Origin of the sequence: Acetobacteroides hydrogenigenes, from assembly GCF_004340205.1 — a bacterium.
Taxonomy (GTDB): Bacteria; Bacteroidota; Bacteroidia; order Bacteroidales; family ZOR0009; genus Acetobacteroides; species Acetobacteroides hydrogenigenes.
The window spans coordinates 1-57671 of sequence record NZ_SLWB01000019.1 but is presented as its reverse complement, the minus strand read 5'-3'; the positions used below and the strand labels follow the sequence as shown (position 1 = coordinate 57671).

Below are 57671 nucleotides of genomic sequence, written 5' to 3'. Positions count from 1 at the left end.
GGTTTCCTTCATGGGCTGCTGAGCATCGCGAGGATAAATACAGGTACTACCAAGGAATAGCAACTTCTTTACGCCATGCAAATAGGCGTTATGAATGACGTTATTCTGTATCTGCAGATTTTGGTAGATGAAATCGGCACGGTAAATGCTATTTGCCATAATTCCACCAACCTTAGCAGCTGCAAGAAATACATACTCGGGTTTCTCTGCTGCAAAAAATTCCTCGACAGCCTTCTGATCGCGTAAATCTAGCTCCGAAGAGGCGCGGCCTACAAGGTTAGTATAGCCCTTAGCCTGTAAATTCTTCCAAATGGCAGAACCAACAAGCCCCTTGTGACCGGCAACGTATATTTTAGATGTTAATTCCATTTTTTCTATTTCTCGATTTCTTTTGAATTACACGAATTATTGCGAATTATGCTAAGGGTGCGAATTTATAGCTCGTTTGTACTGTAGGGACTTTGCGCCAAAATTGACAAGTATACCAAGTTTCTTTCCTGTTGCTTTAAGGTAGTTTATTAGCTGTTTTTCCTGCGGTTCAGATATAAAAGATGCAGACTTTATCTCTACTACAATCTTTTCGTAGCAAATAAAGTCTGCAACATAATATTTTCCCAACGATTCACCCTCATAGAAAACAGGCAACTTTACCTGTGAACTAAACGGGATATTTTGTGAAGTAAACTCCTTTTCTAATGCAATTTGATAAACTACCTCAAGAAATCCAGCCCCAAGCGTACGATGCACCTTCATACATGCACCGACTATCTTGTAACTTTCCTCCTTGTACAGTATATCCGACATCAATTCGCGAGATTAGGGATAATTAGCGTAATTAGGGATTTATTCAAAGTAGTTCATCACCTGATATCCACCCTCCTTAAGGTAGGCATCCTTCTTGAAGAGCTTGATGTCTGACTGCATCATATCTTCAACTAGTCCCTTAAGATCGTACTTAGGTTCCCAGCCTAGCTTTGTCTTCGACTTGGTAGGATCACCTATTAACAAATCAACCTCGGTTGGACGGAAGTATTTAGGATCGACACCAACAACCTGCTCCTGGTTGGCAATACGCTGCTTCATTGCCTCTAGGTACTTTTCGCCTACTCGCTCAACAAACTTAGTCTCATCTACGGCAACAACATGTCCGGTTTCGTTAACGCCCTCACCGCGGAAGTCGATGGTTAAGCCAGCTTCATTACCTGCTAGCTTAATGAACTCGCGAATAGAGGTGGTTATTCCTGTTGCAATAACGTAGTCGCTAGGCTCATCTTGCTGAAGAATCAGGTACATTGCACGAATGTAATCCTTGGCATGCCCCCAGTCGCGCTGCGAGCTAAGGTTACCCATAAACATCTTATCCTGCATGCCCAATGCAATACGGCTCATGGCACGAGTTACCTTACGGGTTACAAAAGTTTCTCCTCGTATTGGCGACTCGTGGTTAAATAGAATACCGTTGCTTGCATGCATCTTGTATGCCTCACGGTAGTTTACGGTAATCCAGTAACCGTAAAGCTTTGCAACAGCGTATGGAGATCGTGGGTAGAAAGGTGTAGTCTCACTTTGTGGCACAGCCTGCACCAATCCATATAGCTCGGATGTTGATGCCTGATATATTCTTGTCTTTTCGGTTAATCCAAGTAAACGAACAGCCTCTAAAATACGAAGCGTTCCTAATCCATCGGCGTTACCAACGTATTCGGGAGTCTCGAAGCTAACATGCACGTGGCTCATTGCTGCGAGATTGTAGATTTCATCGGGTTGAACCTCCTGAATAATACGGGTAATATTCATGCTATCGGTCAAATCGCCATAGTGAAGGATAAAGTTACGATTCTCCACATGTGGATCTTGGTAGATATGGTCGATTCTATCGGTATTAAACAACGACGACCTACGCTTAATACCATGTACAATGTATCCTTTCTTTAATAGGTATTCCGATAGATAGGCACCATCTTGACCTGTTACTCCGGTAATTAATGCAACTTTACTCATAATGTTAAATTTAAACCAAAAACTTTCTGATAGACATCTAATCCTGCAAAGGAGTCTATCCTCAAAACACGCAAAAAATAAATGTCAAAACTACTCAATAAAATGAATGATAAAAAATGAAAAATGAAAAATCAGAACACGGATTTCACTGATTTAAAGGATAAACACAGAGTTTTTTTGTGAAGGGTGAGGCGTGATGGGTGAAGAGGGAATCGTGACAGGTGATGCGGGAAGAGTGAGTCGGGAATCGTGATACTTCTTTTTTTTCAACCACAAAGTTTTCAAAGGAATAGCACAAAGGGTAGTTTGTGGAATTTGTGAGAATTCGTGGAATAAAAATTATTGTCTGGCATAAATTACAACTCCAACCCTATCGATATGCTCTTTAAGGTCTGCATTGGTTATTTGATTATACACAACAATATCAAAATGGTAAGGGAGCGGAGATTCTTCGTTTAAAACAAATGATATATCGCGAGCAATGGTATGGCTTATGTTTCCCCCAAATAAAGCAACATCAACATCACTCCCATTACGGTATGTTCCCTTGGCTCTACTCCCAAATAGAACACATTTTTCGACTTCGCTAAAGCTCGAAAATACTTCTGCCATAAGCTCCAGATCGGATAAGCGAAGGCCAACCGATAATGCACTATACTCCTTCTGCATTCCTTACTTGTTCAAGCTTCTTTTGCAATTCTAAAACCATTGGGTAGTAGGATTCGCGAATTAACCGTTCCACTTCTATTGCCGTTTCCTCCTCGTAGGTATGAGCTGTTAAGTTACGATCTTCCAATGCCTTTAACCAGAGATGGCCATCATCAACAATACCTATCTCGAAGGCCTTCTTAATTGCAGAGCGAGGTGAGTTTACCTCGTCGTACCCAATCTCGTTAAGGTAATCCTTTAAGGTCTTCCATGCTAGCACAAATGTCATCTCAAAGAATTGGATAACCCCAGCACGAAGAGTTATGTTATTCGATGTGTCCTCGAGCAAGCTTACAGAAAGGCTACTAATCGCCTTATTCAAATTGTTAAACCGCTGAATCCAACGCGTATCCATTTGTTTTTATTGTAAAGATAGGGATTTTTTGGTGATGAGTGATGCGAGAATGGGAAAAAGGGAATAGGGAGTAGGGAATCGTGAATAGTGATCTTGTGATCAGGAACATGAAAGATGAAAAATAATGCAGTGATGCGTGATGCGTGAGCGGGGAATCGGAAATTGTGAGTAGGGAGTAGGGAAATGAAAATATGAAAGGATGAAAAATGAAAAAGAAATGCAATGAACCGTGATGCATGACGAATGATAAAAAACTTTTGTAAACCTGTGATCTCGGTATCTCTGACTCTCTGCGTTTAGCCTCTAATTGGTGCCTATTTATGGATAGATAAAATAAAAAAAGCCGCAACGTTGCGGCTCTTCTTATTCAATATCTTATTAGAAAGTTGTTAGTAAAACTTCGGTTTCTCAGGTAAATTTCTTAGCAACTTATACTGCAGGTTGCTTTCGGGAAATACGATTACCCATGCGGTTAAGAATATCAATAAAAAATCTACATATAGAGATCTATTCTCTAAATACCATTCTTCCAGTTTACCTTTATAGGGAGCAATCTGCTTGATATAGCATTCCGTTGCATCCATTGATGATTCGCTTAGGATTTTCTCTTCGTCACGAAAAACAATAGAACCAATGCCTGTTATTCCAGGCTTTGCATTATATATCACCTCCTGAATATGCTCTGGATATCTATAAAAGTCAACTTCCATTTGAGGACGAGGACCAACTAAGGACATATTCCCAATAAGTACGTTTACTATTTGAGGTAACTCGTTAATCTTAGTTTTACGAAGAAATTTACCCATTGGTAAAACACGAGAATCGCCACGTAATGTTAAACTTCCAGTTCCCATATTTGGACTATTCTTCAGCATGGTTGCAAACTTCCATATTTGAAACCGCTTATTCTTGTATCCCACTCTTTTTTGAAGGTAGAACACCTCATGCTCACCTGTAAGTAAAAGTAAAATGCAAACAGGAATCAAAATAGGAGACAATACTAGTAAAGCAACAAATGCTACTATAAGATCTACAAGGCGTTTAAGTAATAGATACATATATTATGCGTGATGCGTGATGCGTGATGCGTGAATTATAAAATTCTGCAATATATCATCACAAATTACATTTTTTGGTCTAGGTTTTTACCTGTTTCTATATGATGAAAATTTGGAAGAAACTTTGACATTTCCGCCACAATATCCTCCTTTTTCAAATCAGATTTAGTAAACACCTTATTCAAGCCGTCTATAATAGTGTTAATTGCCTCAAAACTTCTTTTTGGAGCATTCTTTACTATACCAAGGGCCTTGAATGATGAATTATCCACAACTTCCTCTTCTGTAAAGAATTCTTCGAACGATTTTTCACCTGAAGTGTCAGATTTAAAGTAGTAAACCGGATACTTTTTTATTTTGCCATTTAAATCTAACGCCTTTTTGCGAGCCTCTTCTTCAGTTTGGCAGTAATCTGGTTCATATCCTAGCGACTCAAGGAACCTATCGGCAATGCAGGAGAAGGTCATCATATGCTCGTTGGTCAACTTTGGAAAGAAAATATCTCCACTTTTACCTAAAACACATGCCATTAAGCAAATTTGACCTGATTCTTCGGGAGAAACAAAGTAACGCTTAACATCCGAAGGTGAAGAGAAAGGTTGCGACTTCATCAACCTATCGATAAAGCCAGCCAATAGACTACCATTCGAAAAGGCTACATTGGCAAAACGTGCAGTTGTAATCGGATACTTTGTGGAGTAGGCCATAATAACCTCTTCCATAATCTTCTTACTGCCACCCATTATGTTCACTGGATTAGCAGCCTTATCGGTGGAAACACAAAAGAAATGTTTTGGAGGAAACTCAACCAAAAGATCTAGTAACTTACGAGCTTTAATTACATTATTCTCAATTAAAGCTTGTACGGAATAGATATCCTTTTCGCTACGTACATGCTTATGTGCTGCAAAATTGGCAACGATGTCAAATGGTCCTTCCCTCCTGAATATCTTTTCAAATATTGGATCTGAAAAGTTAATCGGATAGGTTTTATAATCATCAGGCACCTTTAAGCCATAAGTGCTGCGAAGATCGCGAGTAAGCTCCGTTAGGCCATTCTCGTTAACATCAAAAACGTAAAGCTTCGATGGCTCATATTTAAGCAATGCACGAATATACGATGCCCCAATAGTTCCGGCACCTCCGATTACCAATACTGATTTATCCTTAATTTCTTTTGTAAGCAGATCATGATTTGCTTCAAGATCTGCCAAAAACATACTACTATCTCTTTTCGTAATGTTTTCGGATATAAACTTGCTTACGTTTATCATTGCTATTCGATTACTTTATTATATGCATCAACAACTGTTGATATTACTAGATCTAATTGATCTTTTGTAAGTCCATTATATATCGGTAACGAAATTTCATTCTTATAGAGCTCATACGTTTGAGGATAGTCGCTTATGTTATATCCTCGTGACTTGAACAATGTAAGCATAGCCATTGGTATATAGTGAACATTTACACCTACACCACTTTCGCTAATAATCTGGATCATTCTATCACGTTGCTCCTCTGAAAAATCCTTTACTCTTAGCATAAAAAGATGATAGGAAGATTCCCTTAGATTATCTTTATGAGGAGGGATAATAGCCCAATCGTATTGGGATAATTTTTCAACATAATAGCTGAAAATCTCTTTTCGTTCGGGTAATAAGGTGCTTCTATATCTCCTCATTTGCGAAAGGCCTACCGAAGCACAGAGATCAGGCATATTAACCTTTAATCCCTGATCAATAATATCATACCGCCAAGCTCCAGGCTGATTCTTCTCGAATGCACTTTTATTTTGTCCATTCAGTGCGAGAGCCCTTAAATACGTCAATTCTTTAGCCTGATCGAATTGTTCTGGAAGGTTTAAAACAATAGCTCCTCCCTCTCCTGTTGTAATATTCTTTACAGAGTGAAGAGAAAATACAGTTACATCAGATAGCAATCCGCTTTCAATACCATCGAAGGTTGCCCCTAAAGAGTGAGCCGCATCTGAAATAACAAGTATTCTGTCCAACTTTTCTTGAGTAGGATTAGAAGGTGTAAATAGGCTTTTTACTTCTTTATCCTCTAGCACTCTTTTTATTGCATTATAATCGCAGGGCCAACCACCAATATCAACAGGAAGGATTGCTTTTGTTTTAGATGTAATGGCAGACTTCAACTTTGATTCATCAATTGTAAAATCGTCCTTAACATCAACCATTACAGGTGTTGCACCCATATTTAATGCACATAGAGCTGTTGCACTATAGGTATAAGCAGGAATAATGACTTCATCTCCATAGCCTATCCCAAACCAACGTAACATCAGCATTGCGCCCGATGTCCAAGAGTTTACGCAAAGCACTTCGCTAGCATTACAAAACTTTCGAATTTCTTCCTCAAGCGTTCTTGTTTTGGGACCAGTTGTTAACCAACCTGTGTTGGTTAATGTATCTTGCATCTCTTTTACAACATCATCATCGATGACAGGAAGTGAAAATGGAATTTTCATATATCTTTATTTTTTAAGTGCTTCATATAATACTTCTATTGGATGTACCGCAGATCTTCCGGTACCATCTTTTATATGATGACGACAACTAGTGCCTGGTGCTGCAATTACTACATTAGCAGAAGCGTTACGAACTGCAGGAAAAAGAACCAACTCCCCAATAGCCATAGAAAGGTTATAGTGCTCTTTTTCATAGCCAAACGAGCCTGCCATACCACAGCATCCCGTCTTCAACTCCTGAACTTTATAGTTTACAGGAAAACTAAGGATAAACTTAGTAGCCACAGTTGTTGCAATAGATTTTTGCTGGCAATGCCCATGGAAATGAATTTCACATGCTTCATCAGTAAAATGTTCTTTTACTATGTTTCCCTTCTGCATCTCATGCATTAGAAATTCATCAATCAAAAATGCATTACGAGCAAGTTTTTTTGATTTATCTCTATTTTCAGGTAGAGATAAATCTGGATATTCATCTCGAAATGAAAGTAAAGCCGAAGGTTCTATACCAACTAAAGGGGTGCTTTCATTAACTAATAGACTTAGCAATTCAATATTTCTATTTGCAATTCGCTTTGCAGTTCTTATAAGCCCCTTTGAAATATAGGTACGACCACTTTCATAATGATTCGGTATTACCACCTCATATCCTAAATGCTGCAATAAAAGGATAGATTTAATTCCTACTTCTACATCATTGTAGTTAGTAAACTCATCGTTAAAGAAAATAATTTTACCCTTTTTATTGGAAGTTGCTAAATTGGTACTTCTAAACCACCTCTTTAATGTTGTTTTATATAATAATGGAAGGGTACGCTTATCACTAAAACCCAACATACGCTGTATTGGTTTTGCAATAACCTTTGTTCCCATAAAAAAATTGGTGATCAAAGGAGCAATACTTCCAAATTTATAAATATAGGTTATATAAGCAACCATGCGAGAGCGTAACGGAATGCCATTTACATCATAATAATGCTGTAAAAATTCGGCTTTCAATTTTGCCATATCTACGTTTGAAGGGCACTCTGATTTACAACCTTTACACGATAGACATAAATCCAAAATCTCATACAATTCCCTACTCTCAAAAGGTTTATCGCTATGAGTAAGAATCTCGCGAAGCATGTTAGCACGAGCCCTAGTTGTCTTACTCTCATCCTTCGTAGCCATATAACTCGGACACATAGTACCCCCTGCGAGTTTGGTCTTTCGGCAATCCCCCGAACCATTACAACGCTCTACAGCTCTGAGCAAGCCATCCGAATCAGAATAATCAAATATTGTATCAAACACCTTCTCCTTAACTCCAATAGGATAACGAAGATGCGTATTCATCGAAGGTGTATTTACAATTTTATTAGGATTGAATATATTTTGAGGATCGAAAGCCTTCTTTATTTCTTTCATCATTTTGTAGCAACGCTCACCAAACATGATTGGTATAAATTCGCCTCGAAGACGACCATCACCATGTTCTCCACTTAATGAACCTCGATGCTTCTTTACCAAATGGGCAACATCAGTTGCTATCTCCCTAAATAGCTTCACATCTTTAGGGTCCTTTAAATTTAGTATCGGACGAAGATGCAATTCTCCACTCCCAATATGAGCATGGTAAACACAATCGAGACCATATTTATCAAGCACCTTTTTAAAGTCTTCCATATATTCAGGAAGCCTTTCCGGAGTAACTGCTGTATCTTCTATTACAGAAACAGGTTTTGCATCTCCCTTCATATTCGATAGAATGCCTAATCCTGCCTTACGTAAACTCCAAACTCTGGCAATATCATTTCCCCAAATTATTGGATAATGATAACCATAGCCCTGTTGCTTCAAATCTGCAACAATCGCTTTATATTTTGTTACAACATCATCTTTGACCGCTTCAGCAAGCTCCACTATTAATATTGCAGCAGGTTCGCCTTCAACAAAGAAGCGATTGCGGTTTTGTTCAATATTATCCCTAGTAAGATTGAGGATATTCTTGTCCATTAGCTCTACAGCTGTTGGACCATATTTTAGTGCTATAAGATTTGCAAGAAAAGCCTCTTCGAGCTTATTCAAATGAATACAAATTACAGCTTTCTCAGCTGGAGGAAGAGGAACTAGATTTAGTTTAGCCTCGGTAATTAAGCCTAGAGTGCCTTCGGAACCTGCTATAATTGAACAAAGATTAATTTTTTCGCCGCTATCGCAAAAGGTTTCATTATCCATCAGCAGATCGAGCGCATACCCCGAATTGCGACGCTTTAAGGATGGTTCTGGATACTGCTCCCTTACCTCCTTTCGGTTTTCTTCGTCAGATAAAATCTCAAATACTTTTCGATAAATATCTCCTTCAAGCCCTTTTAATTTTAATCTTTCGTTAAATTCAGCCTTCGAAAGCGGTTTAAAATGCGCCTCTGTACCATCGGCTAAAAGCATCTTTACCTCTAATAGATGGTCACGAGTACTACCATACACAATGGAATGTGAACCACAAGAATTATTTCCGATCATGCCCCCCATCATACAGCGATTAGCAGTAGATGTCTCAGGACCAAAAAATAAACCTGCTTCCTTTACTGCAAGATTTAGCTCATCGAGAATAACACCAGGTTGTACCCGAACCCATTGCTCATCCTTATTTATTTCTAGTATTGAGGTAAAGTATTTAGAAATATCTACAATAATACCATTCCCAACAACTTGCCCCGCCAATGAGGTCCCTGCTGCACGAGGTATTAATGATAAATTATTCTCAACAGCAAATTCTATTATTCTACATAAATCTTCAGCATCCTTAGGATATACAACACCTAAAGGCTTTTCCTTATAAGCAGAAGCATCAGTGGAATAGATAATTTTATCTATCTCACTGATGCTTATTTCGCCCTTTAAAAAAGGGGTTATTTGGTTTATTAAGTTTTCCAATTCCTAAAACTTTCTTACCAACCAAAAGGATGAGATGCTAATTCCAACTTAGCAAATGGATGATAATCTCCTTTTAAACCTTGAGGTTCAGCATGGCGGATATCGTGAACTATTTCTATAGCGGTTCTTGCCTCTTTTAATCCAAATCCATTACCACTAAGAATATCCTTATAGGTTTCGGTATGAAGTTCTGTAAATCCATCACTAAATTCGAACTCAGAACCTTCGATAGTCATCGAGCGATAGGTGCGCTTGCCTGCTAATTTAACCTCTTCAGGTAAAGTATCGTAATTAATACTTAAGAAGTATCTTACACGAGCTTTCTCAAATTCAAGATATCCAGATACCCTATCATGAGAGCTAACATGAACAACATTTTGCTGCACTTTACCGAATATCCAAGAAAGCATATCATAAAAGTGAACCCCAATATTGGTAGCAACTCCCCCACTACGCTTTACGTCTCCTTTCCATGTGGTATAGTACCAATTACCTCTAGAAGTAATGTAGGTAAGGTCAACATCGTACTTAGTATCGCGCCCTTCACTATCAATACGCTCTTTTAATGCTTTAATTGCACTATGAAGTCGAAGCTGAAGCACATTATAAACCTTATGTCCAGTTTCTTTTTCAACATTCATAAGCGCATCGATATTCCAAGGGTTTAGTACGATTGGCTTCTCGCAAATAACATTTGCTCCTAAGCGTAAACCATAACGAATATGAGCATCGTGTAAATAGTTTGGTGTACATACCGAAACGTAGTCGACCTCCTTATCTGTTCCCTTATTTTTAGAGAGATGCCTATCAAACAGCTCAAATTCGGTAAAAAAAGACGATTCAGGGAAAAAACTATCCATTATACCAACGCTGTCAAATACGTCGTAGGCTGCAATAAGATTATTCCCAGTATCCTTCATTGCCTTTAAATGACGAGGGGCAATAAAACCTGCGGCTCCAATTAGTGCAAGATTCTTCATTTTAAGTATTTTGGTATTAAACTCTTATCTAAGAATTAAATTCTAACAACTTTTCTAATATTTTTTCACCAGCATTCCCTCTTCCGTATAGGTAATCGGATTTTTCTAAATCACCAGATTTCAACCTACTCTCAACTTCGTTAACTATCTTATTATAATCACTACCAACTAAGGAGTTGTACCCATTATTTACCAATTCAACCCATTCTGTTTCATCCCTTAGCGTTATGCAATACTTACTAAAAAAGTATGCCTCTTTTTGCAAACCGCCACTATCGGTCATTACCAAACTACAATTTTTTAATAGATGAACCATTTCAAGGTAACCAACTGGCTCAATAAATTTAATTTTTGAAGTTTCAAACGAAAAGCCTATCGCACTTAACTTCATTCTTGTTCGAGGATGAAGAGGCAAAACTATATCCATAGTTTGAGATATTTTGTTAAGAGCATCTATAATGCTTTTAAGTCTTTGGGGATCATCTGTATTCTCTGCTCTATGAATGGTACAAAGTATATAATCAGAAGGAGTCTCAAGATTACCTATTTTTGCCTTAGAAGAGTAAAATATTGCAGCATCCTGCATAACATCACCAATATTTACAATATCAGCATCAATGTTAGCATATCCTTCCTTCAACAAATTTTCTATAGCCTGATCAGTAGGACAGAATAGTACATTACTTACCCTATCAGTTAATATGCGATTAACCTCTTCAGGCATTTTCATATTAAAAGACCTTAATCCTGCCTCAACATGTGCTACTTTTATATGTAATTTAGTTGCAGCAATTGCTCCCGCCAATGTAGAATTAGTATCACCATATACTAAAACCCAATCTGGATTCTCTTCAAGTAACACCACTTCTATTTTTTCGAGCATCTGACCTGTCATAGCACCATGACCAAGACCATTAATATTCAGATTATATTTAGGTTTTGGTATGCTCATCTCCTCAAAAAATACATCCGACATATTAGTATCAAAATGCTGACCCGTATGAACTATAACCTCCTCTACCTCGTCGGATTTTTGAAAAGCCCTACTTACAACTGCGGCTTTTATAAACTGAGGACGAGCACCTATTACTGTTACAACCTTCATATCTATAATGATTTAATTATATCTAAAAACTGTTTTGAAAGAACATCGTAAGCATGATGTTTTAAAACATACTCATGTCCATTATTACCATATTCTTCTAATAATCTTTTATTTGATTTTTTTAACTTCAAAATTGCATCAGCAATAGCGTTAGAATTATCAGGTTCTACATAAATACCACATTGGGCATCCTTAACAATATTATTACCAGCATCAATTGCTTGAACAATTGGTTTACCAGCCATCATATAGTCAAATATCTTATTGGGGCTAATACCAAATCTGAAAAGTGATTGTCTTTGTAAACCAATATACAGAACATCCATTTCTTTTAATAATGATGGTATTTGATATTTTGTAATAGGAGGTAAAAAGAATACATTACTTATTTGCTTTTCTCTTGCATATAAAATGAGATTATCCTTTTCCTGACCTGTACCTACAAGAATAAGCGATATATTCTCATCTTTTAATGCTGAAACTGCATCAATAACAGCGTCAAGAGAATTTGCAATGCCGTGAGCTCCAGCAAAACCAACTAAAAATCTATCTTTCTTAAGCGTTTGAATTAATTGGGAATGTTCTTTAGGCAGTTTTTCAACACGATCCCAATCTGCTTTAACAATGCCATTAGGCACACAATAAAACTTTTCTTTGCTTAGCCCATGCTCCATCATATGTTCTAATGCACAAGGAAGCATAGAAACAACAGCATCACAGTGCTTATACGCATAGTTTTCTGCCCATTGCATTAATTTTACAAATGGATGTTTTGTTGACATACCACCTAATTCAACAGGAGATAATGGCCACAAATCGTGTACCTCATATATATATTTTGCACCAGTTTTTTTTGAAATATACCTTGCGATAATATTATCCAGCGGATATGTAGAAGATGCGATAACGACATCTGGCTTTCCTGCTTTTATCAGAGACTTATACTTTAGGAAAATCTTAAAAACGAAAATGAACATCGATAGTACCCTACCTATACCATTCCCTTTATACCTATTGCATTTAATCCAATAGTAGTCTACACCATCAATATTCTGCTCTCCTGCAAGTGGCTGCTTTTTTCTAAGATGCGAATAAGTAGCCCCTACAATTTTAACTGTATTACCCTGAGATAACCATTCTTTTGCCAAATAGTACGGCCTAAATTCCATCCCTAACTCAGGGCTTCCTGCATAATGATTAATTAAAAGAATATTCATATCTAATTATTAACAATTTTTTCAAACTTATAAAAATAATAATCATTAGAAAATAATTTGTATGGAATAAATAAGATATGATCAAGTATATAGTTTGTATTTTTAGAAGAATCAAAAATGTATGTTCGATCATAATACTTTGCATGTTGCTTACAATTATTCCAAAGTATAAATGCTTCAATTTTATTTTTAATCAAATTGTCAAAAATAACATCTCTTTTAAACTTACTCTCAAAAAAAATTGGAAAATAAGAATATGTAATTAGAGACTTATCATTATTGACAAAAAAAGAATATCTTTTTAATGATTTTTCACACAATTCAAAATTAACAATCAGATTATTTAATAAAAACAAATAAAACTTATTTAATCTATGAGGCACAATCTTATTGTAATGCCTATTCTGATCATTTTTTCTGCGATACAAAACAATAGGATAAAAAGTAATATAAATAAATTTATATTGAAGTAAATATTTAAATAAAATAAAACTAATTTTTTTCACATTATCCATCCAATTTAATGTATTTAATTGGATATAATCATCTTTTAAATTACTATACATTGTATTAACATAAATCCCCCCCCCGATACCTAATGCAATTGGTTTATGAAAATTAAAACTAAAAATTGAAGCATCCGAATGTCTATCTCTCTTGTAAAATTTTACATTTACATGACTACAATCTTCCACAATAATCAAATTAGGATAAAGTCTCTTAATTTCACTTATCGAATTATTAACTACACCAAAATAATGAGTTACAATCAAAACATCTAAATCCCGAGGTATTGATGTAAAATCATCGTCCAATCCTAGATCTAAAAAAACAATATAACAATCTGCTTCAATTATACTATTATAAACAGAAGAACAAGTATAAATAGGAACACCTACTCTTAACTTTTGACCAATATGTCGCAAAAAGAAAACAAGACATTCTGAGGCTGAATTAAGAAAAAATACATTTTTACCACTAATAGCATTCGATTTTTTGCGACTAAACACATCTCTTAATCTCAATTCTTTACCAAATTTTGGTATCATTTGGAAATATATTTTAAATATGCATAATAAATAGTCCGTTCTTTATATAAGTGAACATATTTATCATACAATTTAGATTGCAATAATCGGAACTTACTTAATACAGATATTATTTTATACACATATCTATTAATAAACAAAGAATAAAAATCAGACAAAAGTAATATTCTAGTACATTTTACTTCATCAAAAAGCATACCCTTCTTAAAATGATCAAGCCCTTCTTTCTCCAAAAAAGATGATAAACCATATGAGATATTAATGCTCCCTTCCTTTGTTATTATTTCATTTATAAACGTATATAAAATCGTATTCATAGGATAACAAGAAGAATACTCTTTATCCATAAAAGGATGATAAATATAATATTTCCCATTCACAAAAATAAAAATGATATAACCAATTAATTTGTCATTTATATAAGCACCTTTAATAGTCACATCAGAAGTATTTTTTAATATTTCAATATAAGATGACCATTTCTTCTTATTTTGCAAATAGTCCACACTCCTATTATGTCTTTTGAGTGTTTCAATATTCAAATACAATCCTCTCTCATAAAGATCAATTAAAGTAGGATTTTTAATTATACAGGATTTAAGACCTTTTCGTATTTGATTTCGAACCTTAGAATTGAACAAATTAATATCATAAGATTCACCAACAAATAAAAATTCACTAGAATTATAAAAAAAAGGTACTTCGGTCTTAAATAATGCATACCTAACTCTTTTTTTTAATAAATTCAATTCTTCTCTTGAAGGAAAAATATTATCTAATGAAGGTATAGAAATAGCACTTTTATCATCTCTAACAATCCAACTTTGATTACTAATTGTTAAAATATTGTGCCCCATTTTTTTGTTTAATTCAACAAAATCACTTGCATTCATTACTTTCTATTTCTTTAATAGCGTCAACATATGAGATAAACTCAAAACCCTGATCTTTTAAAAATTTAATCAACCAAATATACCAATCTTTCCACAAAGAAAAACTATCATCAAAATATCTATCATGAAACAAAACTGTTAGATATTGAACTTGCTCTTCTTTTGCTTTTTGAATGATATTTATTGTTCTCAATTTAGCCTCTTCAATTGAAACATCACTGAATTTTCGGTTTCCACAAACTACACCATCCATTATATGTAAAGGGAATTCATACATATTACCAATTTTGTATACATCTTTAATCATCATTAAAGAACTATCATACATATAACCAACAGCACTTAGATTTTTGAATGTACTTTCATTTGTTCTCAAATAATGCATTCTAATACCAAAATCAACATCTTTAATTATAGATTTGAATTTTTCAAACTCTATCGTAATATCTTCATAATTTCTATAATTAATTCCATGAACACCTACTTGAATTTTATTTTCATGAAAAAATTCAATCCATTTTCTTGCTTTCTTAAAAGAATATGATAATCCTTTCCCATTATTAACCCCAATAAAAAAAGTTTCTTTAACCCCATTTTTTAAATTAAAGGCATGAATTTCTTTAATATTTTGCCATTTATTAAGAAACAACTTGAAAAATCTATCAAAAAATTCCTTTTTTGATAGATGCCCCGTAATTAATTCAATAAAATTACGGATCAAAAACTTGGGTAAAATCAAATCCTTAAAATGATCTGTTACAGACAAATGATCAATATCATGAGAAACTATAACCTTCATTAGAACAATCTCCTTTTTTTAAATTTTAAAAGAACTTCAAAAAGCAAAAAACTTTTATTTACATATGGGTAATAAACTAAATCACCACCAAAACCTCTAAAATACTTTTCAATTTGAGGTTGCATTGATCCTTCAAAATCAAAAAACTTCAGCCCTAATAATTTTGAATACTTTATAGCTTCATCAATACATAAGGGACCTGCACCATGATGTTTTAAATCATTATTATAACCACTCAATAAATAATATACGGTATTCCTATCGTAAATAAAAAAACACGAGGAAAGTTCTACCCCATCTTTATCAAAAGCTGTAAAAATAAATGAATTATTATGATTATAATTAGTCAGCAATTTTTCAATAAAATATATATCAACGCTTTTACTTTGCCTATTAAAAGTATTTTTTATTAACTTTAATAAAACTTCATAGTCATCTGTTTTTTTAATTATAACATTGTCTCTTTTTGCTTTTTTTATATCATTTCGTCTCTCTGGTGAATAAAGTTTTTCTATTTCACTTAATGAAAGTCCCAAGTCGATTTTATAAGTATAAAGCAAAGAAACTTTGTAATTATTCCATAAAAAAGGTTGTAAATCTTTATAGTTTGGATTAAATGCAACTGAAAACAGAATAATATTTTGATTATTTACATAATTAACAAGAAGTGTTGTTAATTGTTTAATGAACGAATTCCGTTTCGAATTATTTTTATTTTCTTTTTCAAAGAAAATATCCACATGTGGACTAAAAGGAAAACCTAGCAACAGATTCCCAATTAAAGTTTTTCTTTTGTAAAGAAACACTCCACCTATCAATTTACCATCATTTTCATAATATCCCAATTTTAAAACATTTTCAGCATTATATAAATCGATCCATCTTTTACTTGAAAAAACAGTACCATATTTATCTGCTAAATCGAATAAATAATCTAGTTCATTAGTTGCAACTTCCCTTAACTCCATTCTGCATTACTGTTGATTTATAAAAAGTATAATACTTATTACCCTTACGACGATTTATTAACTCATTGTCAAAATCGATATAAATCTGAGTTTTAAACCGATATAGAGCCCTAGTCACTTTTCCAAAAGGAGCAACTGAAAAATGAGTTACGTTCGAATAATCAATTTGATTTGAGTGAACATAATACTCATACCTTTCTACATGTTTATGATTTAAAATAGAATCTGAAATCTGAAAAAGAGATTTATGATCAGGATGAGGATCATTTGAATAAGGTACAAAAATAGCATTAAATTCAATTTTAGAAACTGCATCTAAAACATCACGAATTCTATTTGAAATCTGTTGGTCTGGTATATCCAAATAATTAATACTTAACCAATTATTATTACTTTTTAAATCATTAAGAGCCAAAATACTTTCTTGACTTCTTTTTTTTGAATATAAAAAATCTGACTTGCAGTTCTTAACTCCTCCTCTAGCACCATCACTTATATATAAAATATTTAGGTCAATACCACTTTTCAAACAATAATAAATTAAACCAGAACATGCTAAAATCTCATCATCAAAATGTGGAACTAAAATAAGAACTTTATCAGTATTTGAAAAAGTCAACTCTTTACAAAATTCTAAACGTTTAATCTTATTAGGTATAAACAAAGAGCATAAAATCCCCTTTATAAATCTAAACTGAAAATGAAACCATTTTATAATTCTATAGATCTTCATAGATATCATTATAAATCTTAATCATATTTTCAACAGAAATATTCCAATTGTATTTTTGAGCAACAAATTCCCGACACTTTTCCTTTAATAATGCTTTATTGGGATTAAACAAAAGATCTTCCACCTTTTTAGCAGCTTCTTCTACATTGCAATTATCTACAATATAACCTGTAACTCCATCTTTAACTACTTCAGGCAGTCCCCCAACTGTAGAAACTACAACGGGAATTCCACATGATTGAGCTTCCAATGCAGAAACTCCAAAACTTTCTTGTCGTGATAAGGTAATAAAAACATCTAAAGAATTATAGTAATCAACTACATATTCATAATCAACTACACCTGTTAAAATAATATCTTTTTTATAATTTGAACTAGATATTAATTCTAATATTTCATTATAAAAATTTTCATCATTATATCCTCCAACAATCAATAATTTTATGTTTTTCGTAGGGTTTCTATATTTTAAAATATTAAACATTTTAATCAGATAATCAGTTCCATATGTTTTTTCTATAAATTTAACTGTTCCTACAACATATTCTGCATCAATTTTTCTTACATTTTTCATGCAAAATCTTTGAGTATTAATACCAAACGGCGTTACAAATACATCCTTATTCGTATATTTATGTAATTCTAGTTTCATAGAGTTACTTGTAGATAGAATTATATCAGCCGATTTTATATTATGTTTAAGAATATACTTATGAAAAATAGATTTTTTAGGAAACGTAAAGACATCAGATCCCCAAAACGATAATATTTTTCTTTTATGTCTTAGCAATGATAATACAAATCCATAACTAGTAGCATAATGTGCATGAATGATATCATACTTATTAAGAATAAGTAATCTATAAAGTTTCCATAAAAAAAAAGCATAACTCAATTTATACAGATTAAATCCTTTAATATTTGTTTTCGCCTTTTTAATATTGCAGTTAAATATTCTAACATTTTCAGAATATTTTTCAGGTGAAACATATGTAAATGAAAAAACATCAATTTCACAACCCTGATTAGACAAAGAATTAGCCCAATTAATAATATGAGAGGCACTTGCATCAGCAAGTAACAATATCTTCATTTTTAATGATTTTAGAAAAAAATAGAATAGTCTTTATTTTAAAAGAATATTGCAAAATAAAACAAGCCTTTTCAATCCCTTTTATAGAAGGAATGTTTTTTTTATTTACAACAATAATTTTATCCAAATCAGGATATTTATTGCATATATATTTCAAAACATAAGGATATATTCCTAGACCTCGAAATTTTGGATTTGTTTCACAGTAATGTATCAAACATTCATTACTTTTAAGATCTAATTTATATGAAAAATGAATGTCTTCATTATAAGGTCCAAATAATACCCAAGACCTATGACAACAGATACCATTATAGAAAGCTATGTAACCGTCATTCCCTTTTAAAATCTTACTATTTAACCAATCTATTTTTTCTTTATCTTCAAACAATGCCAATTCTTTTATATTTTTATCACTAACTTTTTCAATGGTAATTTCATCTAATAATTCAAGTGAATCACTCCTGACATATTTATACACAAGCAATTCGTCATTTGAATAAATTTTATTAAAAAAATATTCAAATATTACTCTCAATTTAAACATCATATCAATTTAACAATAAATTTTTAACTCGTAACGCCCTTTGATGCCATGTGATTTTATGCATTATCCGCTTTATGTTATCTACTTTTTCTTTAATAGCATCTGGATTACATTTTAAATACAACAACAAATCATTTAATTCATTTTCAGAATAATTTATCGTCCAACCAACATTATATTTATCAATAAAATCGGCAATAGTATTGCCTTTTACTCCAATTACAGGTAATTCAAAAGATAAATATTCAAAAAATTTCACAGGAACAGAAAAAGAACGATACAAAGACGGCTCAATAAACAAACAAGCAATATCATTAGTTAAATATATTTCTTTCAACATCTCCCCACTATAATGCAAAATTCGAATATTAGAATTCAAAAAAGTTCTATAATAATCAAAATTCTTATCCCAATCAACTTTTCTACAACAGACATTCAATTTATAATCACAACTAATTGATTTCATCAACAAATCGATTCTATATAATTCACTTATATCACCAACATATATCAACTGCAATTTATTTAAGTTCTTGTTTTTAATCAAATGCTTATCTTCAATTTTATCTACACCTGGAGGTAATTCGTCAATTGTAATATCAAATTTATATGGGATAAAATCCTTCATACGCAAAGATGGTAAAAAAAGTACATCAACTATTCTATTATAGATACGAAGATCAAGCAAATAAAAAAATCTTAAATATAAATATTTAATAAAATAAATATTTTTCTTAAAAAAATCAAAATTCCAATATATATCTCTATAAAATAGGGCTATCTTTAATTTATTTCTTTTACAAAAGAATAGAAAACTAAAATCAAGGAAAGGGAAAATTGGAAGATGACATTTTTCAGTCAACAAAGTAGGAGTAGTTGATGACTCTGAATAAACAAAGTCATATATAACTCCATTTTTAATTTTCTGTTTAACTTTTTTTATTTTTTGCTTCCTTTCATTACCATATCCACAAACAACATCAACATTATATCCAATCTCTTTAAAAGCATTAATTAATTTCAAAGGTCGCACCTGACTTCCAGAAATTGGATTATTAAAATCAATAAAATCTGGAAGATGAAATATCATCCGTTTATTAGTACTCATTCAAATATTTTTTTAAAGTAAAACCTGCAGAAAGTATTAAATACAAAATCATTAATATTATAAGTAAAACGGGGGAGTATATATAATCATTAAAACCTCCTGTCATAGATCCAAAAACAGATAAATAAGCATAAATCCCTAATACTATAGGAGTTTTTTTACTACGTATAATTATATAATTATATATAGTTCCAATCCATACCCCAACATAAATAGGACTCAACAATATTCCTAATAAGCCAAAATTAGCCCAAGCTTCACCTATAAATAAAGTATTACCAACACCAACAATCCCATTTTTCACAGCTTCTGGATAAATAATCATCATATTTATTCGAGCTGCTCTTTCATTAAAATCTATACCAACTAAATTAGATATTGGTTTTGATATAGAAGTAAATCCCAAAAAATCATGTTGCTGAGGATATATTGCTAGGCATTCATAAAAACCTGATAGTTGACTCAACAAAATCCGTCCGCCAATACCTGAATTATACGAAAAAAGTTTAAAAATATCAACTTCATTTGTAATAAATAAATAAAATACAATTAAAACAACCAATAAAATAATAGACAGATAAACGAGTGTTCGTTTCTTAATACCACCATTAATCAATACATACACAAATACATAACCTAATACAAAGGTTATTAGCGGCCCCTTTTCCAAATTATAAGTTAAAAATAACACACTTAACAAAAACATCAAAACACACCACAATTTATCATTATTAGATTTACTAATCATATAATATCCATATGAAATATAAGCTAATACAGGTGTTAATGCTAAACCAAAAACATTAATCAAATATTGATTTCCCTGAAAATTTCTTGAACTATCAATCCTGAAAATCAACATCTTCAAAGGATCCGCACTAGTAAACATCTTATAGAGCCCTACTTCCTTAATATAAAACAACAAATAAACATAAGTAAACAAAGATATAAATGACAATAAGTACAAATATATTTTAAGGTAAGAATCGTTTTCACTAAGAGACGTTTCAAGTTTTTTTTGTAAAAAACAATCAAAATAATTTAAAAGAATTTTTTTTGTAAAAAATAATTTAGATATTAAAATACCAATCGGTACAAATACCATAGTATACATTACAGATAACCAGCCATAAAATCTTATTGATTGATCTGAAATGTTTGTTATTGAGTAATGATGGTCAATATTATAAACAACCAATACAGAACCTACCCAAGAATAAAGAACTAATTGTAAATAAAAGGCATACGACACCATGTTCAATTTTGGCAAAGACATTGAACCTGAAGCCATTTTAAATAATTTAAATGATATAATTAAAACTAATAATGAAATTAATAAATACATTAGTAAACGTTCTCTTTAAAATTATAAACTTTCACCAACTGCCAAAACGCAGCAATTTGATTTATTTGATCAAAATTAATCTTATTATTTTTGCCCACTTCATTCTCCCAATAATTAAAAAGTATTTGAAATGAATTAACACTTTTGTTTATGCTTTGATATTGAAAAAACTTTCTATATAGACAAAACAAAGACAATGGTAATAACATTTTTACAAAACGCACAATACCATCTCTTTTATTAGAAGTAAATTTCTTAACAAAATCAATTTGATACGGTATAAATAAAAAATCAAACAAAAAATCATTGTACAATTTATTATCAACCAATTTATAGTTATATGGTACACTATACCAATAATTTAACAGATCACAATCCCACAAAGGAAGTCTCCATTCATATCCATAATATTCAAATACTCTAACCGCATTAACAACAAATTTTGAAGCTTTATGCTCTGTAAACCAACCATCATTTGTTGCTACTAAAGAATCCTCTGAATTTGTATAATTGTATGGTTTTAAAGTTAAAGCAATTTCAGTCTTTACTAAATTAGAATACTTCTCTTTTATCTCATAATTTAAATTGAAATGTCGATCAAAAATATAATCACATATATCTATTTTTGAAACATCTTTTTTAAACAATATTTCTTGAGGAAGATAACTACCACCTAGCAAATCGCCACAAAATCCAGGAATAAAAATAGAATCTGGGGGAATCATTTTTTTTTCATGTAACTTCTTAACAGCAAGAAGATCCTGATAGTGAGAAAGTGATGAATAGTTTGATGCAAACCTAAAATAATCTATAAAATCCTTATCTTTAATTAAGGAATTATATGATTCCTCATCGTATTTTATAAAATACCATTTGTATTTTAAGGTATCAGCAACTTTTTTTGATATATCAACTTCAAAACTATCTGATCGACCATATGTGTAACAAATGACATTTTCATAATTAAGTTTTTTAAGCATTGACACTATATACCTCGAATCAAAACCACCACTTAAAGGAATGACTGCAGTACGACCATTTAAAGATTTAATTAATCGAGTAAATACATCAATTGATATCTTTTCAAGATTTTTATAGTGCTGCTGCTTGGCACATTCAATTTTAACATCAGATTTGTGAACGTAATACTTTGATATTGAATACGAATTTTCTTTTTTATTATATACAAGATACTCACCAGCAGATAACTGATAGAAGTCTTTTAACAATGTATGATTCCCAACAACATAACCAGTCTGTAAAAACTCATTAATGCTAACATCACAAAATGAATTTTCCGAGAGAGTAAATAAAGATTCGTCAATATAATCAGAGATTACAAATGTGTCTAAACATTCATGATAAAACAACGGAATACTTCTTGAATTATCTACAGCAGCAATAACCTCATTATCTAAATTAATAATAACTGCAAATTGCCCATTGGCATTTCTTAGTTTTACAGAAAGATCTCTACTTGAGTAAACATCTTCAAAACACTTTAATATTTCTTCATTTGTATATAATATGTTATTACAAATAACATAACCTCTGGCTTTAACCTTTTCATTACAATACCATTCAAACCCATTATTTCTTTTTAAACTAAACCTACAAACCATAATTACTAAACAATAAAAAGAATAAAACAAAAATAATCACAGGAACTGCAACTTTAATTAAAAAAAACAAAGACACTCTATATTCGACACCAACTAATTTCAACAAATACAATGAATAGCCACACCAAAATGCAGCTCCAATTAAACCGAATAGTAGTATTGTTAAGTTAGGATCATTAAAAATGATTACACCTAAATATATAGATAAAAATCTTGAAAAAAGAATTAATATATTAAAGATAAGGCCTTGTTTCTGTTTACCGAGTACGCTTAAGATAAAAGACAATGGTGAAGATATAAATACAAATAAAAGCCACACCCACAAATATTGGGCAAATTGGCCTGAAACAGCCCATTGATCGCCAAGAACAAAAGTAAATATCTTTTCTCCCCAAATTCCAATAGTCATCATTGGCACAATTGAAATCAGCAACAATTTTTTGAATATTGAAAAAGTAAGAACTCGTAATCTATTAAAATCATCTTTTAACGAACTTGCTTTCTGAAAATAAACCTGACCAACAGCAACACCTAAAAAAGAAATTGGAAGAGTTAAAATATTATTTGCTTGAGAATAAAAACCACATATTTTGTTCGAAAAATGCACAGAAAGCATAAATACAGGAATCTGAACAGAAATAGTGTTTATTAATGCTGATAAAACTTCAAACTTCGGGAACAGTACATGTAATCTTGCCTGTCTTTTAACCTCGTTAAAAGATATTAACCTAAAGACACCTAATGATGCCTTACAAAAAAAATTACGAAAATAAAATAGCACTCCGAAAATTAGTGAAAACAAAGTGCCAATTATTAGTCCACCATTAAATTTGAACAATCCCAAAAGGAGACGAGTTGACGCTTGAGTACAGCTTATCGCAACATTTCCGTATGATAATATTTTAAACTTTTGTTGTCGACTAAACCATATGTTGAATATTTGATTTAAAGAAGTAATTAAAACAGCTATTGGAACTAAATATATATAGTTACCAACAGAACTCGCTCCAAACATTTTTAATATACTATCTTTAAAAAAGATAATTATTAAAAGTATAATCGAAGTAAATATTAAACTTATAGAAGCAGTTAGTCCTATAAGATTAACTGCTTCCTCGTTATTTTTGGGTAACATTATAGCCAATTCGTATCGCATTGTAGCAATTACACTTAAGACACCTACAAAACCTAAAAATACGGCTAATTGACCAAATTCAGCAGGTGAATATAACCGAGCTAAAATAGGCGATGCAAACAATGGAATTGCAGCAGATACTACTGAACCAGATGCTAATGTAAGAACTTGTTTAACAAAAACATTTGACTTTAATGTATTAATATAACTCATTAAACTACAAGCTCCAATACTTCAAACTATGAATTTTCCCTCTATAAATTCCCTTTACATCAACTAAAACAGCACTATCGTGAGTTAGCGATTTAAAGAATTTTTCATCAAGGCTATAGTACTCCTTATGCGAAACAGCAACAATAACAGAATCGTAATTACCAATAGGCTTTTCAATAAGATTAAAGCCATACTCGTGGCGCACCTCTTCGGCATCAGCATGTGGGTCAACTACATCAACATCAATACCGTAATCTTTTAATTCATTGATAATATCGGCAACCTTAGAGTTACGAATATCGGCAACATCCTCCTTAAAGGTAACTCCCATTACTAGTACCCTAGAGCCAAGAATATTTTTTCCTAAAGAAATCATCTTCTTTACCAACTTCTTGGCGATATAGCCTCCCATAGAATCGTTAATAAAGCGACCAGCGTTAATAACCTGTGGGTGATACTTTAACTCCTTTGCCTTGTGTACAAGGTAATATGGGTCTACGCCAATACAGTGTCCACCAACTAATCCTGGATAGAATTTTAAGAAATTCCATTTTGTACCAGCAGCCTCAAGTACATCAAAAGTGTTAATTCCAATGCGACTAAAAATTATAGAAAGCTCATTCATCAATGCGATGTTTACATCACGCTGAGTATTCTCAATAATCTTAGCAGCCTCGGCAACCTTAATATTTGGAGCACGGTGCACCCCTGGTTGAATAACCAACTCATAAACCTTTGCAATAGTATCCAAAGCCTCGGCATCGCAACCTGATACTATTTTTGTTGTATTGGTTAGGGTATGATTTTTATCTCCCGGATTTATTCGCTCTGGTGAATAGCCGACCTTAAAATCTACTCCAGCCTTAAGACCAGAAACTTCTTCAAGAATAGGAATACAATCCTCCTCAGTACATCCAGGATATACGGTAGATTCGTATACAACATAATCACCTTTCTTTAGTGCCTGTCCAACAGTACGCGAAGCACTTAGTAATGGCTTTAAATCAGGTTGGTTGAATTCATCAATTGGTGTTGGAACAGCAACAATATGGAAAGAAGCTTCTCTAAGCGTATCAATCGAAGAGGTAAAAACAATATCGGTATTATCGAAAGCAGAAGAATCTAACTCAGAACAAGGATCAATGCCCTGACGCATTTTTTCTAATCTATCCTCTTTAATGTCAAAACCTACTACTGATATCTTTTTTGCAAATTCAAGGGCTATAGGTAAGCCTACGTAACCTAATCCTACAAGTGAAAGCTTCGCTTTCTTTTCAACAAGTTTTTTATACATCGTATTTGTTTTTACAATTTAGAAACACACTCATTTATTAGCTGATACTTATCACCGCTTTCAGAACAGGTGGCAAAACCTTCATCATTAAAATGCAGCTGCTGTCCGAATTCACTCATCCAGCCAATTTGCTTAGCAGGATTACCAACCATTAAGGCATAAGGTCTCACCGTTTTAGTTACCACTGCACCTGCACCTATAAAGGCATACTCACCAATATCATGCCCACAAACAATGGTAGCATTTGCACCAATAGTAGCACCATTTCCAACATGCGTTCTTTTATATTCGCTTTTGCGGTTTACAGCGCTTCTTGGGTTGGTAACATTGGTAAAAACCATCGATGGACCTAAGAACACATCGTTACCACATGTTACACCCGTATAGATTGATACATTATTTTGAACTTTGCAATTATCTCCTAAAATAACATCAGGAGACACTACAACATTCTGCCCGATGTTACAGCTTTTTCCAATTGTACAGTTCGACATAATATGAGAGAAATGCCAGACTTTTGTACCCTCGCTAATTACACAGCCTTCATCAATAATGGCTGTTTCATGCTTAAAATATCCCATAACTAATTCTTAAAAAATTCATTAATAGCATTTGAGATTATAACTTGTTCCTCCTTCGTTATTTCCGTATGAATTGGTAACGAAAGAACGCTATCTGCCAATAATTCAGACACATCCAAATCTTCACCTTGAATCGTAATAGACTTAAATGCATTTTGTTTTTGTAATGGCAATGGATAGTATATCATAGAGGGTATTCCTTGCTCTTCCAAATGCTTTTTAAGCATATCACGCTTACCATCTTTCACCTTCAAGGTATATTGATGGTAAACATGGGTTGAAAATGGCATTTCATCAGGTATAGTAACACCATCAACGTCATTCAATAAAGCATGGTATACCTGAGCCGCATTATATCGAGCATTAGAATAGTCATTCAAATACTTAAGCTTCACATTCAATATTGCAGCCTGGATAGTATCTAAACGAGAATTACAACCAATAACCTCATGATGATATTTAACCTTTTGTCCATGGTTGGCTATCATCCTAATCTTTTGAGCTAACTCATCGTTGTTGGTCATTAATGCCCCACCATCACCATAGCAACCTAAGTTCTTTGAGGGAAAGAAAGAAGTACATCCAATATCACCTATTGTGCCTGTCTGCTTCTTTTCGCCATTCGAAAATGTATAGGTTGCTCCTATTGCCTGAGCATTATCTTCAATTACATAAATATTGTGCTTTTTTGCCAACTCCATGATTGGCTCCATATCGCAGCATTGACCAAATAGATGTACTGGAATAATAGCCTTAGTTCGAGGAGTTATCGCTTTCTCTATATTTTTTACAGTTACGTTGAATGAAGAGTAATCGACATCAACCATAACAGGAGTTAGCTTCAAAAGTCCAATAACTTCAGCAGAAGCAACGTAAGTGAATGCTGGCACAATAACCTCATCACCGGGTTGTAGATCAAGAGCCATAAGGGCTATTTGTAGAGCATCTGTTCCATTAGCACATGCAATAACATGCTTTGCTCCAGTATATTCTTTCAGAGAGTTTTCAAAATTCTTTACTTGAGCCCCATTAATATATGAAGTTGAAGAAAGTACCTTATTAATCTCCGTTTCAATTTGATCTTTGATCTTATCATACTGACCTTTAAGGTCGCACATTACAATTGCCATACTCTATTGTTTTAAGGTTTTACTCATTAACTTTTCAAATTTCTTCCCATTAACCTTATACAAGAATGAAATTATAAACACACCGACTACACCTAAAAAGAATCCTAAAAAGGAATAAACAACAAGGATCATTGGTCTATTAGGCTTACTTTTTATGTTCGGTACAACAGCAGGCTCAACTACCGTTAATACCGGAGTAGCATCCTTAACCTTAATCTTTGCCTGCTCCAGCTGCTTTGCTAATTCGGAATAAACGCTATATAGTAGGGTATACTCAGCATTAATGCGTTCGCCTGTTGTTTGAGCTGAAGCGAGTATTACATTACGATTACCATCCTTAAAAGCAGCCAACTGCATCTGCTTTTGCTCGAAGCTACGCTTAGCCTCGTTGTAGCGTTGCTGTATAAAGTCAAGGTTTTGCTTTACCTTATCTACCTTAAAGTCGGTGATATACTTTTGTAGTAGTATACGGGTAGCCTCTACCACCTGAGTGGATGCCAATGCCTCCGGCATATTGGCAGTTAGGTTTAACGTACCCTCTTTTTCGTTTATTGCGAGAGAAACCTTCGAGGATAAGAGTTTTGCAATAGCATCTTCCTTTTGAGAAAGTCTCAGATATTTCGATTCCCTACTCCCTACTCCCTTCTCACTATTCGCTCCTTTAACCGCTTTTATAATCACCCCCGGCAACCCAATAGTATACTTCTTAATCGTACCAAACAAGTTAAACGGTTGGTAATCCTCGTTGGTATAGTAGTCGTAAAGGGTAATTTCGTGAGGGATATTATCAAACTTTACCTTGGTGTACATTAAATCCTTTTGGAATGGCACGCTTGCCATTATTTTGGGGTAGATGGTTGGGGATAGCACATCACCTCCACCCATATCGCCAAGGCTAACCCCTGCCATTGCAGCTAAACCAGCCAATCCACCAGCCTTGCTTTTACCATCGCCTAGTTGGGGTACCATGGTAACGCTACTGGTGTACTCCTTTGCCGAGAATATGGCCACAAATAGCCCTATTGCAGCAAATATTGCTGTTACCTTAAGAATAAACTTACGGCTATCCCAAAGCTTACGTGCAAGCTCCAGAAGATCGATTTCTATTTCGCCGGATTTTTTTGTTGGCGGAGTTTCAATTGGGGTTTGTTGGTTGTTTGGAGTATTGGTCATTTGCTTATTGTTTTCTGTATTTGTGATGCGTGAACAGTGATGCGTGATGCGAATTTTTTCGTGATGAGTGATCAGTGAAAGTTATGCGTTTCGGCTTACGGCTCACTCTTCACGGTTCACTCTTTACTGCTCACCCTTCACTCTTCACGGTTCACTATCCCATTTTTTCCTTCAGTTTTCTAATCAAATTAATAAGCATCTTTCGAATATGCTCTATTCTATCAGCCAGTTCACCATTGATTTCTGCATATCCCAGTCTTTGGCTTATAATCAACTGTGTGTCGATCTCGGCAATAGAACCTAAACTTATATACAAAAATTGAATAAACTCTTTTGTATTCTTCCTTGCAGCACCTTCTGCTATATTTGAAGGAATTGACACAGCGGCTCGACGAATTTGAGAAGTTAACCCATAAAGTTCACTCTTTGGAAATTCTTCTGTAAACTTATAGATATTAACTACAAGTTCTATTGATAGTTTCCATACGTCAAGGTCTTTATGAGTTTCCATAACTTTTATTAGTGTTTCGGCTCACGCCTCACTCATCACGTTTTCAGGGTTCACCCCTCTCGGCTCACGCATCACAGTTCACTGCTCACGCTTTCACGCATCTCGGCTCACTCCGTTCGCCTATTTAGTCACATTAATAATCGTCGCAATCATTGCCGCAATCGATGCCAACGAAGAGCTGTAACCTAGTATTTCACCAGCTGTGGCTCCCTTACGTTCGGGTTTATTGGGTACTACTATTTCGCAACCGGGCTCAATTCGAGGAGAACTCCAGAACCTCTTTCGGGCAGCCGTACCGTTCATATAGATAACGAATGACTTTCGCTTTTTGGCTCCATCGTCGTATCCTCCAGCCATGCTAACGTAGCGCGACAGGCTCATACCCTTTCGGTAGGTAACCGTATTTGGATATAGCACAGCTCCGCTTATACGAACCGTATTGCTAAACTGAGGAACTTCAATAACATCATCCTCCTTAAGCACCACATCGTATTCCGATCCTGGATTGCTCATCGCCTTTTCGAGATCGATACCGACAAAGTACTCAGAGCCAATATCCAGCTTCTTTACATCTATGGTATCCTTTTTAGATGAGCTACGTGCGGCAAGCTTTACCAAAGAAATTACCCTTACCGAATCGTCGTGGGTCATTTTTCTCATCAATCGAGCACCTTTTACGTATGCCTGAGGGGTTAAGCCTCCTGCCTTTTGAATAAGTTCGCTGATTCGCTGACTCTTTACCGATAGACCATAATCGCCCGTAAAAACCACCTCACCCTTCACGGTAACGTTGTGCTGTTTCTCATATCCTGGCGATACACGAACATAAACCTCGTCGTAGGGAGCCAGCACAAAGCGTTTTGCCTCTGGGGCTATCGATAGCTTATCGTCTATGCTAAAGGAAAACACCTCAGCAGCCTTATCGGTAGGCTTCAAGGAGTATGGATCGCGAATGCGGCGCGCAACCTCTACTTGCTGCAGCGAAGCTTCGTACTTAAGGCCACCCGCCATAAGAACAAGATCTTCAACCGTCATATCCTTACGGAAAGGATAGGTAGCAGCGCTATCAACGGCTCCTTTAATGGTAACCGTAAACTCCTTTTGCAGATCGTATATCGAAGGGATGTAAAGAACATCCTTATTTTCGAGCGCTACATCGGCTGTTTTATTGTTAAGCAACGCGTACAAATCAACAGCAACCATCTGTTTCGACGAGTCGGGTAGCGTACGGGTTATTTGTGCACGGGTAAGGAATGCATCGCCACGAACACCTTCTGCCTTATCGATAAGCTGCTTTACGGTAGATAGCTTATCGGTTAGGGCAAACATACCTGGGCGTTGCACAGCCCCCTGTATCTCCACCCTATTACTAAACGATTTTACCACTTCGCCAACGGTTAGCTCATCTCCATCCTGTATGGCGAAACTCTTAAAACCAGCCTTATCAACAGTATGCACCTCAAATTGACGTCCGTTGCTTCGCTTAAGCGTAATATTTTCGGAGTAGGCCGAAGATTTAAAGTCACCGGCAAAGCGAATTGCATCGGCAAGCGTCTCCCCCTTCTTCATCTCAAAGATGCGAGGGCGCTTAACGTTACCCTTAATGGTTACCAGCTTCTCGTATGGCGAAACAACCACCATATCGTTATCCTCCAACCTAACGTTCGATCCAAACTTGCCGTTAAGCAGGTAATCGTACACATCTAGTTCGCCTACCATGTGGCTACCTCGGTATACCTTAATGCTACGAAGCGATCCTATTTCGTTTACCCCGCCTGCAACGTATAGCGCATTAAAAAGAGTTGATAGAGAAGGAAGCGTATAAGTACCGGGACGAGCAACCTCGCCCACCATGTTAACCTTAATGCTTCTAATATTACCCAGCGAAAGGGTTAGATGCGTACCTCCTCCGTTTAGCCCCGAGTATATTCGCGATAATGCAGAGCGCAACTTCGATTCAGCTCCCTCTATGGTAAGCCCACCCAAAGCTATAGGACCAAAACTTGGAATAACAATTCTACCATCGGGGCTGACCTTCTGAGTAAAGTTATCTTCCGAAGCACCGTATATATTAATGATAAGCTCATCGCCAGCTCCCAGCTTATAGTTTTTTGGAGTTGCAATGTTTAGATTTGGAGCAAAGGTTAAGTTCTTCACTGCAAAGATCTCGCGACCATAAACCGCATTTGCCTTTTTAATGGAGTCGACTCGCAACGAATCTTGAACCCTAAACTTTACTCGGTAGAATTTATCTAAGCTATCCTGCGGTATATCGCGCATGCCATAGCCGCCTACCTTCGACGAAGCGCTCTGATTAGCGGTAGCCTGCTTTTGCTGCATAGCATTAGCCCCTTGCTTCTTCATTGCAGCATCAATCTGCTCCTGCGAAACACCGGCAGCACGTGCCTTTTCAATCATGTCGGGGGTAATAGTCTGCGCATGGGCAGATAGCGATAGCAACGCGAATCCAATTGTTGCCAATAGAAGTGCGGAAAGTCTTCGAATTATCATCATATTGTATAAATCCACATGTAAGGTATAAGTACAGCAAAGCCTCGTCAGTCACATCAACTTTAACCATTAATGGATGACATATAAGCCTTTAGCAAATAAAATATGGATACTATTCTATTGCCAGCCGCAACCTTTATCCCTCATTTTTTTGCGACCGTAAATATAGAACCTTTTACCCTAATAGAGTTCTAACAGTACAAAAAAGTGTAAAGGGTTAACGTTATATTGGTTAAAGCGATGGATACTATTCTACATTACAAAGATTTACATAAGCATGCTTTAGAACAGCAATTACTTTTTGTCCAAATTTCGTTTTTTGAGACTAGAATAAGTACTACTTGGATATACTCTTCAATCTAAGATGTAAAATATTACGAAAGGCTAAAGTCATTATATTAACGTAATTTCGATCTAAGAATTGAAACAGTTTGATATGGTTCGTAAAAGGGGATAACTTGCTAATATCATGCATAGCACAAATAAATGCCACAAAACCCTCAAACCACCCTACGGCAAGCAAGCCAAACCGCAAAGCCGACATCTCCATCCGTAAACACCATGGCGAAGCAGGAGGCGTTAGCCGACATCCCGGCAACGAACGGGACATACCTTCCCCGTCGTGGGTTCTGTTCGAAGCGGACGGAGAAACCACAACACTCGTAAAAGTGTAAAGGGCCAATGCGAGAGCAAGCCTTTATTGTGGATAAACGCCCCACCCGAAGTCTGCGAGTTAAGCCACGAAAGCCTTTCTTTGTTTCGTTTCTTTGGGCTCAAAGAAATGAAAGGGGCAAAAGACTAGTAAGAAAAAATAAAATCCAACCCTACACCCCTCCCAAGAGAGGGGATAACGTGCTACTATTAAACGTAGCACAACTATTAGCCGCAAGCATACTCCAGAAAGAAACATTCTATAATCAAATTACAGCCAAGATTGCACTAAAGCGCTACAACGCAGCGCCACCTTATTAACCGTGGGTGTAAGCCCACGGCCATTGGGGGGAGAACTATCAGCCCCAAAGGGGCGACCCCAATTCTACTCGTTTACCCAAAAGGTCAGCCCATAGCCCATTCTTATATAATGATTAGTGTAATCTTATCCCAAACTCTGCGCTGTCATGCCGGGCTTGTTCCGGCATCTAAATCTAATAGAGCGAAATAGTTCTTTGCCTTAGAAAGAACAACCATAGTCAACAACTCTTTAACTACTACATGGCAAATTGACGGGTTATAAAAAGGGACCAAACGTAATGCAGCTCGGACAGATTTTTGGTTCTATAACGAATAGGGTGAGTAGTAAATTCTGAGGGTTACTGCATCTGTAGAACATCTTCAACCACGTCGTGGTTGTTTACTTTCCTTCCCCTACCTCCCCCTAGTTTTACTCGGGGCTATTCACGTCAAAGCCCTTAGAGGCTTCTCGTAGTTAGTAAAGTAGCCTACGATTTATACTTACCCTTAATTAGCGTTAGTTCAATATGGTTGTAAACCTTATGAAAAGCGGCCATCAACCAATAGTCAGTTTATCCTCTACGAGGAAAATGTGCGGGTTATGGTTGGGTACTACAAGTCGTAATGTCCTATGGACAAAATTCGAAGGGCAAGAATACCGCGTGGCGGTTACAGACTTGTAGCATCACACCAAAACCTCGATATTATTCTCAGTAGATATACAATGATATCTTCCTCTTACATCGAGTTGACGTTGCCTTATGCAGATGAATGGCCGACAAGAGGCAATCCTAGAAGGATTGAATACGAATAGCCCCGCATGCAATGCAGGGAGAATTACACCCCATACAACTACAACCGCAAAGCGGTTGAATAGTGTGCAAAAAGAAGGGCTTACCCACCAAAAAACGTTATAGAGCCCAAATTTTGATCGGTACAAATACCGCGTGGCGATTACAGCCTTGTAGTTTATAGATTCTGTCGCTGTCTTTTTATCCGTAGGAGATATACAATTAGAAGTAGGAATAGGTTGCTCTCTAAAAAATTCCGGCATCTAAATTAGAATCCGACAGATTCTAAAAGAACTCTTCAGGTAACTCTTTAGTTTTGCAACGCGGATAATCAACACCCCATCCCCTTACCAAGCCAAAGCCACCTCCTTAGGCAATATCGCTAAATTAGGCACAACCCAAATTCAGCGCTGTCATGCCGGGCTTGTCCCGACAACTAAATCAGAATCCAATAGATTCTAAAAAACTTCAGGCAACTCTTTAGTTTTGAAACGATGAAAAGCCCCCTCTCTACAACCGAACTACACAATTCTTGTCAAAAACATAACTAGTATTGCCGGCTCCCTTTATACACCTTTAGTATAAGTTGCCTACACCTACTCAACTCTTGGAAGAACGATAACAACTCTTGGGAAGATGACAACAATTGTTGGAGGCTTCTCCACAACTGTTGGGAAGTTGTTCACAAATCATGGGAATTCTCCACAACTCTTGGCCCCCCCATCAAAACAAAGCTATCGCCCACAGCCATTCCTAACCATTCAGACAGGCGTATTCAAGACACACCTTTAGCAGAAGGGGCAGATGTGCTTTACACGACATCTGCCCCTTCTGTATTTTAACTGATACCTATTCTACTTTCCTAACCGATATCCAATATTTATACCCCCTTTATAAGGAAGGTATTCGGCACTTCCATTATATCCAACATAGCGTCCTCCGTCTGGATAGTAAAACGCCTCATAAATTGACCATTGACGACCTCCTCCAAAAAACACATCAATAAGCCATCTATCCTTAATTTTCATTTCGTAACCTATTGTAAAACCTGCCTGTACCGACCATCCCATTTGGTAAATATGGGAAGCATCATAATCCTCCTTAAAGAGCCAATGAGGCTTTGTTATTCTAAACATGGCATAGCCAGTATTAATCCCCACAAAAAAGCCCTTATTAACCTCTTTAAAGTAGTATCGTCCCTCTGGTTGAAGCATAAGAATACGAAATGGTCCCTTATCGTTTGTTTCATTTCTAAAGGTCATAAGCATATCAAATTCGAAGGTCCACTTATTTGAGATTCTAGTTTCAATAGATGGATTAAATGCCTTAGCGAATACAAGAGGTGCATTCAGTTTAATATAGGTCTGCCCATAAGCGCTTGCCGATGCCATAATAATTAGCAATAGTAAAATACGTCGCATGCCTTTTTTGAGTTTAGTTTCTAAAATTCTTGCGAAGATAACCAAACAGCACTCTAATCCAGCTTTTTCATTTTTCATTTTTCACACAAAAAAACGCCTCCAAGGAATCCTCCTCTTCGGCGCCTTTAAACTATTCCCTACTAACTACTCCCTACTCACTAATTGAATACCCTAATCTCATCAACAAATAGCCGCTTAGTTGCAGAGGTTATGGTAACCGTTGACGTTGCAGTACCTGCACCAGGGAAAGTAGCTGTAACCTCTTCAAAAGCATTTAACATAATGGCCGTATATGGCACAACCTTTTCTACACTTCCCACCTTTATTTTCAGATCAGACTCAACCGAAGTCCATCCTTTAACCTTTACCTTAACGGTAACATTGCCATTGTTAGCTGAAAGATCGAGCGTTTTTGAAATTATTTTCCCTTCGGTTCCATCAACACCCAATTTTAGAGCGCCTCCAGCCTGATAAGCCTTTGCAACAGTTGGAAAATTTTCGTTACCACTCCACGAACTTCTTGACCCATCCGAATCGGTGCTATTGCCTGTTGTTACCGAAGCAAAATCTTCGCTAAGCTTTAACGTTTCGGTGGTAGTCGGTTTTAGCGATATTACAATTTTTTCATCCCTAGTATTCACATCATCAACTCCGGTAATAGTCAACACAACCTTCGATGGATCTTCAGGGGCCAAGTCTATTGTAAGATTCACCAAATCCTGCGCTACAAGAGCCAATTTAGATGCGTATTCCTTGTCGCCCACCAAAACCACCACATTAACGTCTCCTGGGTTAAAATACCCAACACGTGATTCACTGCTAGCATAGGAAAGGCTACTACCGGCCTGCTCAATTGTTGTCGAATAAGCAATCGAATTGTCTGCACAGTACTTTTTGAAGCTATCGGAATAGATCACCTTAACCCCCGCATTTGTTTGCTTACATACCAAGCTTAAACTTGTAGTAGCACCTGCTGCTACACTAAAATCCTGAGTAACCCCATACAGTGGCGTGCCAAAATCAGGAAGCGTTACAGACGGAGAACTTACTTTTACGGTATAATCACCTACGGCTAGTTCTATGGGATTTGCCCCTATCTCCGAAACTTTTTTACCATAGGAAAAATCAGCATCCGTCTTACTTGTAATGTTAACATCGTAGCTATCCACCACAAGTGCGGCTTTTAAGCGAACACGTTCATCAACCTGAGCCGAAATTCTAACAAAACCGCTCTTAGAAATTGGCTTTACGTCATCCTTGGAACACCCCCCAAAGGCTAAAATCCCGAGGAGTAATAAAAACTTAAACCTCATAACATTAAAAGATTTTAATTTAAAACCGAATAAATTTAAGACGAAAGAGCTACAATTTCAACTGCTTAATACAATTCGTACAAATTACTGTATAAAAGGTTTACAAATCCAAGACTAAAAATCTTTTCAAAATCATCTAGTCCCAAATTCTATAAAGCCTACAATCTCTATCTTTACAGTATAAACCAAGCATATGAACAGCATACTTACAGTACTGATTATTGCCAATATCATCCTAATAGTTCTTCTTCTCTTTCTGATAGCAAAGATCAAGGAGCAACGCTTTTATCAGGAGCAGCAGATTAAGGAAGCACATAAGATGGAAGAATCCATGCGCGAAGAGTTTCGTCGCAACCGCGAGGAGTTTAGCAAACTGGCAAGCGAAGGACGCAAAGAGCAAACCCAATCGTTTAGCACCTTAACAACAGCCATCAACCAGCAGCTACAGTACATTGTAAAATCCAACGAGGAGCGAATGGAAAAGATGCGCTTCGACAATAACACTATGCTCGAACGAATGCGCGAAACTGTTGATGAAAAGCTAAATAAAACGCTGGAAGAACGCCTTGGACAATCGTTTAAAATGGTTAGCGAAAGGCTAGAACTGGTACACAAGGGACTTGGAGAAATGCACGAACTCGCCAACGGCGTTGGAGATCTAAAGAAGGTTCTTTCCAACGTAAAAACTAGGGGTATTTTTGGAGAGATACAGCTAAACGTAATTCTCAACCAGATCCTAACTCCTGCGCAATTTGAACAAAACATTACCGTAAAAGAGGGCAGCAAAGAGGCCGTAGAGTTTGCCATAAAGCTTCCTGGCAAATCGGACGACGAGGTTCTTTTTCTCCCAATAGACTCCAAGTTCCCAATGGATGTTTACCACAACCTTGTTAGCGCATACGAAACAGGCAGCACATCAACCATCCAGGAGGCGAATCGTTTGCTAGCAAAATGTATTGTAGTAAATGCCAAAACTATTTCCGAAAAGTATATAAACCCACCATACACTGCAGACTTTGCCATCATGTTCCTCCCCGTAGAGGGGCTTTTTGCTGAGGTTGTTCGCAATAGTACCCTTGTGGAACAAGCATATCGCGATTATAAGGTAATAATTACCGGACCTACAACTATCACGGCATTACTTAACAGTTTCCAGATTGGGTTTAAAACATTAGCTATCGAAAAACGATCGAACGAGGTTTGGAAGCTACTTGCTGCAGTAAAAACGGAGTTCAACAAGTTTGGCGATGTTTTGGAGAAAACAAAGATGAAGCTCAACCAAGCATCAAATGAGCTAGACTCTCTCGTTGGTGTCCGTACACGTGCCATTCAACAAAAACTTAAAGGAATCGAACAGCTTAGCGAAAACGATGCCTCTAAGATGATCGAGTAAAAAGTTGAAATCAATAAGTAATTTTTCACTTTTCATCCTTTCATTTTTTCATTTTGTGTCTAACACCTCTAGCCCATGCAAGTATACACTCTAAACGCATTCAGCAAATCGCACCAAGGAGGTAATCCTGCTGGTGTAGTTCTCGTTGCCGACCACCTTTCGGATAACGATATGCAGCAAATTGCAGCCAAAATCGGCCTATCTGAAACCGCATTTGTTTCACGATCGGACAAGGCTAATTTTAGAGTGCGCTTTTTTACACCTACACAAGAAGTAGACCTATGCGGCCATGCCACCATTGCCACATTTTACCTAATGCGCTACCTCAACATCATAAAAAAAGGCATCTACACTCAAGAAACTAACGCAGGAGTGCTTCAAATTGAGGTTGGCAAGCAAAATGTTACTATGGAGCAAGCCTCTCCTACCTTTTATGAAACCATAGACAAAGCAACCATAGCCCATTCTCTTAACATCCCCTACGATAGTATTGCAGATAACCTTCCCGTTCAAGTGGTATCAACCGGATTAAAAGACATCATAGTGCCGGTAAAAAACCTAAATGTTCTCAATTCTATTAAACCAGCATTCAGAGAAGTTGCATCAGTATCCAAACAACACAACGCGATTGGATATCATATTTATACATTAGAAACCATTAACGGAAATTTTGCCCACTGTCGGAATCTCGCACCTCTTTATGGCATAAAAGAGGAGGCAGCAACAGGATCATCATCAGGAGCACTAGCTTGCTATCTCAACCGATACGGCATTGTAAACATCCCCTCTAAAATTATTTTAGAACAAGGTTACACAATGAAAAAGCCCTCCGAAATTGCAGTTGAGCTATCCTATAAGCCCAATGGAGCAATCCAAGTAATGGTTGGAGGCAGCGCTAATAATATTAAACTTACAACCATCTAACTGCTCGTCAAAGCAACCACACCTCTCTCTTAAAACATTACTTGTTGCCAACTACTTACGTTCGCATGCTCAAAATGTAGCATACAGGCTTTGCTATACACCCTCTCCAACAACCAATATTAAAATATTATTTTAAAGCATCTTATCCAAATAGATCGCCCTTCTTTCAAACCTGTTAATGCATTACAATAATTAACAAACCCATTTTTGATTACAATTTAAAACCTCTCTGATCTATATAAATCATATTTAATACCATTTTGAGGTATATTTTGTAATATTTTCCCATTTTACTTTTATGTAGTTTCAAAATAAAAGCATATGTTTACAAAAACATTTACCATGCAAACGTTACATTACGCTGCATATTATATGTTGTTTGTTAACAAGTACTAAGCATATGGAGAAACTTATTACGATAGCCGAAGCTGCATCGAAAATTAAGAATGGAATGACGGTTATGGTTGGTGGATTTTTGTCAGCAGGAGGACCTAATCGAATTATAGACGCACTTTTAGAGTCGGGAGTAAAAGACCTTACGATAATATGCAACGATACCGCCTTCCCTGATAAAGGCTTGGGCAAGCTAATCGTAAACCATCAGGTAAAAAAGGTTATCACCTCGCACATTGGCACCAACCCATGCACTATAGACCAGATGAATGCAGGAGAACTTGTTATAGAGTTTTCGCCACAAGGTACACTAGCCGAGCGCGTACGTGCAGGGGGGGCTGGCTTAGGAGGATTTCTTACACCAACGGGGATAGGAACCGTTGTTGCAGAGGGCAAGCAGGTTATCCAAGTTGATGGGAAAGATTACCTTCTAGAGAAACCGCTACGAGCAGATGTTGCCCTACTTGGCGCTAGCATCAGCGATACAGAAGGTAACTTGGTATACAGGGGCACCTCACAAAACTTTAATCCACTAATGGCTATGGCTGCTGATATGGTAATTGCCGAAGCATGCGAGTTGGTTGAAACCGGATCAATAAAGCCCGAAGACGTAAGGACTCCTTCGATATTTGTTGATTACATCGCAAGATAGAGGGTATTAGAAAGGTTAGATGAAGACAAACAACGGTATTACATCTAACGTCTGATGAATAGAAATAACACAAACCAATCATGATACTAGTATCGTGATACTTGATACTTAATCAAAATGGGAAAGGCAGTAATAAGAGTTCGAATGAGCTCGCACGACGCCCACTACGGCGGAAACTTAGTAGACGGAGCTAAAATGCTCCAACTCTTTGGTGATGTAGCTACCGAATTGCTCATCCGCAACGATGGCGACGAAGGTCTATTCAAAGCTTACGACATGGTTGAATTTATAGCACCTGTTTATGCCGGTGACTATATTGAGGCTGTAGGCGAAATCACCCAAATGGGTAACACCTCGCGCAAGATGACCTTCGAAGCCCGCAAGGTTATCATTCCTCGTACCGACATTTCGGCTTCAGCGGCCGATGTTCTTGCTGAGCCAATCGTAGTATGCCGCGCTAGCGGAACCTGTGTTGTCCCTAAAGATTGCCAACGAAATGTAAAATAGTTGCCCATGGAAAAGCTAATCATTACCGCAGCAATTTCGGGTGCCGAGGTTACCAAAGAGATGAACCCAGCCGTACCCTACACCATCGAAGAGTTTGTACGCGAAGCAGGCTTAGCCTACGAAGCAGGCGCAAGCATCATTCACCTACACGTAAGGTACGACGAAGGCACCCCTACCCAGGACAAGGAACGCTTCCGTGTTGTAATGGAAGCAATCAAGGCTAAATACCCCGACGTTATTATTCAACCCTCTACAGGAGGTGCCGTTGGAATGACCGACGACGAACGCCTACAGCCTACCGAGTTAAGCCCAGAAATGGCTACGCTCGATTGCGGAACCCTCAACTTTGGTGGCGATGACGTTTTCATGAACACCGAGAACACCATCAAGTACTTTGGTGAGAAGATGATCGAAAGAGGCATTAAGCCAGAATTGGAAGTGTTCGACAAAAGCATGATCGACATGGCTCTTCGCCTTGGCAAAAAGGGATACATCAAATCGCCAATGCACTTCGATCTTGTAATGGGCGTTAACGGTGGTATATCTGGCGAACTACGCGACTTCGTATTCCTACGTGGAAGCCTACCTGCCGATGCAACCTATACCGTTGCCGGCGTTGGACGTTACGAGTTTTCTTTAGCAGCAGCAGCCATTATCGATGGTGGACACGTAAGGGTAGGACTCGAAGACAACGTTTACATATCAAAAGGTGTACTTGCAAAATCGAACGGAGAACTTGTCGAAAAGGTTGTTCGCCTAGCAAAAGAGTTTGGACGAGAGATTGCCACACCTGCTGAAACTCGCAAGATTTTAGGACTAACAAAGTAGACTTAAGCACGTGCATAGCCCTATAAAAAAGCCACACGCCTTACTATAAACGAACTACTGACCTTTTAAACCACATTTTTCGGACAAACTTTGGGCTATTGCAACGTGTAACCTTAAAACTAAAAATAGGCAACGAAGCCCCTTGTTGCCCAAGCGTAAGCTTAAAACAACGGGATGCTTCATAAAGCCCCTAAAAACTAAATTTTATTCTGATGAAAAAAGGTAATAAGTACGGCACACACCGCGTGATCGAACCCAAAGGGGTTCTACCACAACCAGCAAACAGAATCGACAACAATATGGATGAGATTTACGACAACGAAATCCTTATTAATGTCAAAACGCTGAATATCGACTCAGCCAGTTTTACTCAAATTGAGGAGCAAGCTGGTGGCGACGAAAAGAAGATTGCCGAGATCATGCTCGACATCGTTGCTAAGCAAGGTAAGCACCGCAATCCAGTAACAGGTTCGGGAGGTATGCTCCTAGGAGTTGTTGAAAAGATTGGTGATGCCCTTGTTGGCAAAACCGACCTTAAAGTTGGCGATAAGATTGCAACGCTCGTTTCGCTATCGCTAACCCCTCTTCGTATCGATAAGATTAAGGACATTCGTAAGGATATCGATCAGGTAGACATCGACGGAAAGGCTATTCTTTTCGAAAGCGGAATTTACGCAAAGATTCCAGAGGATATGCCAGAAAACCTAGCTCTATCGGCATTAGACGTAGCTGGAGCTCCTGCCCAAACAGCTAAGCTGGTAAAACCTGGCGATACAGTTCTTATCATCGGAGCTGGCGGAAAGTCGGGAATGCTTTGCTGCTACGAGGCAAAAAAGCGTGCAGGCGTTACCGGAAAGGTAATTGGTCTTTGCCACAGCGAAAAGAGCACCAAGCGACTTCAAGAGTTAGGCTTCTGCGACTATGTTTTCTCGGCTGATGCTACGCAACCCGTTCCAGTTCTCGAAAAGATCGAAGAGCTAACCAACGGCCAAATGTGCGACGTTACCATCAACAACGTAAACATTACCGACACCGAAATGACCAGCATTCTTTGCACTAAGGATACCGGTGTTGTTTACTTCTTCTCGATGGCAACCAGCTTCACGAAAGCAGCCCTTGGAGCAGAAGGCGTTGGTAGCGATGTTACTATGATTGTTGGAAACGGATACACCCGTGGCCACGCTGAAATAACCCTGCAGCTACTACGCGAAAGCGAAAAACTCCGCAAGGTATTCACCGAATTGTACGCATAGGAAAACAAGGAAACAAACTGCGACTATATATAACCAATTTGTAGAGGATTTGTACGGAATGAAGAAGGGATGCAAATACGGCACTCATCGGGTAATTGAGCCCAAGGGAACATTACCTCAACCAGCCTTAAAGGTTGACAACACGATGAGCATCTATGACAATGAGCTGCTGATTGATGTAACAACGCTTAACATCGACTCTGCAAGCTTTACACAAATAAAGAAGGCCTGCAAGGGCGATATTGAAAAGATGGAGGAGATGATATTCTCCATCGTTGAGGAGCGAGGTAAGATGCAGAACCCGGTAACGGGATCTGGCGGCATGCTCATTGGAAAGGTTAAAGAAATTGGCCCGAACTTTCCGGACAAATCCTTGAAAATTGGCGACAAGATAGCAACCCTTGTATCGCTATCGCTAACCCCACTTAAAATAAGCAGAATTAAGAACATCAACTTCGACAACGATCAGGTTGACGTGGAGGCCCAAGCCATACTTTTCGAAAGCGGAATTTACGCTGTACTTCCCGACGACATCCCCGAAAAGTTGGCACTTGCCGTGCTCGACGTAGCTGGTGCGCCTGCACAAACCGAGCGCCTTGTAAAAAAAGGCAACACCGTATGCATTATTGGCGGTGGCGGTAAATCGGGCGTTCTATGCAGCTACCAAGCCATGAAGAATGCAGGTCCTACCGGAAAGGTTATCGTTGTGGAATATTCAAAAGAGAATGCCCAACGCATTCAAGATTTAAATCTGGCTACACACGTAATCGTTGCCGACGCAACCAACGTGATGGAGGTCTACAACAAGGTTATGGAGATAACCAACGGCGAAGGCTGCGACGTTACCATCAATAACGTAAATGTCCCATCAACAGAAATGACATCCATTTTGGTTACCAAAGACGACGGGCTGGTATACTTCTTCTCGATGGCCACCTCCTTCTCTAAAGCCGCGCTTGGCGCCGAAGGTGTTGGAAAGGACATCAACCTTATCGTAGGAAATGGATATGCAAGGGGACATGCAGAGCTATCGCTCAACATCATCAGAGAATCTGAAACCGTAAAGGAACTGTTTAGTAAGCTATATGTTTAAGACCATGACAACAAGCAAAAGAATGGAGCTATTCCCTGAAGTTACCGACGAGCAGTGGAACGACTGGAAATGGCAGGTTCGGAACAGAATTGAAACCCTAGACGAACTAAAAAAATACGTTACCCTCACGGCTGAAGAGGAAGAGGGAATTAAGAAAGCACTCGAGAAGTTTAGAATGGCTATTACGCCCTACTACCTCTCGCTAATCGATTGGAACGACCCACACGACCCAATCCGTCGTCAGGCTGTACCAGGAATTGAAGAGACGCACATATCCAGCGCCGATCTTCTCGACCCTCTACACGAGGATGAGGATTCGCCAGTACCAGGGTTAACCCATCGTTACCCTGACCGCGTGCTATTCCTAATTACCGACATGTGCTCGATGTACTGCCGCCACTGTACCCGTCGCCGCTTTGCAGGTCAGAACGATAGCTCTACTCCAGAGCAAAACATCGACAGGGCAATTGAATATATAGCTAGAACACCTCAAGTTCGCGACGTAGTTCTATCGGGTGGCGACGCCCTTCTGATAAGCGACGAGAAGCTTGAATCTATCATTAAGAGACTACGCGCTATTCCTCACGTTGAGATTATCCGCATTGGAACACGTACCCCAGTGGTTCTTCCACAGCGCATAACCGACAATCTAGTGAATACGCTTAAGAAGTATCACCCAATTTGGGTGAACACCCACTTTAACCACTCCAACGAGGTTACTGAGGAGTCGAAAGAGGCTTGCCGCAAGCTGGCCGATAACGGATTCCCTGTAGGTAACCAGTCGGTGCTGCTCCGTGGCGTAAACGACTGCGTTCACGTGATGAAGAAGCTCGTACACGACCTTGTTCGCATGCGCGTTCGTCCCTACTACATCTACCAGTGCGACCTTTCGATGGGCTTGGAACACTTCCGTACCCCCGTATCAAAGGGCATTCAGATAATAGAAGGTCTTCGTGGTCACACTACCGGATTTGCCGTACCAACGTTTGTAGTTGATGCACCCGGCGGCGGCGGAAAGACTCCAGTTATGCCTCAGTACGTAATATCGCAGGCACCATCGAAGGTAGTTCTCCGCAACTTCGAAGGGGTGATTACCACCTACTCCGAGCCAACCGACTACGAGGATGTTTGCCACTGCGATGAGTGCAAGAAGACTACCCACGAACAGGTAGAAGGCGTTGCTTCGCTGCTACGAGGCGACAGACTTTCCATCGAACCGAGCTTCCTTGCCCGCAAGGAGCGCCATAAGCTAAGAGATCAGAACAAGTAATAAGCCTTGCCCTAAATGCCTTTTATTGAGGACATACTTAAGCACAAAAGCCTCTCCATCGTAGGATTGGAGAAGAATACGGGGAAAACCGAGTGCCTTAACTATGTCCTCAGTAGGTTAAAAGATTGCAACGTAAAGGTGGCGCTAACCTCCATCGGCATCGATGGGGAAACCCGCGACCAGGTATGCCAAACGCCCAAACCCGAAGTAACGGTTTACGAAGGGATGGTGTTTGTTACCACCGAAAAGCACTACAAGCAGAAGCAGCTGGTTTCGGAAATCCTTGATGTTAGCCAACGGGCAACATCGCTAGGACGGCTGGTAACGGCCAGAGCCGTAACATCTGGTAAGGTGCTAATTTCGGGATCTCCAGAAACTGCTGGACTAAAGCTGATGATCGGCAAGATGAATGAAATCGGCATTGACCTTACCATTGTTGATGGTGCGCTTTCGCGAATAAGCCTAGCCTCGCCCGCTGTTACCGACGCCATGATACTGGCAACAGGTGCAGCCGTATCGGCCAACATTCCTCAGCTGGTGCGCAAAACCAAGTTCTTGTTCGACCTGATCAACATAGAGGAGGTTGAAGCTGCGGTAAAGGAGCAATTCGTTGGAATCGAAAAAGGTATTTGGGCTATTGGTAATGATGGAGACATCCACGACTTAGGGGTTGCATCGGCGTACATGCTCGAAAAGGCCAGAGAGGATCTGTTCCGATTTGGCACCACAATAGTGGTTAACGGCGCCATCACCGATAAGCTGCTAGGCCACCTGAAAAGCCAGAAGAACGTTAAAGAGATAACCCTGATAGCGCGCGATTTTACGCGGATTTTTGCAACACCCGAGGTGTACAACGCCTTTATAAAGAAGGGTGGAACCCTTAATGTGCTTCAAAAGACGAAGCTAATCGCCGTTTGCGTTAACCCCACCTCGCCCGAGGGCTACGTGCTCGACTCGGAGGTGCTACGAAGGGAGATGCAGCAGGCGCTACAGGTTCCGGTATACGATGTAAGACAAATTTGAGATGCAGCTAAAGAGTGTCATAGAAGAAGTTGGAGGGCTACGCTTCATGGTAGACCGTCTCGACATTCAGTCGGGAGTTGGGCGTAGGCTGCTGCTTGCATCCGAGCTGATGACCTCCAAAGAAGCCATCGAGCGCGATCACTCAAACCAGCAACACCTGCGCGAGCTGCTTGACGACGACGCCTGCCTATCGGCAACCAACACGATACGGGTAAAGCTAGCCCAGATTAGGGACATTAAAGGCTCCCTAAAGAATCTGGAGCGCGGACAGGTGCTCGACGACATCGAGCTATTCGAGGTTAAGCACTTTGCCATCGTCGCCAACGAAATCCGCGAGATATCCAACAGCAAAGGCATCTCCCCTATCGACCTACCAAATATTGAAGGTGCAATTGCGCTGCTCGACCCCGATGGCAACCGCATCCCATCGTTCTACATCTACGACGCCTACTCTACCGAGTTGGCCAGCATCCGCAAGCAAATAAAGAGCCAACCTGCCGATAGCGACGTCAGCGGCTTCCTCGAAAAGGCCGAAGCCATTGAGGATACCATTCGCCAGCGGCTATCCAACGAGCTACGAGCAATGCTCGCTACCCTTAGGCAATCGCTGGAGCACATTGGCAAGCTCGACATCCTTATCGCAAAGGCCCATCAGGCAAAGGAGCTACAGCTGGTTCGTCCCGATATTTCGGACAGCGTCACCTCGTACCAAGGTATCTTCAATCCTCAGGTAAAGGAGATTTTAGCCCAGCAAGGCAAGCGTTTCCAACCTGTTGATATATCGCTCGACCGCAGCATCTGCCTGATAACCGGCGCCAACATGGCGGGCAAAACCGTGATGCTGAAAACCGTTGCCCTAAGCCAGTACCTTTGCCAGTTCGGCTTCTTTGTTCCGGCAGCAAAGGCTTCGGTGTGCCTGGTAAACCGCATCATGACCAGCATCGGCGACGAGCAGTCGGAACTTAAAGGGCTTTCGGCATTTGCCGCCGAGATCCTTAAGATCAGCCATATTGTGGCCGCTGCAAAAACTGATAAAAAGCTACTCGTCCTCATCGACGAGCTGGCCCGAACCACCAACCCCACCGAAGGGAAAGCCATCGTGAGCGCTACGGCCAACATGCTTAACGGCATGGGCATCCGCGGAATCATCACCACGCACTACAGCGGGGTTAAAACCGACTGCCACAGGCTTCGCGTAAGGGGATTCGTAGATAGCATTAACGAAACGGTTACCATAGATAACCTCAGCAGCTTCATCGACTACTCGCTGGTAGACGACGACAGCGGCCTCGTCCCGCAGGAGGCGCTGCGCATAGCATCCCTTTTGGGCGTCGACGACGAGCTGCTGGGATTGGCCCGAAAAATGATAGATGAAAGCAGCTAGACTGTCTCTGGCAGCCGTTAGAACGTGAAGAACGGCGATCCGAACGTGAAGATCAGCAAACTTGACGTGAAGGATGACGATCTGAACGTGAAGGTTGGCAAACCTGAAGCGAAGGACGGCGATCTGAACGTGAAGATTGGCAAACTTGAAGCGAAGGACGGCGATCTGAACGTGAAGGTTGGCAAACCTGAAGCGAAGGACGGCGATCTGAACGTGAAGGTTGGCAAACTTGAAGCGAAGGACGGCGATCTGAACGTGAAGGTTGGCAAACCTGAAGCGAAGGACGGCGATCTGAACGTGAAGATTGGCAAACTTGACGTGAAGGACGGCGATCTGAACGTGAAGGTTGGCAAACTTGAAGCGAAGAACGGCGATCTGAACGTGAAGATCGGCAAACTGCGAAGCAGAATGGAAAATTACAGCAGAAAAAGAATACAAAGCGACATGATACAGAATAGTAAACTAGGACTCGACTACAACACCGTTAGCTACGCGAAGGGTGTGGCAAAAAAAATTGCCGACGACGTGCAGCTTTTCGTGGAGAACTACACCACGGTTGCCGTTGAACGAACCCTTTGCCGACTACTGGGCATCGACAACGTCGACGAAAACGAGGTACCGCTACCCAACGTAGTGGTGGATGCGCTTAAGGAAAAGGGCGTGCTAAGCGAAGGCGTAATGTTCTTCATCGGAAATGCCATTGCTGAAACGGGGCTAACCCCTCAGCAGATTGCCGAGCAGCTTGCCACAGGTAAGCTCGACATTACTACGCTGCCCATCCACTCCAAAGCCGAGATCAACAAGGCGCTTGAACCCCATATCAACGCCGCTATCAACCGCATAAAGGCACGCCGCGCACGCCGCGAAAACTACCTTAACACCATTGGCGAGGGTAGTAAGCCCTACATCTACGTGATTGTTGCCACGGGTAACATCTACGAGGATGTGGTGCAGGCCGAAGCCGCCGCCCGTCAAGGTGCCGACATCATTGCGGTAATCCGTACCACAGGTCAAAGCTTGCTCGACTATGTTCCCTACGGTGCAACCACCGAGGGTTTTGGAGGAACATTCGCCACCCAGGAGAACTTCCGCATCATGCGTACAGCCCTCGATAAGGTTGGCGAAGAGGTTGGACGCTACATCCGCCTGTGCAACTACTGCTCCGGGCTATGCATGCCCGAGATTGCCGCCATGGGCGCCCTCGAAGGGCTCGATGTGATGCTGAACGATGCCCTCTACGGCATCCTTTTCCGCGACATCAACATGCAGCGCACGCTGGTCGACCAGTACTTCTCGAGGGTGATTAACGGTTTTGCCGGAGTGATCATCAACACCGGCGAGGACAACTACCTCACCACTGCCGATGCCTTCGACGAGGCGCACACCGTACTAGCATCCGACCTCGTTAACGAGCAGCTTGCCCTACTGGCTGGGCTACCCGAAGAGCAGATGGGCCTAGGACACGCCTTCGAAATGAACCCCGACCTCGAGAACGGATTCCTTTACGAGCTAGCCCAAGCACAGATGACCCGCGAGATATTCCCTAAGGCACCGCTTAAGTACATGCCACCTACCAAGTTCATGACAGGGAACGTGTTTAAGGGGCAGATTCAGGATGCGCTCTTCAACCAGATCTCCATATGGACAGGACAGGGCATTCAGCTGCTAGGCATGATTACCGAGGCCATCCACACCCCATTCATGTCGGACCGCTACCTGGCCATCGAAAACGCCAAGTACATCTTCAGCAACATGAAGAGCATTGGCGACGAGATGGAGTTTAAGCAGGATGGCATCATCCGCAAGCGTGCACAGCAGGTGCTAGCCGAGGCGGTTGAGCTGCTCGAAAAGCTGGATAAGGAAGGGCTGTTTATCGCGCTGGAGAAGGGAATCTTTGCCAACGTAAAGCGCCCAAAGAACGGAGGAAAGGGCTTGAGCGGGGTTGCCGAAAAGGGCGCCAACTACATCAACCCATTTATTGAACTAATGAAAAACAGGTGCTAAGATGAGCGGAGGATTATACTCGATGGAGGCTAGCGATTTCGACAAAACGCTTGACCTAAAAAACATAAAGCCCTACGGCGATACAATGAACGACGGTAAGATGCAGCTCAGCTTCACCCTACCCGTTCCGGCAGGCGACGAAGCCGTCGAGGCTGCCAAGCAGCTGATGAAGAAGATGGGATTGGAGAACCCTCAGGTGGTCTTCTTCAAGGAGCTAACCGAAGGCTTCACCTTCTTCAACTGCTACGCCAGCTGCACCCACACCGTAGACTACACCAACATATACGTGCCAAAGGTGGAATCAACCACCATGGACATGCACGAAACCGACCAGTTCATCAAGGAGCACATCGGGCGCAAGATCGTTATTGTTGGCGCTAGCACCGGCACCGATGCCCACACCGTAGGTATCGACGCCATCATGAACATGAAGGGCTACGCCGGTCACTACGGATTGGAGCGCTACGAAATGATTGAGGCGCTGAACATGGGTAGCCAGGTTCCCAACGACGAGTTTATAGCCAAGGCTATTGAGATGAAGGCCGATGTGCTACTGGTATCGCAAACCGTTACCCAAAAGGATGTGCACATCAAGAACCTCATCGAGCTGGTAGAGATGCTCGAGGCCGAAGGGCTTCGCGATAAGGTTATCCTCATCTGCGGTGGGCCACGCATCTCGCACGAGCTGGCCAAAGAGCTGGGCTACGATGCCGGCTTCGGCATGAACTCCTACGCCGATGATGTAGCCTCGTTTGCCGCACAAGAGTTAGACAGAAGATTAAACAAATAGGAGTTAGACGAAGTTATTTCAGAAGTTAGACGAAGTTATGGGAAATAGAAACAGTTATCCCCCTCCTCCCGGCAACGGGAGGATAAACAACTTCGAGGATACAGCTCCATCTAACGTCTAAAATCTAACGTCTAATGTCTGTATTCTAAAAAATAAAAACCTACCCTACATGGATAAAGACCAGATAAGAGAGGTAATTGCTCGTAGAGCGGCCCTCGAACTTAAAGATGGCGATGTGGTAAACCTAGGCATTGGGCTTCCAACGCTTGTACCTAACTACGTTCCGGCTGGAGTTAAAGTAATTCTACAATCGGAAAACGGATTACTCGGAATAGGTCCGGAGCCTGCTCCCGGCGAAGAAAATCCCGAATTGGTTAATGCAGGAGGAGGCTACATTACAGCAATACCTGGAGCATCGAGCTTCGATAGCGCCACCTCTTTTGCCATTATCCGTGGTGGGCATGTTGACGTTACCATCCTCGGCGCCCTTCAGGTAGACGAGAAAGGAAACCTTGCCAACTGGATGATCCCCGGAAAGAAAACCCCAGGAATGGGTGGAGCAATGGATCTGCTTATTGGTGCAAAAAAGGTAATCCTAACCATGGAGCACACCGCTAAGGGTGCGCATAAGATCATGAAGCAGTGCAACCTTCCGCTTACCGCAGCAGGACAGGTAAACCTCATCATCACCGAAATGGGCGTTATGGAGATTACCCCAGAAGGCATCGTACTAAAGGAGATCAATCCCGAGTTTACGGTTGAAGAGGTGCAAGCAGCCACCGAGGCAACCCTGATTATTCCAAAAGACATCAAACCAATACAGAGCTAACATTATGAGTAAAGTATTTATCGTTGCCGCTAAGCGTACCGCTGTCGGCAAGTTTATGGGAAGCCTCAGCAGCGTTTCGCCTGCCGATATGGCCGCCGAGGTGATTAAGAACATCATTAACGAAACCAAGATAAACCCCGCTAGTATCGACGAGGTAATCGTTGGTAATATTCTGATGGCTGGATACAAGCAAGGCATTGCCCGTCAGGCAGCCGTAAAGGCAGGCATCCCTGTTGAAGTACCTGCTTACGGCATCAACATGATCTGCGGTAGCGGAATGAAAGCCATCCTTGATGGTGCTACCCACATTAAAGCTGGCGAGGCTGAAGTTGTACTGGCAGGTGGTACCGAGTCGATGTCTAACGCCGGATACGTGCTACCAGGAACCCTCCGCAATGGAAACAAGATGGGCGACTTCAAGGCTATCGACCACATGGTGTGCGATGGTCTTACCGATGCATTCGAAGGCTATCACATGGGCATCACCGCTGAGAATGTTGCCGAAAAGTATAGCATCACCCGTAAGGAGCAAGACGAATTCTCGTACAACTCGCAGGTTAAGGCCGCAACCGCCATCGACGAAGGACGATTCAAAAATGAAATTGTACCTATCACCGTAAAGATTGGCAAGGAGATGGTTTCCTTCGACACCGATGAGTTCGTAAACCGCTCTACCAACCCCGATAAGCTGGCAAACCTAAAACCAGCCTTCAAGAAGGACGGAACCGTTACCGCAGGTAATGCTTCAGGCATTAACGATGGCGCTTCGTTTGTTCTTTTGGCATCGGAAGAGGCTGTTGCCAAGTACAACCTTACCCCTCTTGCCGAAGTTATTGCCACCGGACAGGGCGGAGTTGAGCCTTCAATCATGGGAATGGGACCTGTCCCTGCTATTGCAAAGGCGCTTAAGAAAGCCAATATGAAACTCGACGAAATGGAGATCCTTGAGCTAAACGAAGCCTTCGCGGCTCAATCGCTTGGCGTAATTCGTCAGCTATCTGAAGACCATGGAGTAACCGAAGAGTGGATTAAGCAACACACCAACGTAAACGGTGGAGCCATTGCGCTTGGTCACCCAATTGGTGCATCGGGCAATCGCATTACCGTTAGCCTTGTTCACGAAATGATGAAGAGCAACAAGCAGTACGGCTTGGCTTCGCTTTGCATCGGTGGAGGTATGGGAACGGCTATAATCCTTAAGAAGGTAGAGTAAGCAAACCGCATAATCCACAAAAGCAAGACACTCATGATTAAGCCAGGAGATGTTTACACGCATAGCGTCGAATTTAAGCAAGAGGATGTTAACAAGTTTGCCGAGATAACCGGCGACTGCAACCCTATCCATATCGATGCAGCCTATGCGGCCAATACCATTTTTAAGCGACCAATTGTGCACGGTTTTCTCTCAGGGGCGGTTTTCTCCAAAGTTTTCGGAACCCTTTTCCCCGGCGAAGGAACCATCTACCTGTCGCAGGAGATGAAGTTTCTTGCGCCAATTTTTGTGGATGAGCCCTACGAAGCCCGCTTCGAAGTACTGGAGGTGAACACTGAAAAGCATGTCGGCATTATAAGCTGCACCCTGCAGAATAGTCAGGGTACGGCCTGTATCGTCGGCAATGCCAAACTAAAGCATGATAAGCAATTCGTTTAACCTAATTCAGAGAATGATGAAACGACTTGAGAATAAAGTAGCCATCATCACCGGTGGCGCAGCAGGTATCGGTGCAGCAACGGCAACTCGTTTTGCTGCCGAGGGCGCAACCACCATTATTTGGGACTTGGACGAAACAAGAGGCAATGCCCTAGCCGAGCAGCTTTGCAGCGAAGGCAAGAAGGCTTCCTTTGCCAAGGTTAACACCGCAAAGTACGAAGAGGTAGAGGCTGCGACCAAAGCGGTAATCGAGAAATTCGGTAAGATTGACATCCTTATCAACAACGCTGGAATTACCCGCGACAGCACGCTTAAGAAGATGACCCCCGAGCAATGGCAGCAGGTGATCGACGTTAATCTTACTGGTGTTTTCTACTGCACAAAGATTGTTTCAGAATATATGGTAGAAAAAAATTACGGACGTATTGTTAACGCATCGTCGGTAGTTGCACTATACGGAAACTTTGGACAAACCAACTACGTAGCAACCAAGGCTGGTCTTATTGGTATGACCAAAACCTGGGCACGCGAGCTCGGCAAAAAGGGCATCACCGTAAACGCTATTGCTCCCGGCTTTATCGCCACCGAAATGGTTTCCAAAATGCCCGAAAACGTTATCGATGCAATGAAGAGTAAGGTGCCAGTTGCCCGACTAGGACAACCAGAGGAAATTGCTGCGGCATACCTATTCCTTGCTTCGGATGAAGCAGCTTACATCAACGGAGCTACACTTAGCGTAGATGGAGGTATGACTATATAACAATTCGTAATGATTTGTTATATTTTCAACTTTAATTTAATACACAGCACTGTTATTTTAATAACAATTTACTACCTTTGAGATCGAAATAAAGAGATCTTAAAAAGTATGTAACATAAATCCAAATCCAGTATTCACAGTATTGGATTTGGATTTTTTTATAGCAACGGATTTGATTTAAACGAAATAACAGCATGGATTTTAGCTTAACAAAAACGGAGACCCTATTTCTTCAGATGATTAGGGAATTTGCCGAAAAAGAGGTGAAGCCGCTTGCCGCCGAAGTCGATGAGCAAGAGTTTTTCCCTATCGAAACGGTAAAGAAAATGGCCAAGTTGGGGTTGATGGGAATACCTGTTCCAGTTGAATACGGAGGAGCAGGTGGAACTAACCAGCTTTACAGCATGGCGGTAGAGGAGCTTTCGGCAGCTTGTGCAACTACAGGTGTAATTGTATCGGCGCACACATCGCTTTGCGCTGCGCCAATTATGGAGAACGGAACAGAAGAACAAAAGCGCAAATACCTTCCAAAGCTTGCATCTGGAGAATGGATTGGTGCTTTTGGTCTTACCGAACCCAATGCCGGAACCGATGCCTCGTCGCAGCAAACAACAGCTGTTGAAGATGGCGATAGCTACATCCTAAACGGAAGCAAGATATTTATCACCAACGCCGAATATGGTCATGTGTACATCATTTTTGCCATGACCGATAAGTCGAAGGGTGTAAAAGGCATTTCTGCCTTTATTGTAGAAAAAGATTTCCCAGGATTCTCGGTTGGAAAGAAGGAAAAGAAGATGGGTATCCGTGGATCGGCAACCTGCGAGCTGATTATGGAGAACTGCATTGTTCCAAAGGCAAACATGCTGGGCAAACTTCATGGAGGGTTCGGCATCGCCATGAAGACCCTCGACGGTGGTCGTATTGGTATTGCAGCTCAGGCTCTAGGCATCGCTCAAGGAGCCATCAACGAAACAGTAAAGTACTCGAAGGAGCGTAAGCAGTTTGGCAAGTCTATCGCCGCATTCCAAAACACCCAGTTCCAAATGGCCGATCTTGAAACCAAGACTCAGGCTGCTCGCCTTTTGGTACGTCAGGCTGCCTATAAAAAGGATGCTGGCCTCCCCTACACTGTTGATGCTGCCATGGCTAAGCTTTTTGCTGCCGAAACGGCAATGGAGGTTACCAATAAGGCAGTTCAGTTCCATGGTGGATACGGCTACACCCGCGAATATCCAGTAGAGCGCATGATGCGCGACGCCAAGATCACCGAGATCTACGAAGGCACCTCTGAGGTACAGCGCATGGTAATTGCTGCTTCACTATTTAAGTAGAATTCAAAAACGAATGACGATGAAAATTGTAGTTTGCATTAAGCAAGTACCCAATACTACCGAAATCAAGATAAACCCAACCACGGGAACGCTTATCCGCGATGGAGTTGCCAGCATTATGAACCCTGACGATAAGAGCGGGCTAGAAATGGCGCTGGAGTTAAAGGAGAAGCATGGCGCACACGTAACTGTAATCACCATGGGACCACCTCAGGCCGATGCCGTGCTGCGTGAGGCATTTGCCATGGGCGCTGACCGTGCCATCCTACTTACTGACCGCAAGTTTGCAGGTGCCGATACCTTGGCTACCTCGCATGCGCTTGCAGGTGCGCTTCGTAAGCTTGAGTTCGACCTACTTATCACCGGACGCCAGGCTATCGATGGCGATACCGCACAGGTTGGTCCACAGATTGCCGAGCACCTAGACCTGCCACAGGTTACCTACCTCGAGCAGATCGAATTCGACGGAGACAAAACCTTTACCGTACGTAGAGCGACTGAAGAAGGCTTCCAAATTCTAGAAGTTGAAAGTCCATGCGTTGTTACCGTACTATCATCGGCCAACCAGCCCCGCTACATGAGCGTAAGAGGTGTGGTAGAGGCCTACAACCGCGAAGTGGAAACTTGGGGTGCCGACAACATCGACGTTGAAGAGGGTGTGCTTGGACTAAAAGGCTCTCCTACCCGCGTTCACAAGGCGTTCACCCGTGGCGTTAAGGCTCCTGGCGAGCAGTACGAGGTGGATGCAGAAGAGGCTGTTGGCATCATCATCAGAAAATTAAAAGAAAAGTTTATCCTTTAAAACGCTAGCAATGGACAAAGCACAATATAAGGGCGTTTACGTCTTCATAGAACAAAGAGAGGGTAAGGTACAGCACGTATCGCTAGAGCTGCTTGGCAAAGCCCGCGATCTTGCCGATGCACTTAACGAAAAGGTTTACGCCATCTTCCCAGGCAGCGGCATAGCCGAGAAGGCAAAAGACTTGATTGCCTATGGAGCTGACGTGGTGCTCTGCATGGATGCTCCCGAGTTGGCCGAGTACACCACCGAGCCATACGCTCAGGCCATCTGCCAAATCGTTAACGAGAGCAAGCCCGACATCGTACTGATTGGCGCCACCACCATTGGCCGCGACCTTGGGCCTCGCCTATCGGCTCGGCTATCAACAGGTCTTACCGCCGACTGTACCCGTTTGGAAATCTCGGAGGAGAAGGAACTACTGATGACCCGACCTGCCTTTGGCGGCAACCTTATGGCTACCATTGTTTGCAAGGAACACCGCCCTCAAATGAGCACAGTACGTCCCGGCGTAATGAAGGCGATGGATGCGGATGCTACCCGTCAAGGCAAGGTAGAGATTGTTACAGCAAACTTCGACAAGACAAAGTTTAGGGTAAAACTGGTGAAGACGGTGAAGGAAGCAAAGAACATGGTGGACATCTCCGAAGCAAAAATTCTGATATCGGGAGGTCGCGGCATTGCAAATCCTGAAGGACTTGAGATGCTAAAGGAGCTTGCCAGCACCATGCATGCGCAGGTATCGGCCTCGCGTGCGGTGGTTGATGCCGGGTTCGTTGGTCACGAACGTCAGGTTGGACAAACGGGAAAGACCGTTCGCCCCGATCTATACTTCGCCTTCGGCATTTCGGGTGCCATCCAGCACCTAGCCGGTATGGAGGAGTCGGACTTCATCGTTGCGGTGAACAAAGACAAGAGCGCGCCCATCTTCCAGGTGGCCGACCTCGGTATCGTTGGCGATGCCCGTAAGATTATTCCGCTGCTTAACGAGCGGTTGAAGAAGAGGTAGAGCTCACAAACTGCTATATTATAATTTCAATCCCCACCATGTGGCATTTGCTGCTGGTGGGGATTTTTTCGACTAAACGATCAAATAACAGCACTAAATTTATCACCATCAAAAAAAACAAACTACCTTTAGCTAAATTTTTTCAAACAACTTATTTTATGAACTTAAAAAAAATTCTACTTGCATCTGCATGCATTCTTGCTGTAAATGCAGCATTCTCGCAACAATTTCTTGAAGGTTTTCAACTTGTTTCGAAAGGGAAACCTGCCTACGTAACGCTTATGACCGGCGAAAAACTTGAAGGCCATATTAAGGATGTTGATTGGAGAAAGGGGCTTTATGAAAGCATCGTTTTTGTAGACAACAACGGCAAAGAGAGCAACCTTATGGCCAAAGATATCCAAACACTTTACGCCCAACCTGCCGGGATGGAAAAACTGGCAAAGCGAATGGAATTTGGCTCTAACGTACATAAAGCAACCAGCAAAGATTACAACTTCGACCTTCTTGGACAGGGGATGATGATTCTTGAGCAAACTGACGTGCTTATTAAGAACAAGAAGCAGTTCAACCTTTTAATGCAGCTGCTAAACCCTGATTTTTGCAGCGAAATTAAGGTATATAGGGATCCTATTGTTGAAGAAACCACAAAATGGGGTGTAGCTGGCATAACATTAGCCGGTGGTGACATCAAGACCTACTACGTAAAGAAAGGAACTGCTCCTGCCTACAGGGTAGAAAAGAGCGACTACAAGAAGGAATTCGCCAAGCTTTTTGGCGATAACGCTGAAATGACGAGAAAGTACGGCGAAAAGCCAAGCTGGTACGACTTTGCTAAGCATATCGACGAATATACCAAGGCTAAACAATAATTAAAAAGTAAGGCCATCCAAATTTGAATGGCCTTACTTTTTAATTATTATGTAAGCCAACAGGATGAAACCTATAAGCATTTAACAGATTATCCTTTACTATTGTGTAAAATCTTCGCTATATTCACAAGCATAAGAAACCAAATTCTTACCGCTATGAAAAAAATCCTGATTCTAACCTCAATGATTTGCATTGCATCACTAGCAAACGCCCAGTCGATTCAAACCAACCTCGATCGTATCCAAGATGAACTCGACAAGATTATGCAAGAGGCCAACTCGCTTCCTGCCTACAAGCGTAGCGCAATATCCGCTAGCATTCTCAACATTAAAAGAATGCTAGGATCGAACTATACCGTGCCATACGACAACAACTACTACCCTCAGGAAAGGGTGATGAACGATAGAGAGTTCGACAACTTTATTCTCTCCATCAAGCAAACCAGCTCGTTTGATGCTCGTTTTATGCAAATAAGCAAGGCAACCCGCAATACGAGTTTCTACATGGATCAGATTCATGACATTCTAAAGCAATTCAATTTTAGCAGCGAGCGGAATAAGATTCGGGACATTCTACTCCCCAAAGCAATCGACCATGAAAACATTCGCCTTCTGTACGATCTCTACCGATTCCCTAGCGAACAGAAGCGACTAAACGAACTACTCGAAAAGAATCCACGAAGAGAATCCATGCAAATAGAGCCCGAGAGAATATCAAAAAAGACGGAATAGCCGGGAGTATTCACGGAACTGTGTCTACCATATTTTCTCGGAAGCAGGAATTACACCTGCCTTTTAGGTTAGGCCTCTTATCGGAGCAAGGGTGGCGAGGGAACGGAGCCACTTGTATACCCTTGCTCCGATAAGAGGCCTAGCCTTCCTTTG

General features: G+C 39.8%; 52 protein-coding genes (1 of these 52 running past the window's edge). 21 read left to right on the top strand and 31 right to left on the bottom strand.

Annotated features, from left to right (window positions below; translation table 11 throughout):
- The 31 genes from CLV25_RS14870 to CLV25_RS14720 all read right to left on the bottom strand — a co-directional run.
- Window positions 1–369: the 5' end (the start) of a GDP-L-fucose synthase family protein gene (locus CLV25_RS14870; protein WP_131840457.1), read on the bottom strand. It extends 792 nt beyond the left edge of the window; only the first 369 of its 1161 coding nucleotides appear in the window; its start codon is at window positions 367–369; its stop codon lies off the left edge, out of view.
- 51 nt (window positions 370–420) lie between these two features.
- Window positions 421–804 (bottom strand): GxxExxY protein, encoded by a 384-nt coding sequence (locus CLV25_RS14865; protein WP_131840456.1) that lies wholly within the window; start codon window positions 802–804, stop codon window positions 421–423.
- A gap of 39 nt (window positions 805–843) precedes the next feature.
- Window positions 844–2001: a GDP-mannose 4,6-dehydratase gene (gene gmd / locus CLV25_RS14860; RefSeq protein WP_131840455.1), complete on the bottom strand. Its 1158-nt coding sequence runs from the start codon at window positions 1999–2001 to the stop codon at window positions 844–846.
- Window positions 2002–2340: 339 nt separating this feature from the next.
- Window positions 2341–2613 (bottom strand): nucleotidyltransferase domain-containing protein, encoded by a 273-nt coding sequence (locus tag CLV25_RS14855; protein ID WP_131840454.1) that lies wholly within the window; start codon window positions 2611–2613, stop codon window positions 2341–2343.
- A 40-nt stretch (window positions 2614–2653) separates the two neighbouring features.
- Window positions 2654–3064, bottom strand: a complete 411-nt coding sequence (locus CLV25_RS14850) for a nucleotidyltransferase substrate binding protein (RefSeq protein WP_131840453.1) — start codon at window positions 3062–3064, stop codon at window positions 2654–2656.
- A gap of 389 nt (window positions 3065–3453) precedes the next feature.
- On the bottom strand, window positions 3454–4122 hold the full coding sequence (locus tag CLV25_RS14845; RefSeq protein WP_131840452.1) for a sugar transferase: 669 nt from the start codon (window positions 4120–4122) through the stop codon (window positions 3454–3456).
- Between the two features lie 65 nt (window positions 4123–4187).
- The gene (locus tag CLV25_RS14840; protein ID WP_131840451.1) at window positions 4188–5396 is read right to left on the bottom strand and encodes a polysaccharide biosynthesis protein; all 1209 of its coding nucleotides are present in this window, start codon (window positions 5394–5396) and stop codon (window positions 4188–4190) included.
- Between the two features lie 2 nt (window positions 5397–5398).
- Complete coding sequence (locus CLV25_RS14835; RefSeq protein WP_131840450.1) at window positions 5399–6616, bottom strand: DegT/DnrJ/EryC1/StrS family aminotransferase; 1218 nt, start codon at window positions 6614–6616, stop codon at window positions 5399–5401.
- A 6-nt stretch (window positions 6617–6622) separates the two neighbouring features.
- Window positions 6623–9535 carry an FAD-binding and (Fe-S)-binding domain-containing protein gene (locus CLV25_RS14830; RefSeq protein ID WP_131840449.1) on the bottom strand — a complete coding sequence of 971 codons (2913 nt, stop codon included), beginning with the start codon at window positions 9533–9535 and terminating at the stop codon, window positions 6623–6625.
- 14 nt (window positions 9536–9549) lie between these two features.
- A complete protein-coding gene (locus CLV25_RS14825; RefSeq protein WP_131840448.1) occupies window positions 9550–10515 on the bottom strand; it encodes a Gfo/Idh/MocA family protein in 966 nt (321 codons plus the stop codon).
- A 28-nt stretch (window positions 10516–10543) separates the two neighbouring features.
- Window positions 10544–11620, bottom strand: coding sequence for a non-hydrolyzing UDP-N-acetylglucosamine 2-epimerase (gene wecB / locus CLV25_RS14820; RefSeq protein WP_131840447.1), 1077 nt, complete (start codon window positions 11618–11620; stop codon window positions 10544–10546).
- Window positions 11621–11622: 2 nt separating this feature from the next.
- Window positions 11623–12837, bottom strand: a complete 1215-nt coding sequence (locus CLV25_RS14815) for a glycosyltransferase family 4 protein (RefSeq protein ID WP_131840446.1) — start codon at window positions 12835–12837, stop codon at window positions 11623–11625.
- Between the two features lie 2 nt (window positions 12838–12839).
- A complete protein-coding gene (locus CLV25_RS14810) occupies window positions 12840–13886 on the bottom strand; it encodes a DegT/DnrJ/EryC1/StrS family aminotransferase (RefSeq protein WP_131840445.1) in 1047 nt (348 codons plus the stop codon).
- Window positions 13883–14779: a hypothetical protein gene (locus CLV25_RS14805; RefSeq protein ID WP_131840444.1), complete on the bottom strand. Its 897-nt coding sequence runs from the start codon at window positions 14777–14779 to the stop codon at window positions 13883–13885. The genes CLV25_RS14810 and CLV25_RS14805 overlap by 4 nt, the downstream gene beginning before the upstream one ends.
- On the bottom strand, window positions 14766–15578 hold the full coding sequence (locus tag CLV25_RS14800; protein ID WP_131840443.1) for a polysaccharide deacetylase family protein: 813 nt from the start codon (window positions 15576–15578) through the stop codon (window positions 14766–14768). The genes CLV25_RS14805 and CLV25_RS14800 overlap by 14 nt, the downstream gene beginning before the upstream one ends.
- Window positions 15578–16546 (bottom strand): GNAT family N-acetyltransferase, encoded by a 969-nt coding sequence (locus tag CLV25_RS14795; RefSeq protein ID WP_131840442.1) that lies wholly within the window; start codon window positions 16544–16546, stop codon window positions 15578–15580. The genes CLV25_RS14800 and CLV25_RS14795 overlap by 1 nt, the downstream gene beginning before the upstream one ends.
- Window positions 16521–17279, bottom strand: coding sequence for a PIG-L deacetylase family protein (locus CLV25_RS14790; RefSeq protein ID WP_165877104.1), 759 nt, complete (start codon window positions 17277–17279; stop codon window positions 16521–16523). Before CLV25_RS14790 ends, CLV25_RS14795 begins: the two co-directional genes overlap by 26 nt.
- Complete coding sequence (locus tag CLV25_RS14785) at window positions 17266–18372, bottom strand: glycosyltransferase (RefSeq protein ID WP_131840440.1); 1107 nt, start codon at window positions 18370–18372, stop codon at window positions 17266–17268. Before CLV25_RS14785 ends, CLV25_RS14790 begins: the two co-directional genes overlap by 14 nt.
- Window positions 18350–18922: a hypothetical protein gene (locus tag CLV25_RS14780; RefSeq protein ID WP_165877103.1), complete on the bottom strand. Its 573-nt coding sequence runs from the start codon at window positions 18920–18922 to the stop codon at window positions 18350–18352. The genes CLV25_RS14785 and CLV25_RS14780 overlap by 23 nt, the downstream gene beginning before the upstream one ends.
- A gap of 1 nt (window position 18923) precedes the next feature.
- Window positions 18924–20027: a glycosyltransferase family protein gene (locus CLV25_RS14775; RefSeq protein WP_131840438.1), complete on the bottom strand. Its 1104-nt coding sequence runs from the start codon at window positions 20025–20027 to the stop codon at window positions 18924–18926.
- Entirely contained in the window at window positions 20017–21318 is a 1302-nt protein-coding gene (locus tag CLV25_RS14770) for an O-antigen polymerase (RefSeq protein ID WP_165877102.1), read from the bottom strand. The genes CLV25_RS14775 and CLV25_RS14770 overlap by 11 nt, the downstream gene beginning before the upstream one ends.
- A 53-nt stretch (window positions 21319–21371) precedes the next feature.
- Entirely contained in the window at window positions 21372–22994 is a 1623-nt protein-coding gene (locus CLV25_RS14765) for an asparagine synthase C-terminal domain-containing protein (RefSeq protein WP_131840436.1), read from the bottom strand.
- Window positions 22984–24342, bottom strand: coding sequence for an oligosaccharide flippase family protein (locus tag CLV25_RS14760; protein WP_131840435.1), 1359 nt, complete (start codon window positions 24340–24342; stop codon window positions 22984–22986). The genes CLV25_RS14765 and CLV25_RS14760 overlap by 11 nt, the downstream gene beginning before the upstream one ends.
- 4 nt (window positions 24343–24346) lie before the next feature.
- A complete protein-coding gene (locus CLV25_RS14755; RefSeq protein WP_131840434.1) occupies window positions 24347–25636 on the bottom strand; it encodes a nucleotide sugar dehydrogenase in 1290 nt (429 codons plus the stop codon).
- Window positions 25637–25647: 11 nt separating this feature from the next.
- A complete protein-coding gene (locus CLV25_RS14750) occupies window positions 25648–26217 on the bottom strand; it encodes an acyltransferase (protein WP_131840433.1) in 570 nt (189 codons plus the stop codon).
- Window positions 26218–26219: 2 nt separating this feature from the next.
- Complete coding sequence (locus tag CLV25_RS14745) at window positions 26220–27347, bottom strand: DegT/DnrJ/EryC1/StrS family aminotransferase (RefSeq protein ID WP_131840432.1); 1128 nt, start codon at window positions 27345–27347, stop codon at window positions 26220–26222.
- Between the two features lie 3 nt (window positions 27348–27350).
- Window positions 27351–28520, bottom strand: a complete 1170-nt coding sequence (locus tag CLV25_RS14740) for a Wzz/FepE/Etk N-terminal domain-containing protein (protein WP_131840431.1) — start codon at window positions 28518–28520, stop codon at window positions 27351–27353.
- 154 nt (window positions 28521–28674) lie between these two features.
- Window positions 28675–29031: a four helix bundle protein gene (locus tag CLV25_RS14735; RefSeq protein ID WP_131840430.1), complete on the bottom strand. Its 357-nt coding sequence runs from the start codon at window positions 29029–29031 to the stop codon at window positions 28675–28677.
- A gap of 120 nt (window positions 29032–29151) precedes the next feature.
- The gene (locus tag CLV25_RS14730; protein WP_131840429.1) at window positions 29152–31545 is read right to left on the bottom strand and encodes an SLBB domain-containing protein; all 2394 of its coding nucleotides are present in this window, start codon (window positions 31543–31545) and stop codon (window positions 29152–29154) included.
- 2593 nt (window positions 31546–34138) lie between these two features.
- Window positions 34139–34705 (bottom strand): DUF3575 domain-containing protein, encoded by a 567-nt coding sequence (locus tag CLV25_RS14725; RefSeq protein ID WP_165877101.1) that lies wholly within the window; start codon window positions 34703–34705, stop codon window positions 34139–34141.
- Between the two features lie 158 nt (window positions 34706–34863).
- Complete coding sequence (locus CLV25_RS14720; RefSeq protein ID WP_131840427.1) at window positions 34864–36018, bottom strand: DUF4493 domain-containing protein; 1155 nt, start codon at window positions 36016–36018, stop codon at window positions 34864–34866.
- 193 nt (window positions 36019–36211) lie between these two features.
- Between CLV25_RS14720 and CLV25_RS14715 the strand changes: the two genes are divergently transcribed.
- The 21 genes from CLV25_RS14715 (at window position 36212) to CLV25_RS14615 (ending at window position 57518) form a co-directional block, all read left to right on the top strand.
- Window positions 36212–37411: a DNA recombination protein RmuC gene (locus CLV25_RS14715; RefSeq protein WP_131840426.1), complete on the top strand. Its 1200-nt coding sequence runs from the start codon at window positions 36212–36214 to the stop codon at window positions 37409–37411.
- 75 nt (window positions 37412–37486) lie between these two features.
- Window positions 37487–38335 carry a PhzF family phenazine biosynthesis protein gene (locus CLV25_RS14710; protein ID WP_131840425.1) on the top strand — a complete coding sequence of 283 codons (849 nt, stop codon included), beginning with the start codon at window positions 37487–37489 and terminating at the stop codon, window positions 38333–38335.
- A 400-nt stretch (window positions 38336–38735) separates the two neighbouring features.
- Window positions 38736–39380 (top strand): CoA transferase subunit A, encoded by a 645-nt coding sequence (locus tag CLV25_RS14705; RefSeq protein WP_131840424.1) that lies wholly within the window; start codon window positions 38736–38738, stop codon window positions 39378–39380.
- 117 nt (window positions 39381–39497) lie between these two features.
- Complete coding sequence (gene kal, locus CLV25_RS14700; RefSeq protein WP_131840423.1) at window positions 39498–39887, top strand: 3-aminobutyryl-CoA ammonia lyase; 390 nt, start codon at window positions 39498–39500, stop codon at window positions 39885–39887.
- A gap of 6 nt (window positions 39888–39893) precedes the next feature.
- Window positions 39894–40715 carry a 3-keto-5-aminohexanoate cleavage enzyme gene (kce, locus tag CLV25_RS14695; RefSeq protein ID WP_131840422.1) on the top strand — a complete coding sequence of 274 codons (822 nt, stop codon included), beginning with the start codon at window positions 39894–39896 and terminating at the stop codon, window positions 40713–40715.
- A gap of 209 nt (window positions 40716–40924) precedes the next feature.
- Window positions 40925–41968, top strand: a complete 1044-nt coding sequence (gene kdd, locus CLV25_RS14690; protein WP_317129332.1) for an L-erythro-3,5-diaminohexanoate dehydrogenase — start codon at window positions 40925–40927, stop codon at window positions 41966–41968.
- Between the two features lie 58 nt (window positions 41969–42026).
- Window positions 42027–43061, top strand: a complete 1035-nt coding sequence (kdd, locus tag CLV25_RS14685) for an L-erythro-3,5-diaminohexanoate dehydrogenase (RefSeq protein WP_131840420.1) — start codon at window positions 42027–42029, stop codon at window positions 43059–43061.
- Between the two features lie 4 nt (window positions 43062–43065).
- Window positions 43066–44331 (top strand): lysine 2,3-aminomutase, encoded by a 1266-nt coding sequence (kamA, locus tag CLV25_RS14680; RefSeq protein WP_131840419.1) that lies wholly within the window; start codon window positions 43066–43068, stop codon window positions 44329–44331.
- A gap of 15 nt (window positions 44332–44346) precedes the next feature.
- Window positions 44347–45354: a lysine 5,6-aminomutase reactivase subunit KamB gene (gene kamB / locus CLV25_RS14675; protein WP_207895699.1), complete on the top strand. Its 1008-nt coding sequence runs from the start codon at window positions 44347–44349 to the stop codon at window positions 45352–45354.
- A 1-nt stretch (window position 45355) separates the two neighbouring features.
- Window positions 45356–46738 (top strand): lysine 5,6-aminomutase reactivase ATPase KamC, encoded by a 1383-nt coding sequence (gene kamC / locus CLV25_RS14670; protein ID WP_131840418.1) that lies wholly within the window; start codon window positions 45356–45358, stop codon window positions 46736–46738.
- 447 nt (window positions 46739–47185) lie between these two features.
- Window positions 47186–48742 (top strand): lysine 5,6-aminomutase subunit alpha, encoded by a 1557-nt coding sequence (gene kamD / locus CLV25_RS14665; RefSeq protein WP_131840464.1) that lies wholly within the window; start codon window positions 47186–47188, stop codon window positions 48740–48742.
- Window position 48743: 1 nt separating this feature from the next.
- The gene (gene kamE, locus CLV25_RS14660; protein ID WP_131840417.1) at window positions 48744–49532 is read left to right on the top strand and encodes a lysine 5,6-aminomutase subunit beta; all 789 of its coding nucleotides are present in this window, start codon (window positions 48744–48746) and stop codon (window positions 49530–49532) included.
- Window positions 49533–49701: 169 nt separating this feature from the next.
- Entirely contained in the window at window positions 49702–50361 is a 660-nt protein-coding gene (locus CLV25_RS14655; RefSeq protein WP_131840416.1) for a 3-oxoacid CoA-transferase subunit B, read from the top strand.
- A 4-nt stretch (window positions 50362–50365) separates the two neighbouring features.
- The gene (locus CLV25_RS14650) at window positions 50366–51574 is read left to right on the top strand and encodes an acetyl-CoA C-acetyltransferase (protein ID WP_131840415.1); all 1209 of its coding nucleotides are present in this window, start codon (window positions 50366–50368) and stop codon (window positions 51572–51574) included.
- A gap of 33 nt (window positions 51575–51607) precedes the next feature.
- Entirely contained in the window at window positions 51608–52012 is a 405-nt protein-coding gene (locus CLV25_RS14645) for a MaoC family dehydratase (RefSeq protein WP_131840414.1), read from the top strand.
- A 13-nt stretch (window positions 52013–52025) separates the two neighbouring features.
- The gene (gene fabG, locus CLV25_RS14640) at window positions 52026–52772 is read left to right on the top strand and encodes a 3-oxoacyl-ACP reductase FabG (protein WP_243649645.1); all 747 of its coding nucleotides are present in this window, start codon (window positions 52026–52028) and stop codon (window positions 52770–52772) included.
- A 194-nt stretch (window positions 52773–52966) separates the two neighbouring features.
- Entirely contained in the window at window positions 52967–54106 is a 1140-nt protein-coding gene (locus CLV25_RS14635; protein ID WP_131840413.1) for an acyl-CoA dehydrogenase, read from the top strand.
- Between the two features lie 19 nt (window positions 54107–54125).
- Window positions 54126–54908 carry an electron transfer flavoprotein subunit beta/FixA family protein gene (locus tag CLV25_RS14630; RefSeq protein ID WP_131840412.1) on the top strand — a complete coding sequence of 261 codons (783 nt, stop codon included), beginning with the start codon at window positions 54126–54128 and terminating at the stop codon, window positions 54906–54908.
- 10 nt (window positions 54909–54918) lie between these two features.
- Window positions 54919–55914 carry an electron transfer flavoprotein subunit alpha/FixB family protein gene (locus tag CLV25_RS14625; protein WP_131840411.1) on the top strand — a complete coding sequence of 332 codons (996 nt, stop codon included), beginning with the start codon at window positions 54919–54921 and terminating at the stop codon, window positions 55912–55914.
- A gap of 158 nt (window positions 55915–56072) precedes the next feature.
- The gene (locus CLV25_RS14620) at window positions 56073–56786 is read left to right on the top strand and encodes a hypothetical protein (RefSeq protein ID WP_131840410.1); all 714 of its coding nucleotides are present in this window, start codon (window positions 56073–56075) and stop codon (window positions 56784–56786) included.
- Between the two features lie 156 nt (window positions 56787–56942).
- On the top strand, window positions 56943–57518 hold the full coding sequence (locus tag CLV25_RS14615; RefSeq protein ID WP_165877100.1) for a DUF4476 domain-containing protein: 576 nt from the start codon (window positions 56943–56945) through the stop codon (window positions 57516–57518).
- Window positions 57519–57671 lie beyond the last annotated feature (153 nt).

Bases quoted from the DNA above. Each gene is read 5' to 3' on its own strand.
- CLV25_RS14730 (WP_131840429.1), bottom strand. From the start codon at position 31,545: ATGATGATAATTCGAAGACTTTCCGCACTTCTATTGGCAACAATTGGA.
- kamE (WP_131840417.1), top strand. From the start codon at position 48,744: ATGAGCGGAGGATTATACTCGATGGAGGCTAGCGATTTCGACAAAACG.
- CLV25_RS14845 (WP_131840452.1), bottom strand. From the start codon at position 4,122: ATGTATCTATTACTTAAACGCCTTGTAGATCTTATAGTAGCATTTGTT.
- CLV25_RS14750 (WP_131840433.1), bottom strand. From the start codon at position 26,217: ATGGGATATTTTAAGCATGAAACAGCCATTATTGATGAAGGCTGTGTA.
- CLV25_RS14710 (WP_131840425.1), top strand. From the start codon at position 37,487: ATGCAAGTATACACTCTAAACGCATTCAGCAAATCGCACCAAGGAGGT.
- kce (WP_131840422.1), top strand. From the start codon at position 39,894: ATGGAAAAGCTAATCATTACCGCAGCAATTTCGGGTGCCGAGGTTACC.
- CLV25_RS14780 (WP_165877103.1), bottom strand. From the start codon at position 18,922: ATGATGTTTAAATTGAGAGTAATATTTGAATATTTTTTTAATAAAATT.
- CLV25_RS14635 (WP_131840413.1), top strand. From the start codon at position 52,967: ATGGATTTTAGCTTAACAAAAACGGAGACCCTATTTCTTCAGATGATT.
- CLV25_RS14775 (WP_131840438.1), bottom strand. From the start codon at position 20,027: ATGAGTACTAATAAACGGATGATATTTCATCTTCCAGATTTTATTGAT.
- CLV25_RS14720 (WP_131840427.1), bottom strand. From the start codon at position 36,018: ATGAGGTTTAAGTTTTTATTACTCCTCGGGATTTTAGCCTTTGGGGGG.
- CLV25_RS14625 (WP_131840411.1), top strand. From the start codon at position 54,919: ATGGACAAAGCACAATATAAGGGCGTTTACGTCTTCATAGAACAAAGA.
- kdd (WP_131840420.1), top strand. From the start codon at position 42,027: ATGAAGAAGGGATGCAAATACGGCACTCATCGGGTAATTGAGCCCAAG.
- CLV25_RS14795 (WP_131840442.1), bottom strand. From the start codon at position 16,546: ATGGAGTTAAGGGAAGTTGCAACTAATGAACTAGATTATTTATTCGAT.
- CLV25_RS14855 (WP_131840454.1), bottom strand. From the start codon at position 2,613: ATGGCAGAAGTATTTTCGAGCTTTAGCGAAGTCGAAAAATGTGTTCTA.
- CLV25_RS14840 (WP_131840451.1), bottom strand. From the start codon at position 5,396: ATGATAAACGTAAGCAAGTTTATATCCGAAAACATTACGAAAAGAGAT.
- CLV25_RS14615 (WP_165877100.1), top strand. From the start codon at position 56,943: ATGAAAAAAATCCTGATTCTAACCTCAATGATTTGCATTGCATCACTA.
- CLV25_RS14760 (WP_131840435.1), bottom strand. From the start codon at position 24,342: ATGAGTTATATTAATACATTAAAGTCAAATGTTTTTGTTAAACAAGTT.
- kamA (WP_131840419.1), top strand. From the start codon at position 43,066: ATGACAACAAGCAAAAGAATGGAGCTATTCCCTGAAGTTACCGACGAG.
- CLV25_RS14630 (WP_131840412.1), top strand. From the start codon at position 54,126: ATGAAAATTGTAGTTTGCATTAAGCAAGTACCCAATACTACCGAAATC.
- CLV25_RS14785 (WP_131840440.1), bottom strand. From the start codon at position 18,372: ATGAAGATATTGTTACTTGCTGATGCAAGTGCCTCTCATATTATTAAT.
- gmd (WP_131840455.1), bottom strand. From the start codon at position 2,001: ATGAGTAAAGTTGCATTAATTACCGGAGTAACAGGTCAAGATGGTGCC.
- CLV25_RS14850 (WP_131840453.1), bottom strand. From the start codon at position 3,064: ATGGATACGCGTTGGATTCAGCGGTTTAACAATTTGAATAAGGCGATT.
- CLV25_RS14800 (WP_131840443.1), bottom strand. From the start codon at position 15,578: ATGAAGGTTATAGTTTCTCATGATATTGATCATTTGTCTGTAACAGAT.
- CLV25_RS14740 (WP_131840431.1), bottom strand. From the start codon at position 28,520: ATGACCAATACTCCAAACAACCAACAAACCCCAATTGAAACTCCGCCA.
- kal (WP_131840423.1), top strand. From the start codon at position 39,498: ATGGGAAAGGCAGTAATAAGAGTTCGAATGAGCTCGCACGACGCCCAC.
- CLV25_RS14810 (WP_131840445.1), bottom strand. From the start codon at position 13,886: ATGATACCAAAATTTGGTAAAGAATTGAGATTAAGAGATGTGTTTAGT.
- CLV25_RS14705 (WP_131840424.1), top strand. From the start codon at position 38,736: ATGGAGAAACTTATTACGATAGCCGAAGCTGCATCGAAAATTAAGAAT.
- CLV25_RS14735 (WP_131840430.1), bottom strand. From the start codon at position 29,031: ATGGAAACTCATAAAGACCTTGACGTATGGAAACTATCAATAGAACTT.
- CLV25_RS14825 (WP_131840448.1), bottom strand. From the start codon at position 10,515: ATGAAGAATCTTGCACTAATTGGAGCCGCAGGTTTTATTGCCCCTCGT.
- CLV25_RS14815 (WP_131840446.1), bottom strand. From the start codon at position 12,837: ATGAATATTCTTTTAATTAATCATTATGCAGGAAGCCCTGAGTTAGGG.
- CLV25_RS14620 (WP_131840410.1), top strand. From the start codon at position 56,073: ATGAACTTAAAAAAAATTCTACTTGCATCTGCATGCATTCTTGCTGTA.
- CLV25_RS14770 (WP_165877102.1), bottom strand. From the start codon at position 21,318: ATGGCTTCAGGTTCAATGTCTTTGCCAAAATTGAACATGGTGTCGTAT.
- CLV25_RS14790 (WP_165877104.1), bottom strand. From the start codon at position 17,279: ATGAAGATCTATAGAATTATAAAATGGTTTCATTTTCAGTTTAGATTT.
- CLV25_RS14765 (WP_131840436.1), bottom strand. From the start codon at position 22,994: ATGGTTTGTAGGTTTAGTTTAAAAAGAAATAATGGGTTTGAATGGTAT.
- CLV25_RS14725 (WP_165877101.1), bottom strand. From the start codon at position 34,705: ATGCGACGTATTTTACTATTGCTAATTATTATGGCATCGGCAAGCGCT.
- CLV25_RS14835 (WP_131840450.1), bottom strand. From the start codon at position 6,616: ATGAAAATTCCATTTTCACTTCCTGTCATCGATGATGATGTTGTAAAA.
- CLV25_RS14645 (WP_131840414.1), top strand. From the start codon at position 51,608: ATGATTAAGCCAGGAGATGTTTACACGCATAGCGTCGAATTTAAGCAA.
- CLV25_RS14865 (WP_131840456.1), bottom strand. From the start codon at position 804: ATGTCGGATATACTGTACAAGGAGGAAAGTTACAAGATAGTCGGTGCA.
- CLV25_RS14805 (WP_131840444.1), bottom strand. From the start codon at position 14,779: ATGAATGCAAGTGATTTTGTTGAATTAAACAAAAAAATGGGGCACAAT.
- CLV25_RS14755 (WP_131840434.1), bottom strand. From the start codon at position 25,636: ATGTATAAAAAACTTGTTGAAAAGAAAGCGAAGCTTTCACTTGTAGGA.
- CLV25_RS14745 (WP_131840432.1), bottom strand. From the start codon at position 27,347: ATGGCAATTGTAATGTGCGACCTTAAAGGTCAGTATGATAAGATCAAA.
- fabG (WP_243649645.1), top strand. From the start codon at position 52,026: ATGATGAAACGACTTGAGAATAAAGTAGCCATCATCACCGGTGGCGCA.
- CLV25_RS14715 (WP_131840426.1), top strand. From the start codon at position 36,212: ATGAACAGCATACTTACAGTACTGATTATTGCCAATATCATCCTAATA.
- kamC (WP_131840418.1), top strand. From the start codon at position 45,356: ATGCAGCTAAAGAGTGTCATAGAAGAAGTTGGAGGGCTACGCTTCATG.
- CLV25_RS14650 (WP_131840415.1), top strand. From the start codon at position 50,366: ATGAGTAAAGTATTTATCGTTGCCGCTAAGCGTACCGCTGTCGGCAAG.
- CLV25_RS14655 (WP_131840416.1), top strand. From the start codon at position 49,702: ATGGATAAAGACCAGATAAGAGAGGTAATTGCTCGTAGAGCGGCCCTC.
- kamB (WP_207895699.1), top strand. From the start codon at position 44,347: ATGCCTTTTATTGAGGACATACTTAAGCACAAAAGCCTCTCCATCGTA.
- wecB (WP_131840447.1), bottom strand. From the start codon at position 11,620: ATGAAGGTTGTAACAGTAATAGGTGCTCGTCCTCAGTTTATAAAAGCC.